At 63.6% G+C, this 57,671-nt stretch carries 46 protein-coding genes (2 of these 46 only partly in view); 35 read left to right on the top strand and 11 right to left on the bottom strand.

Translation table 11 applies throughout. The features are described from left to right. From OZ911_RS17195 to OZ911_RS17170, 6 genes are all read left to right on the top strand, one after another. On the top strand, positions 1-812 hold the 3' portion of the coding sequence (locus OZ911_RS17195; protein ID WP_016487598.1) for a hydantoinase B/oxoprolinase family protein. Its footprint begins 853 nt before the window's first position; 812 of the gene's 1,665 nt are visible here — the last part of the coding sequence; its start codon lies off the left edge, out of view; its stop codon occupies positions 810-812. A 3-nt stretch (positions 813-815) separates the two neighbouring features. Continuing rightward, positions 816-2,018, top strand: coding sequence for a pyridoxal phosphate-dependent aminotransferase (locus OZ911_RS17190; RefSeq protein WP_016487597.1), 1,203 nt, complete (start codon positions 816-818; stop codon positions 2,016-2,018). Between the two features lie 25 nt (positions 2,019-2,043). After that, complete coding sequence (locus tag OZ911_RS17185) at positions 2,044-2,856, top strand: NAD-dependent epimerase/dehydratase family protein (protein ID WP_016487596.1); 813 nt, start codon at positions 2,044-2,046, stop codon at positions 2,854-2,856. Between the two features lie 136 nt (positions 2,857-2,992). Then, the gene (locus OZ911_RS17180) at positions 2,993-4,189 is read left to right on the top strand and encodes an NAD(P)/FAD-dependent oxidoreductase (RefSeq protein ID WP_016487595.1); all 1,197 of its coding nucleotides are present in this window, start codon (positions 2,993-2,995) and stop codon (positions 4,187-4,189) included. Positions 4,190-4,214: 25 nt separating this feature from the next. After that, a complete protein-coding gene (locus tag OZ911_RS17175; RefSeq protein WP_016487594.1) occupies positions 4,215-5,900 on the top strand; it encodes a thiamine pyrophosphate-binding protein in 1,686 nt (561 codons plus the stop codon). A 63-nt stretch (positions 5,901-5,963) separates the two neighbouring features. Then, positions 5,964-7,412: an NAD-dependent succinate-semialdehyde dehydrogenase gene (locus OZ911_RS17170; RefSeq protein ID WP_268968382.1), complete on the top strand. Its 1,449-nt coding sequence runs from the start codon at positions 5,964-5,966 to the stop codon at positions 7,410-7,412. Between the two features lie 192 nt (positions 7,413-7,604). Here the strand turns inward: OZ911_RS17170 and OZ911_RS17165 are convergent, their stop codons facing one another. After that, complete coding sequence (locus OZ911_RS17165) at positions 7,605-8,330, bottom strand: FadR/GntR family transcriptional regulator (protein ID WP_016487592.1); 726 nt, start codon at positions 8,328-8,330, stop codon at positions 7,605-7,607. A 329-nt stretch (positions 8,331-8,659) separates the two neighbouring features. Here OZ911_RS17165 and OZ911_RS17160 point away from each other — a divergent pair, with 329 nt between their 5' ends. The 5 genes from OZ911_RS17160 (at position 8,660) to OZ911_RS17140 (ending at position 13,618) form a co-directional block, all read left to right on the top strand. Next, positions 8,660-9,808, top strand: coding sequence for a branched-chain amino acid ABC transporter substrate-binding protein (locus OZ911_RS17160; protein ID WP_024717576.1), 1,149 nt, complete (start codon positions 8,660-8,662; stop codon positions 9,806-9,808). Between the two features lie 130 nt (positions 9,809-9,938). Continuing rightward, positions 9,939-10,877, top strand: a complete 939-nt coding sequence (locus OZ911_RS17155) for a branched-chain amino acid ABC transporter permease (RefSeq protein WP_016487590.1) — start codon at positions 9,939-9,941, stop codon at positions 10,875-10,877. Between the two features lie 10 nt (positions 10,878-10,887). Beyond that, a complete protein-coding gene (locus OZ911_RS17150; RefSeq protein WP_023047821.1) occupies positions 10,888-12,135 on the top strand; it encodes an ABC transporter permease subunit in 1,248 nt (415 codons plus the stop codon). Then, on the top strand, positions 12,132-12,905 hold the full coding sequence (locus tag OZ911_RS17145) for an ABC transporter ATP-binding protein (protein ID WP_016487588.1): 774 nt from the start codon (positions 12,132-12,134) through the stop codon (positions 12,903-12,905). The genes OZ911_RS17150 and OZ911_RS17145 overlap by 4 nt, the downstream gene beginning before the upstream one ends. Next, positions 12,902-13,618, top strand: coding sequence for an ABC transporter ATP-binding protein (locus tag OZ911_RS17140; RefSeq protein WP_016487587.1), 717 nt, complete (start codon positions 12,902-12,904; stop codon positions 13,616-13,618). The genes OZ911_RS17145 and OZ911_RS17140 overlap by 4 nt, the downstream gene beginning before the upstream one ends. Before the next feature lie 234 nt (positions 13,619-13,852). Here OZ911_RS17140 and mrdA read toward each other — a convergent pair whose 3' ends face one another. Continuing rightward, the gene (mrdA, locus tag OZ911_RS17135; protein WP_023047820.1) at positions 13,853-15,748 is read right to left on the bottom strand and encodes a penicillin-binding protein 2; all 1,896 of its coding nucleotides are present in this window, start codon (positions 15,746-15,748) and stop codon (positions 13,853-13,855) included. 572 nt (positions 15,749-16,320) lie between these two features. Between mrdA and OZ911_RS17130 the strand changes: the two genes are divergently transcribed. The 3 genes from OZ911_RS17130 (at position 16,321) to OZ911_RS17120 (ending at position 20,071) form a co-directional block, all read left to right on the top strand. Further along, positions 16,321-17,661 (top strand): MFS transporter, encoded by a 1,341-nt coding sequence (locus OZ911_RS17130; RefSeq protein ID WP_070086982.1) that lies wholly within the window; start codon positions 16,321-16,323, stop codon positions 17,659-17,661. A 102-nt stretch (positions 17,662-17,763) separates the two neighbouring features. Beyond that, positions 17,764-19,017 (top strand): OprD family porin, encoded by a 1,254-nt coding sequence (locus OZ911_RS17125; protein WP_023047819.1) that lies wholly within the window; start codon positions 17,764-17,766, stop codon positions 19,015-19,017. Positions 19,018-19,357: 340 nt separating this feature from the next. Beyond that, positions 19,358-20,071, top strand: a complete 714-nt coding sequence (locus OZ911_RS17120) for a GntR family transcriptional regulator (protein WP_016487583.1) — start codon at positions 19,358-19,360, stop codon at positions 20,069-20,071. Between the two features lie 7 nt (positions 20,072-20,078). Here OZ911_RS17120 and OZ911_RS17115 read toward each other — a convergent pair whose 3' ends face one another. Beyond that, positions 20,079-21,029 (bottom strand): PDR/VanB family oxidoreductase, encoded by a 951-nt coding sequence (locus OZ911_RS17115; RefSeq protein WP_016487582.1) that lies wholly within the window; start codon positions 21,027-21,029, stop codon positions 20,079-20,081. Positions 21,030-21,039: 10 nt separating this feature from the next. Next, complete coding sequence (locus OZ911_RS17110; RefSeq protein ID WP_023048817.1) at positions 21,040-22,107, bottom strand: Rieske 2Fe-2S domain-containing protein; 1,068 nt, start codon at positions 22,105-22,107, stop codon at positions 21,040-21,042. Positions 22,108-23,123: 1,016 nt separating this feature from the next. Between OZ911_RS17110 and OZ911_RS17105 the strand changes: the two genes are divergently transcribed. Genes OZ911_RS17105 through OZ911_RS17095 form a run of 3 tightly spaced genes read left to right on the top strand, consistent with a single transcriptional unit; the run spans position 23,124 to position 27,287 of the window. Then, positions 23,124-23,789 (top strand): ABC transporter ATP-binding protein, encoded by a 666-nt coding sequence (locus OZ911_RS17105; protein ID WP_060517345.1) that lies wholly within the window; start codon positions 23,124-23,126, stop codon positions 23,787-23,789. Next, positions 23,789-26,242, top strand: a complete 2,454-nt coding sequence (locus OZ911_RS17100; RefSeq protein ID WP_268968698.1) for an ABC transporter permease — start codon at positions 23,789-23,791, stop codon at positions 26,240-26,242. The genes OZ911_RS17105 and OZ911_RS17100 overlap by 1 nt, the downstream gene beginning before the upstream one ends. Then, positions 26,232-27,287, top strand: coding sequence for a lipocalin-like domain-containing protein (locus OZ911_RS17095; RefSeq protein WP_016487577.1), 1,056 nt, complete (start codon positions 26,232-26,234; stop codon positions 27,285-27,287). Before OZ911_RS17100 ends, OZ911_RS17095 begins: the two co-directional genes overlap by 11 nt. Before the next feature lie 165 nt (positions 27,288-27,452). On the opposite strand, the gene OZ911_RS17090 is transcribed toward OZ911_RS17095, so the two are convergent. Beyond that, complete coding sequence (locus OZ911_RS17090) at positions 27,453-28,199, bottom strand: enoyl-CoA hydratase-related protein (protein ID WP_023048260.1); 747 nt, start codon at positions 28,197-28,199, stop codon at positions 27,453-27,455. A 102-nt stretch (positions 28,200-28,301) separates the two neighbouring features. Between OZ911_RS17090 and OZ911_RS17085 the strand changes: the two genes are divergently transcribed. The 16 genes from OZ911_RS17085 (at position 28,302) to OZ911_RS17010 (ending at position 48,761) form a co-directional block, all read left to right on the top strand. Continuing rightward, a complete protein-coding gene (locus OZ911_RS17085) occupies positions 28,302-28,946 on the top strand; it encodes a TetR family transcriptional regulator C-terminal domain-containing protein (protein WP_016487575.1) in 645 nt (214 codons plus the stop codon). A 74-nt stretch (positions 28,947-29,020) separates the two neighbouring features. Continuing rightward, a complete protein-coding gene (locus tag OZ911_RS17080; RefSeq protein WP_016487574.1) occupies positions 29,021-29,737 on the top strand; it encodes a response regulator in 717 nt (238 codons plus the stop codon). Continuing rightward, entirely contained in the window at positions 29,734-30,519 is a 786-nt protein-coding gene (locus tag OZ911_RS17075; RefSeq protein ID WP_016487573.1) for a substrate-binding periplasmic protein, read from the top strand. The genes OZ911_RS17080 and OZ911_RS17075 overlap by 4 nt, the downstream gene beginning before the upstream one ends. Next, the gene (locus OZ911_RS17070) at positions 30,516-32,768 is read left to right on the top strand and encodes a hybrid sensor histidine kinase/response regulator (RefSeq protein WP_023048261.1); all 2,253 of its coding nucleotides are present in this window, start codon (positions 30,516-30,518) and stop codon (positions 32,766-32,768) included. The genes OZ911_RS17075 and OZ911_RS17070 overlap by 4 nt, the downstream gene beginning before the upstream one ends. A 196-nt stretch (positions 32,769-32,964) precedes the next feature. Continuing rightward, the gene (locus OZ911_RS17065) at positions 32,965-34,371 is read left to right on the top strand and encodes an amino acid permease (protein ID WP_023048262.1); all 1,407 of its coding nucleotides are present in this window, start codon (positions 32,965-32,967) and stop codon (positions 34,369-34,371) included. A gap of 342 nt (positions 34,372-34,713) precedes the next feature. Then, entirely contained in the window at positions 34,714-35,508 is a 795-nt protein-coding gene (locus OZ911_RS17060; protein WP_070086532.1) for an enoyl-CoA hydratase/isomerase family protein, read from the top strand. A 32-nt stretch (positions 35,509-35,540) separates the two neighbouring features. Beyond that, a complete protein-coding gene (locus OZ911_RS17055) occupies positions 35,541-36,701 on the top strand; it encodes an acyl-CoA dehydrogenase family protein (RefSeq protein WP_016487569.1) in 1,161 nt (386 codons plus the stop codon). A gap of 18 nt (positions 36,702-36,719) precedes the next feature. Further along, entirely contained in the window at positions 36,720-38,837 is a 2,118-nt protein-coding gene (locus OZ911_RS17050; RefSeq protein ID WP_070086533.1) for an acetate--CoA ligase family protein, read from the top strand. Further along, positions 38,830-40,437: a 5-guanidino-2-oxopentanoate decarboxylase gene (locus OZ911_RS17045; RefSeq protein WP_023048790.1), complete on the top strand. Its 1,608-nt coding sequence runs from the start codon at positions 38,830-38,832 to the stop codon at positions 40,435-40,437. Before OZ911_RS17050 ends, OZ911_RS17045 begins: the two co-directional genes overlap by 8 nt. 34 nt (positions 40,438-40,471) lie before the next feature. After that, on the top strand, positions 40,472-41,701 hold the full coding sequence (alr, locus tag OZ911_RS17040; protein ID WP_023048789.1) for an alanine racemase: 1,230 nt from the start codon (positions 40,472-40,474) through the stop codon (positions 41,699-41,701). A 24-nt stretch (positions 41,702-41,725) separates the two neighbouring features. Then, complete coding sequence (locus OZ911_RS17035) at positions 41,726-42,916, top strand: pyridoxal phosphate-dependent aminotransferase (protein ID WP_023048788.1); 1,191 nt, start codon at positions 41,726-41,728, stop codon at positions 42,914-42,916. Further along, the gene (locus OZ911_RS17030; protein ID WP_070086534.1) at positions 42,909-44,321 is read left to right on the top strand and encodes an aldehyde dehydrogenase family protein; all 1,413 of its coding nucleotides are present in this window, start codon (positions 42,909-42,911) and stop codon (positions 44,319-44,321) included. Before OZ911_RS17035 ends, OZ911_RS17030 begins: the two co-directional genes overlap by 8 nt. Positions 44,322-44,364: 43 nt before the next feature. Beyond that, a complete protein-coding gene (locus OZ911_RS17025) occupies positions 44,365-45,066 on the top strand; it encodes an NAD(P)H-dependent oxidoreductase (RefSeq protein ID WP_033731667.1) in 702 nt (233 codons plus the stop codon). Positions 45,067-45,323: 257 nt separating this feature from the next. Then, positions 45,324-46,427 carry a polyamine ABC transporter substrate-binding protein gene (locus OZ911_RS17020; protein ID WP_016487562.1) on the top strand — a complete coding sequence of 368 codons (1,104 nt, stop codon included), beginning with the start codon at positions 45,324-45,326 and terminating at the stop codon, positions 46,425-46,427. A 34-nt stretch (positions 46,428-46,461) separates the two neighbouring features. Next, entirely contained in the window at positions 46,462-47,874 is a 1,413-nt protein-coding gene (locus tag OZ911_RS17015; protein WP_023047757.1) for an aminotransferase, read from the top strand. A gap of 53 nt (positions 47,875-47,927) precedes the next feature. Then, entirely contained in the window at positions 47,928-48,761 is an 834-nt protein-coding gene (locus tag OZ911_RS17010; RefSeq protein ID WP_016487560.1) for a helix-turn-helix transcriptional regulator, read from the top strand. A 76-nt stretch (positions 48,762-48,837) separates the two neighbouring features. On the opposite strand, the gene OZ911_RS17005 is transcribed toward OZ911_RS17010, so the two are convergent. The 5 genes from OZ911_RS17005 to OZ911_RS16985 form a co-directional block, all read right to left on the bottom strand. Further along, the gene (locus OZ911_RS17005) at positions 48,838-49,917 is read right to left on the bottom strand and encodes a helix-turn-helix domain-containing protein (RefSeq protein WP_016487559.1); all 1,080 of its coding nucleotides are present in this window, start codon (positions 49,915-49,917) and stop codon (positions 48,838-48,840) included. 155 nt (positions 49,918-50,072) lie between these two features. Beyond that, entirely contained in the window at positions 50,073-51,044 is a 972-nt protein-coding gene (locus OZ911_RS17000) for a PDR/VanB family oxidoreductase (protein ID WP_016487558.1), read from the bottom strand. Between the two features lie 78 nt (positions 51,045-51,122). Next, complete coding sequence (locus OZ911_RS16995; protein WP_023047756.1) at positions 51,123-52,244, bottom strand: aromatic ring-hydroxylating oxygenase subunit alpha; 1,122 nt, start codon at positions 52,242-52,244, stop codon at positions 51,123-51,125. Positions 52,245-52,383: 139 nt separating this feature from the next. Beyond that, positions 52,384-53,982 carry a BCCT family transporter gene (locus OZ911_RS16990; protein ID WP_031311942.1) on the bottom strand — a complete coding sequence of 533 codons (1,599 nt, stop codon included), beginning with the start codon at positions 53,980-53,982 and terminating at the stop codon, positions 52,384-52,386. A gap of 194 nt (positions 53,983-54,176) precedes the next feature. Then, positions 54,177-55,268 (bottom strand): tartrate dehydrogenase, encoded by a 1,092-nt coding sequence (locus OZ911_RS16985; RefSeq protein ID WP_016487555.1) that lies wholly within the window; start codon positions 55,266-55,268, stop codon positions 54,177-54,179. Positions 55,269-55,365: 97 nt separating this feature from the next. Between OZ911_RS16985 and OZ911_RS16980 the strand changes: the two genes are divergently transcribed. Beyond that, positions 55,366-56,277, top strand: coding sequence for a LysR substrate-binding domain-containing protein (locus OZ911_RS16980; RefSeq protein ID WP_016487554.1), 912 nt, complete (start codon positions 55,366-55,368; stop codon positions 56,275-56,277). Positions 56,278-56,418: 141 nt separating this feature from the next. Here the strand turns inward: OZ911_RS16980 and OZ911_RS16975 are convergent, their stop codons facing one another. Then, positions 56,419-56,901, bottom strand: a complete 483-nt coding sequence (locus tag OZ911_RS16975; RefSeq protein WP_016487553.1) for an Lrp/AsnC family transcriptional regulator — start codon at positions 56,899-56,901, stop codon at positions 56,419-56,421. A gap of 122 nt (positions 56,902-57,023) precedes the next feature. On the opposite strand from OZ911_RS16975, the gene OZ911_RS16970 reads away from it, so the two are divergent. Further along, positions 57,024-57,671, top strand: the 5' portion of a protein-coding gene (locus OZ911_RS16970; protein ID WP_023047754.1) for a histone deacetylase family protein. The gene runs 384 nt beyond the window's last position; only the first 648 of its 1,032 coding nucleotides appear in the window; the start codon lies at positions 57,024-57,026; its stop codon lies beyond the right edge, outside the window.

The raw sequence follows: 57,671 nt of genomic DNA, 5'->3' as shown, positions 1-57,671 counted from the left end.
AGGCCTATGCTTGCTATGGCCTCAAATGCATCGTCGCGCCGGAAATCCCGAACAACACTGCATCGTTGGCGCCGTTCGAGGTCACTGCGCCGGAAGGCTGCATCCTCAACGCCAAGCACCCGGCGCCGGTGTCGGTGCGCCATGTGCTGGGCCATTTCGTGCCCGACCTGGTGCTTGGCGCACTGCACAAGTGCCTGCCCGGCAAAGTGCCGGCCGAGGGCGCCAGTGCCTTGTGGAACCTGCACCTGAGCGTGCGCCCGCTGGAAAGCAACCCGACTGGCCGGAATGCCGAGATGCTGATGTTCAACAGTGGCGGCATGGGTGCCCGTTCGGCCATGGATGGCCTCAGTGCCACGGCGTTCCCCAGCGGCGTGCACACCATGCCGGTGGAAGCCACCGAGCATGCTGGCCCGGTGGTGGTGTGGCGCAAGGAGCTGCGTGAAGGCTCTGGTGGCGCCGGCCAGTTGCGCGGCGGCCTGGGCCAGGAGATCGAAGTGTCGGCGGCCGAGGGTTACAGCTTCCGCTTCAGTGCCATGTTCGACCGTATCCAGTACGCGGCACGCGGCCTGGAGGGTGGCAAAGCGGGCGCCGAAGGTTTTGTCGGCCTGGACGATGGCAGCCTGCTGCGCGGCAAGGGCCAGCAGTTCGTGCCTGCCGAGCGTCGCCTGGTGCTGCGCCTGCCCGGTGGTGGTGGCTACGGTGACCCGCGCCAGCGCGACCCCAGACAGGTTGAACGCGATGTGCGTGCGGGCTACATCAGCGCCGAACAGGCACGCAACGACTACGGCTTCGACGCCGCCCAGGAGCGCTAGAAAATGGACGTGCAAAGCAGCCGCGTGCGTGCGGTAAAAAGCTCGCCAAGCATGGCGGTGTCGGTACTGGCCAAGCAGATGCTGGCCCAGGGCGAACCGGTCATCAACCTGGCCCTTGGCGAGCCAGACTACAACGTGCCGGCTCACGTTATCGAGGCCGCGTACCAGGCAATGCGCGCGGGCAACAACCACTACACCGGGCCCAATGGCCTTGAAGTGTTGCGCCAGGCCATCGTCGACAAGTTTGCCCGGGAAAACGATCTGGTCTATGGCCTGGACGAAATCTGCGTGGGCAATGGTGCCAAGCAACTGTTGTTCAATGCCTTCCTCGCTACGCTCGAGTCGGGTGACGAGGTAATCACCCCGGCGCCGTACTGGGTGTCTTATACCGACATGGCCCTGCTCAATGGTGGCGTGCCAAAGGTCATCCCGTGCAGCGCGCAGCAGGGCTTCAAGCTCAAGCCCGAACAGCTGGAAGCTGCCATCACCCCACGCACCCGTTGGGTGATGCTCAACTCGCCGAACAACCCGAGCGGTGCGATTTTCACCCAAGAAGAGTTTGCTGCGTTGGGCAAGGTGCTGGAGCGGCACCCGAACGTGCTGATCATCTCTGACGAGATCTACGAGCACATCGTGCTGGGCGATCAGCCGTTCGTGTCCTTCGTCACGGCTTGCCCGCAGTTGCGTGAGCGCACCTTGCTGATCAACGGTGTGTCCAAGGCCTATGCCATGACCGGCTACCGGCTTGGCTACGCCGCCGGGCCAAAAGACCTGGTGGTGGCGATGAACAAGACCCAATCGCAGACCACCACCTGCCCGTCGAGCATTTCGCAGCTGGCGGCCGTGGCGGCGCTGAACGGGCCGCAGAACTTCGTGCGCGAAGCCAACCGCGAGTACCAGGCGCGTGGCGCGCTGGTGGTACAGGGGTTGGCGCAGATCCCGGGCCTGCAATTGCAGATGCCACAGGGCGCGTTTTATGCCTTCCCTGACGTCAGTGCCTTCATTGGCAAGCGCACCCCCGATGGCCAGGTCATTTGTAACGATGCCGACCTTTCGGCCTACCTGCTGCGCGTTGGCAAGGTCGCGACCGTCCCGGGTTCGGCGTTTGGCCTTGAGCCCTACATTCGTCTGTCGTTCGCCACGTCGCGGCAGGAACTGGAACAAGCCCTGGGGCAGTTGCGCGATGCGTTCGCGGCGCTGTCCTGACCCCACCAAGCATTCGAGGTAAGACATGAGCAAGCCTTTCAAACGACTGCTGATCACCGGCGCCGCCGGACGCCTTGGCAGCGTGCTGCGCAAGCACCTGGCCGCCTTCGCCGACGAGCTGCGCCTGACCGACATCGCCGAGATGGGCCACGCTGCGCCGCATGAACAGCTGGTGCGTTGCGACCTGGCCAATTTCAACGATGTGCTGCCGCTGACTGAAGGCGTCGACGCCATCGTGCATGCGGGTGGCGTACCCGTGGAGGACACCTTCGACAAGATCCTCAACGGTAACATCGTTGGCACCTACAACATCTACGAAGCGGCACGGCGCAATGGCGTCAAGCGTGTGGTGTACACCAGCTCCAACCACGCCATCGGTTTCTACGACCGCACCGAAACCATCGACGCAACCGCCGCGCACCGCCCCGACAGCCTGTATGGCGTCAGCAAGTGCTTCGCCGAGGACCTGGGCCGCTATTACTGGGACAAGTTCGCCATCGAGTCGGTCAACCTGCGCATCGGCTCGTCGTTCCCTGAGCCACTGGACCGGCGGATGCTCGCTACCTGGCTGTCGTTCGACGACTTCGCCCAGCTCACCGAGCGCTCGCTGCTGGCGCCGCGGGTCGGGCACATGATCGTCTACGGCATGTCGGCCAACCGCGAAAGCCTGTGGGACAACCGCCTGGCTTCGTCCATCGGTTACGTGCCCAAGGACAGCGCCGACGACTACCGTGACAAGGTGCTGGCCGAGCACCCGCCACTGGATCCGAACGAACCGGCCGCGCGCTACCACGGCGGCAACTTCGCCGGCGCCGGGCACTTCGAAGACCCGAAATAATCGCCTCGTCTGCCACAGGGACAGCGCGGCCCATTGTGGGAGCGGGCTTACCCGCGAAGAGGCCGGTGCGGGTAAAAGAAGCCCGCGTGGCGAGTGTGAATCTTGTATATCGCAACATCAGAAGAGAGCTAATTCCATGGCTTCCACCGCTAAACAACAGAATTACGATGTGGTGATCGTCGGTGGCGCGGTCAACGGCAGCGCCACCGCCTACTTCCTGGCCAACAACCCGGACTTCAACGGTTCGGTACTGGTCATCGAGCGCGACTGGACCTACAACAAGTCGGCCACCGCGCTGTCGAGCAGCTCGATCCGCCAGCAGTTCTCCAACCCGATCAACATCGAAATTTCCAGATTCGGTGCCGAGTTCGTGCGCAGCTTCCCCGAAGTGATGGAGGTAGATGGCGATCGCCCGGACCTGGCCTTCCACGAGAACGGCTACCTGTTTCTGGGTGATGACAAAGGCTACGAAGTGCTGCGCCGCCTGCACGATACCCAGGTATCCCACGGCGCTGACGTGCACTTGCTCGACCCCGAGCAGCTGCAGCGCACATTCCCTTGGGTGAACATCGACAGCCTCGCCGGTGCCAGCTACGGGCGTAGCGGTGAAGGCTGGTTCGACAGCCTGGGCATGCTCAACGGCTTCCGCCGCAAGGCGCGCTCGATGGGCATCGAGTACATCGAGAACGAAGTGGTGAGTGTCCAGCGTGAAGGCGACCGGATTACCGGCGTGCAACTGGCCAGCGGAGAGCGCATCGGCTGCGGCCTGCTGGTCAACTGTGCCGGTACCCGCGGTACCAAGGTGGCGCGCATGGCCGGCCTGGATATCCCGGTCGAGCCGCGCCGCCGCTCGCTGTTCGTGTTCGATTGCCGTACCCCGCTGGAAGGCACCGTGCCCCTGACCATCGACCCGACCGGGGTGTTCTTCCGCCCCGAAGGCAAGTTCTACCTGGGCGGTACCTACCCGAAAAACGACCCGGAAGTGGACTTCGAAGATTTCGATGTGCTGCACGAAGAGTTCGACGAAGAGGTGTGGCCGATCCTCGCTGAGCGGGTGCCGGCGTTCGAAGGCATCAAGGTGGTCAACTTCTGGGCCGGGCACTACGACTTCTGCGTGCTGGACCACAACGCCATCGTTGGCCCGCATAACGAGGTGAACAACTTCCTGTTCTGCAATGGCTTCAGCGGGCATGGGCTGCAGCAGGCACCGGCCATTGGTCGCGGGCTGTCCGAATTGATCACCTATGGCGGCTACCGCTCGCTCGACCTGAGCGCGCTGAGTTACCAGCGGGTGATCGACAACAAGCCGTTCCTGGAAGATTCGGTCATCTGACCGCAGCGCATGAGGGAGAACAACAATGAGCAACTCCGAAGTGAAGCGCAGTGGCGGCCAGGTACTGGTCGATGCCCTGCGGGTGAATGGTGTCGAGCGTGCGTTCTGCGTGCCAGGTGAAAGCTACCTGGCAGTGCTCGATGCGCTACACGATGTGCAGGATGAGATCGACCTGATCGTCTGCCGCCAGGAGGGCGGTGCTGCCTACATGGCCGAGGCCTACGGCAAGCTGACAGGCCAGCCAGGCATCTGCTTCGTCACCCGCGGCCCAGGTGCCACCAACGCCTCGGTGGGCGTGCACACCGCGTTCCAGGACTCCACGCCGATGCTGCTGTTCATCGGCCAGGTGGCCCGTGACCAGATCGAACGCGAAGCCTTCCAGGAAGTGGACTACCGGCGCATGTTCGGCCAGATGGCCAAGTGGGTGGTGCAGATCGACGATGCCGCGCGCATTCCCGAACTGGTCAACCAGGCTTTCCAGCGCGCCATCAGTGGCCGCCCTGGTCCGGTGGTAATCGCGCTGCCAGAAGACATGCTCACCGACCTGGTGCAGGTCGCCGATGCGCGCCCGGCCCAGCGTGTCGAGGCTGCTCCGGCGCCCCAGGCACTGGGCGAGTTGCAGGCGCTGCTGGCAAAGGCCCAGCGGCCACTGGTGATTGCCGGTGGCGGTGGCTGGAATGACCAGGCGGTGGCCGACCTGAAGCGCTTCGTGCAGGCGCAGAACGTGCCACTGGCGGCGTCGTTCCGCTGCCAGGACCTGTTCGACAACACCGACCCGCACTATGCCGGTGACCTGGGCCTGGCTGCCGGCCCGGTGTTGGTCGATGCGGTAAAGCAGTCTGACCTGTTGATTGTGGTGGGTGCCCGCCTGGGTGAGATGACCACGGGCGGATATGCGCTGGTCGACATTCCAACGCCAAAGCAGGCGCTGGTGCATGTACATGCCAGCGCCGAGGAGATCGGCCGCGTTTACCAGCCGACCCTGGGCATCAATGCCGGCCCCGGCAGCTTCCTGGCCCAGGCCGCTGCCTTGCAGGCGGTGCGTCCGGCGGAATTCGCCGACTGGGTCGCCAGCCTGAACAGCGGCTACCGCGGCAACTTCGAAACACCGCGCTCGCCGGGTGATGTGCAGATGAGCGAAGTGATCGCCTGGCTGAACAAGACCCTGCCGGCCGACAGCATCCTCACCTGTGGTGCCGGCAACTACACCGGCTGGGTGCACCGTGGCTACCAGCACCGTGTATTCCGCACGCTGCTCGGGCCTACCAACGGCTCGATGGGCTACGGCGTGCCGGCGGCAGTGGCGGCCAAGCTGACCTACCCGCAGCGCACGGTGGTGGCGTTTGCCGGTGACGGTTGTTTCCTGATGAATGGCCAGGAACTGGCCACTGCGGCGCACTACGACGCACGGGTGATCACCGTGGTGGTCAACAACGGCATGTACGGCACCATCCGCATGCACCAGGAGCGCACCTATCCTGGGCGGGTGTCCGGCACCGAACTGCACAACCCGGACTTTGCCGCCCTGGCGCGCGCCTATGGGCTGCACGGTGAAACCGTTACCCGTACCGAGGACTTCGCTGCCGCTTTCGAGCGTTGCCAAGTATCCGGCAAGCCGGCGCTGATCGAAGTGCAGGTCGACCCCGAAGCCCTGACCCCGCGCATGACCCTCAGCCAGATTCGCGACAAGGCCCTGCAAGCCAAGCGCTGATTCACCTCGGGTGGGGCGCGGTCCGGCCCCACCTTTTTTCATTATCCGAACGAGCCAATCGACATGAAACTTGCCGATCGTGATCTGCTGCGTGAAGTTTGCTATATCGATGGAAAATGGCTGGCGGCTGACAGCGGCCAGCGCATTGCCGTGACCAACCCGGCCACCGGCCAAGTGCTGGGCCACGTGCCGCGGATGGGGGCAGAAGAAACCCGCCGTGCCATCGCGGCTGCCGAGTGCGCCTTGCCAGCGTGGCGGGCGCTGACTGCCAAGGAGCGTGCCGCCCCGCTGCAGGCCTGGTTCCGCGAAATCCTCGCTCATCAGGAAGACCTGGCGCGCATCATGACCGCCGAGCAGGGCAAGCCCCTGGCCGAATCCCGTGGCGAGATTGCCTTTGCCGCCGCTTATGTGGAGTTCTATGCCGAGGAAGGCAAACGCATCTATGGCGATGTGATTCCTTCGCCGAACGCTGATCGGCGCTTGATCGTGACCAAGGAACCGATTGGTGTGTGTGCGGCGATTACACCTTGGAACTTCCCGGCGGCGATGATCACCCGCAAGGCGGCGCCGGCTTTGGCGGCGGGCTGCACGTTGGTGCTCAAGCCCGCTTCGCAAACCCCGTTCAGCGCGCTGGCACTGTGCGTGCTGGCCGAGCGTGCCGGTATCCCGGTGGGTGTGCTTAGCGTGGTGACCGGCGATTCGGCGGCCATTGGCGGCGAGCTGACGGCCAGCCCGGTGGTGCGCAAGTTGTCGTTCACCGGCTCGACCCCCATCGGCATCCAGTTGCTGCGGCAGTCGGCGGCAACGGTGAAGAAGGTGACCATGGAGCTGGGCGGCAACGCTCCGTTCATCGTGTTCGACGATGCCGACCTGGAAAAAGCGGTGGAAGGCGCGCTGATCGCCAAGTTCCGCAACAGCGGGCAGACCTGCGTGTGCGCCAACCGCTTCTATATCCAGGACGGCATCTACGAGCGCTTCGTGGCGCGCTTTGCCGAGCGCGTGGGTGAGCTGGTCGTCGGGCAGGGCGATGCACCAGGTACACAGGTCGGCCCGATGATCGACGGGCGTGCGGCCAATGGTGTCGAACGGCTGGTCGGCGAAGCTGTGGAGGCCGGTGCGCGGGTGGTGGCGGGAGGGCGTCGGCACGCCATGGGCGAGGCCTTCTTCGAGCCGACCTTGCTGGCGGATGTGACGCCGGACATGCGCGTGGCGCGCGAGGAAATTTTCGGGCCGGTGGCGCCGATCTTCCGCTTCGGCAGTGAGGAGGAAGTGATTGCCCAGGCCAACGACACCGAGTTCGGCCTGGCCTGCTACCTGTATGCCCGGGATGTCGGGCGCATCTGGCGGGTGACGGAAGCGCTGGAGTACGGCATGGTCGGGGTCAACGTCGGCGTGGTGGCGACTGAAGTGGCGCCGTTTGGCGGGGTGAAGGCCTCGGGGTTGGGCAGGGAGGGGTCACGCTACGGGATCGAGGATTACCTGGAACTCAAGTATGTGTGCCTTGGGCTTTAAGGCATTCCTGAGGCTCTGAGGTTGCCTGTACCGGCCTCTTTGCGGGCAAACCCGCTCCCACAGGTACTGCACAGCTCTCAAGATCTGCATGGCACCTGTGGAAATTTCCCATAGGTACGGCGCATGATTTGAAGGCCGTGCGGTCACTGTGGGAGCGGGTTTACCCGCGAAGAGGCCGACACAGGGTTACGATCAGGCCTTGCTGTCGAGCAGCCGCTGGTAGCGCGACAGGCTTTCTTCCAGGTGCTTGCGCAGCGCCGTACGTGCGCTGGCCACATCGCCCATGCTGATCGCTGACAGGATTGCCCCGTGCTCGCGGGCAATTTTCTTGATGTGTGCCTGGCGGTTCTTGCCGGTTACTTGGCCATGTTTGAGGTTCAGGTCAAGGATGATGTCCGGCCCCAGCGCTTCCAGCAATTGCGTGAAATGCGGGTTGTTGGTGGCCCGTGCAATCGCCAGGTGGAATTCGAAGTCGGCCTTGGCTTCCTCTTCCTGCGTGGCACCGTCCAGCGAGTTGAAGCGGTCGAACGCCTCGGTGATCGCCGCCATGCTGGCCGGGCTGCGGCGCTCGGCGGCGCGGGCCACCGATTCCGCCTCGATCCCCAGGCGCAATTCAAGGATCTGCGCCGCAGCGCGTACGTCATCGACCACGCTGTCGATGGCAAAGCCGATGCGTTTCACATCCTGCTCGACCACGAATACGCCCACACCTTGACGGGCAACCAGGCGCCCGCCCAGGCGCAGCGAGGCCACCGCTTCGCGGATGACCGGGCGGCTGACGTTGAACTCTTTGCACAGCGCTTGTTCGGACGGCAGCTTGTCGCCCGGGCCGTAGGTGCCAGTGTCGATCCGGCTGGAAAGCTCCTGGATCACGATTTCCGCCAGATTGGCGCGACGCGTGCCTAACGACGCATTCATAGAAGGGTTGCTCCTGAAACTGATTGGCTCATCACGGTTGATTCTCCGGCAGGTTGCGCGCAGCCCTCATGCCCCTTGCGGCGGGATCCGTAGCCAACCAGCGGTGATGTTGTCGGCATATGTTATCAAACATCTTACTAGCTCGTCTGATGCCCCACTTCTTGACCACGCAGATCTCGTCGCCGTGAAAATTATTTTACCTGCTCGCGTAGCATACACCCATTGACAGTTGCCTGCTGACTGTTATCTTACAAGTGCGATGGCGTTCCGGCCATTTCGCATGCGGTAAGCGATGTCGAGGTTCGTCCAATCACTACTGGGAGCTGAGCATGAATAACAACAAGGGAGGGCGTACAGCCCTCGCGACCGCGGTAACATTGCTGATGGCCATGGGGACGGCAAACGCAGCAGACAGTGAAGTTGTCAGGATCGGCTTCGCCGGCCCCCTGACCGGCCCTTCGGCGCACCAGGGACAGGACGTCGAGCATGGCATTCAGATTGCCGTAGAAGAGGCCAACCAGCAGCAACTGAAAATCGGTGACAAGGTGGCCCAGTTCAAACTGGTCTCCGAGGACGATGTCGCCGACCCACGCACGGGCACGGCGGTGGCGCAACGCCTGGTGGACTCGAAAGTGGCGGTGGTGATCGGCCACTACAACTCCGGCACCAGCATCCCGGCTTCGAAGATCTACGCCGCCGCCGGCATCCCGCAGATCTCGCCCTCGGCCACCAACCCCACCTTGACCCAGCAGGGCATCCCTTCGGTGTTTCGCACGGTCAACGACGACGCCACCCTGGGCCGCTACGCCGGCAACTACCTGGTCAGCCAGCTCAAGGCCCAGCGCATCGCCATCTTCGATGACCGCACCGCCTATGGCCAAGGCCTGGCCGACGAGGTGACCAGGGCGGTCAAGGCGGCTGGCGGCAATGTGGTGGTGCGTGAGTACACCAACGACAAGTCCACCGATTTCAACGCCATCCTCACCACTGCCAAGGCGCAAAAGGCCGACGCGGTGTTCTTCGCGGCACTCGACTACCAGGCCGCACCCATGGCCAAGCAGATGAAAAACCTGGGCCTGAAGGCGCGCTTCATGAACATCGGCAACCTGCCCAATGACTCGTTCAAGCAGATGGCTGGCAGCGCCGCCGAAGGTACCTATGCCTGGAACTATGGCACGCCGCTGCTGGACATGCCCAAAGGGGCAGCCTTCGAACAGAAGCTCAAGGACAAGTTCGGCGTGGGTGTGGTGCAGTCGTCGCCCGCTGCGTATGACGCCACCTGGGCCGCGATCAACGCCATGGTCAAGGCCGGCTCCGACGACCCCAAAGTGTATCTGCCAGTGCTCAAGAGCCAGAGCTATGACGGCGTCACCGGCACCATCGCCTTCGATGACAAGGGCAACCTGAAGAACCCGGCTGCCACCGTGTTCCAGTTCGCCGAAGGTGGCTGGAAAACCTTGTCGGTCGAGCGCGACTGAGTTTCACCCCATAACAAGCGGGCGCACGCCTGCGACATAACAAGAAGACTTTTCCCACCTGCCAGGCCAGTCGGCGTGTGGCGCTGAGCCGCCGCGCGCCGACGACAACGCAGTTTCGAGGATTCAGCGCGTGGACGGTAATTTCGATATCTTGTTGCAACAGGTCCTTAACGGCCTGGTGCTGGGCAGCATCTATGCCCTGGTAGCCTTGGGCTACACCATGGTCTACGGCATCATCGGCCTGATCAACTTCGCCCACGGCGAGGTGGTGATGATCGGCGCCATGGTCACCATTTCGGTACTGACAATGCTCGCTGGCGCCGGCTTTGCCCCTGGCGTCATCACGTTGCTGCTGGCAATCATGGCTGCTGCGGTGGTGTGCATGCTGCTGGCCCAGGGCATGGAAAAGTACGCCTATCGGCCCTTGCGCAAAGCCCCGCGGCTGACCCCGCTGATCCTTGCCATCGGCATCTCCATCGCCTTGCAGAACCTGGCGATGATGATCTGGGGGCGCGGCTACAAGACCTTCCCTGAAGTGGTAGAGACGCGGCCCGTGGACGTGTTCGGCGCCACTGTCACCAACGTGCAGCTCTCGATCATGCTGGTTGCCGTGGTGATCATGCTTGGCTTGTGGCTATTGGTGGACAAGACTCGCCTGGGCAAAGCCATGCGCGCCACCGCGCAGAATCAGGAAGTGGCCGGGCTGATGGGCATCAACATCAATCGGGTGATCAGCGCCACCTTCCTGATTGGCGCCAGCCTGGGTGCCATCGCCGGGGTAATGCGCGCCATCAACTACGGCCAGGCCGATGCCTACATGGGCCTGCTGCTGGGCCTGAAAGCATTCTCCGCAGCGGTGCTTGGTGGTATCGGCAACCTGTTCGGGGCCATGGCCGGTGGCCTGTTGCTGGGGCTGATCGAATCGCTGGCGGCAGGCTACACCGGGCAGTTGACGGGCGGCTTCCTGGGGGCCAACTACCAGGACATCTTCGCCTTTGCGGTGCTGATCCTGGTGTTGCTGTTCCGGCCCAATGGGCTGCTTGGCGAACGCCAGGCTGACCGGGCGTGAGGAGGCAGTCATGAAAAACCTCAAGACCCAGTACCTGTTGTTGATTCTCGGCTTCATCGCCTTGCCGTTCCTGGTCGAGGCCATTCCCATGCTGGGCGCTACCTGGGTGCGCATTCTTGGCTTTGCCATGCTCTACGTGCTGCTGGCGTTGGGACTGAACATTGTCATCGGTTATGCCGGCCTGCTCGACATGGGCTACATCGGCTTCTACGCCATTGGTGCCTACCTGTATGCACTGCTGGCTTCGCCCCACCTGCAAATGGCCGGCCTGCTTGAGGCTGTGCTGGACTGGCCGGTGTGGGTGATCATCCCGTTGGCTGCCGTGGCTGCGGCCATTTGCGGGGTGCTGATCGGTGCGCCGGTACTCAAGTTGCGCGGCGATTACCTGGCCATCGTCACCCTGGGCTTCGGCGAGATCATTCGCATCTTCATGAACAACCTGGACCAGCCGGTGAACCTCACCAACGGTCCCCAGGGCATCAGCAACATTGCCCCGCTGCACGTCGACTTCGGGGCATGGGCGCACGCGCCAGGTGCCGGGGCAACGCCGGTGCTGTCGCTGCAGCAAAGCTGGAGCCTGTTCGGCCTGCCCGTGTCGCCGGTGATCAGCTACTACCTGTTCTTCCTGTTCGTCGTCATCCTCTGCATCGTGCTGTCCAAGCGCCTGGAAGTGTCGCGTATCGGCCGCGCCTGGATGGCCCTGCGCGAAGACGAAGTGGCGGCCGAGGCCATGGGCCTGAACAAGCGCAACCTCAAGCTGCTGGCCTTTGCCATGGGGGCGACCTTTGGCGGGGTGTCCGGTGTGCTGTTCTCCAGCTACCAGGGTTTCGTCAGCCCCGAATCGTTCACCCTGATGGAGTCGATCATGGTCCTGGCCATGGTGGTGCTCGGCGGCATGGGCTCGATCCGGGGCGTGGTGCTGGGGGCGCTGATCCTGTCGGTGATGCCCGAACTGTTCCGCGACCTGGTCAACTGGGTCCAGCCGTGGGTGATGGACAACGTCACCTTCATCAGTCGCGATATCCTGCGCAACGTGCTGGATGCCTCAACCCTGCGCATGCTGGTATTCGGCCTGGCGCTGATCCTGGTGATGCGTTTTCGCCCCGAAGGACTCTGGCCGTCCAGTCGCCGCCGTGCCGAACTGCACGATGACGACCCTGAAGCCGAGCCGGCGCCTGCGGTGCTCAGCACTGCAATCAATGGACCGGCCAGCGAAGCCTCCTTCGAACTCCCGATCAAACAGGCGGACAAGGCATGAGCGATTTCCTTCTCGAGCTGCATCAGGTGAGCAAGTTCTTCGGTGGCCTGCAGGCCCTGCATGGCATTGACCTGAGCATCCGTCGCGGCGAGATCCGCGGCCTGCTGGGCCCCAATGGCGCCGGCAAGACCACGCTGTTCAACGTGCTCACTGGGCTGTATCGGGCCGAGCAGGGCAGGGTGATGTTCGACGGCAAGCCACTGCGCATCAGCAAACCGCACAAGGTGGTGGAGGCAGGCATCTCCCGCACCTTCCAGAACATCCGCCTGTTCCACAACATGACCGCCCTGGAAAACGTGATGATCGGCCGCCACGTACGCACCCGCAGTGGTGTGTTCGGCGCAATTCTGCGTACCCCGGCCTGTGTGCGTGAAGAGCGGGAAATCCGCCAGGCCGCGCGTTACTGGCTGAACTACGTCGGCATCGGCCACTTGGCCGGTGAACTGGCCAAGAGCCTGTCCTACGGCGACCAGCGCCGCCTGGAAATCGCTCGGGCGCTGGCCACCGAGCCAAAGCTGATTGCGCTCGACGAACCGGCGGCGGGGATGAACGCTTCGGAAACCGAAGGCTTGCGCCAGCTGATGTGCAAGATGAAGGCGGATGGCAAGACAGTGTTGTTGATCGAGCACGACGTGAAGCTGGTGATGGGCCTTTGCGACCACATCACCGTACTGGAATTCGGCCGCAAGATCGCCGACGGCCTGCCGGCCGACGTGCGCAAGGATCCACGCGTGATCGAGGCCTACCTGGGTGCAGAGGCAGTGGCATGAAAAACATCCTGCAAGTGAGTGACCTGAAGGTCAGCTACGGGGCTATCCAGGCCATCAAGGGCATCGACCTGACGGTGGGCGAGGGTGAGATGGTGGCGCTGATCGGCGCCAATGGCGCCGGCAAGACCACCACCCTGAAAACCTTGGCCGGCTTGCTGAAGCCCAGCGCCGGCAGCATCACCTTCGATGGCAAGGCGCACGCGGCGATCAAGGGCCATGACCTGATCCGCGAGGGGCTGGCGCTGGTGCCGGAAGGGCGGGGCATTTTCCCCAAGCTGACGGTGCACGAAAACCTCGAGATGGGGGCCTTCAGTCGGCGCGACGGCAAGGACGCCATCGGTGCTGACATCGAACGCATGTACGGTATCTTTCCGCGTTTGAAAGAACGTGCCTTTCAGCTGGCCGGCACCATGTCGGGTGGCGAGCAGCAGATGCTGGCCATTTCACGGGCACTGATGGGGCGGCCCAAGCTATTGTTGCTGGACGAGCCCTCCATGGGGTTGGCGCCGATCATCGTGCAGAAGATTTTCGAAACCATCGTCGAAGTGGTCAAGGGCGGGGTAACGCTACTGCTGGTGGAGCAGAACGCCCGCCTGGCGCTGCAGACCTGTCAGCGCGCCTACGTGATCGATGGCGGCCGTATCAGCCTGGAAGGCTGTGCCAAGACCTTGTTGCATGACGACCAGGTGAAGAAGGCCTACCTGGGCGAATGATCCAATCACAATGACAAGAGGATTTGCCCTGGGGTTGAGTGTTTGTCTTGCTGGCCTCTTCGCGGGCACGCCCGCTCCCACAGGAATCTCACAGGCCTCAGGATCTGTGCAGTACTTGTGGGCGCGGGCGTGCCCGCGAAGAGGCTAGTAGGCCCATGGCCGATTTCCTCCCAGGCAGGTTCCCCGAGCCCAGCACCGCACCGCAGCCATTGGGCGCGAAGCAGCCCCGAATTCTCAGATGTGTGGCACGTTACGGCCACTTGCACCGCCCGCATACTCAGGCTTCAGGTGCCCTTGCTCATCCAGCAGGTAAGCATCCATCACCTCGCGCACCACCGGCCCCGCCACCCGGCCCCCAGCCTCACCGTTCTCGATCATCACCGCCACCACCACACTCGGGTGGTCGGCCGGTGCAAAGCCGACAAACAGGGCGTTGTCGCGGTGGCGCTCCAGGGTCTTGTTGCGGTTGTAACGCTCACCCTGCTTGATCGCCACCACCTGCGCGGTACCACTCTTGCCGGCGATCCGGTATTGCGCGCCCGCCGCAGCGGCGCGGGCAATACCGCGCGGGTCGTGCATGACCATCTGCATGCCCTGGCTGACCTGGTCCCAGGCATGCTTGTCGTGCAGCACGATGTTGGGCATCGGGTTGGGGTCCACCGGCGCATCGCCACCCACGGTCATGGCCAGGTGCGGGCGATGCCACACGCCCTTGCTCGCCAGCAGGCTGGTGGCCTGGGCCAGCTGCAGCGGGGTGACCTGCATGTAACCTTGACCAATGCCAAGAATCAGCGTTTCGCCCGGGAACCAGGCCTGGCGCCGGCTGGCACGCTTCCACTGGGCCGACGGCATCAGCCCGGAGGCCTCTTCGAACATGTCCAGCGACACCTTCTGGCCCAGGCCGAATTCGGCCATGTAGTCATGCAGGCGGTCGATGCCCAGCTTGTGCGCCAGGTCGTAGAAATAGGTGTCGTTGGACCGCATGATGGCGGTGTACATGTCCACCCAGCCGTCGCCGCTGCGGTTCCAGTTGCGGTACTTGTGGTCATAGTTGGGCAGCTCGTAATAGCCCGGGTCGAACACCCGGCTGCCTGGGGTGATCACGCCGCTGTCGAGGCCGGCGATGGCCACTTCCGGTTTCACCGTCGAGCCTGGGGCATACAGGCCGCGCAGCACACGGTTGAACAGCGGTCGGTCGATGGAATCGCGCAGTTCGGCGTACTGCTTGAAGCTGATGCCCTTGACGAACAGGTTGGGGTCGAAGCTGGGGTTGCTGACCATTGCCAGCACGTCGCCATTGGCCGGGTCCAGTACCACCACCGAGCCACGGCGGTCGCCCAAGGCCTTTTCTGCGGCCACCTGCAAGTGGGCGTCCAGGGTCAGGACGATGTCTTGTCCCGGGGTCGGGGCCTTGTGGTTGAGCACGCGCATCACCCGGCCCTGGGCGTTGGTCTCGACCTCCTCGTAGCCCACATGCCCGTGCAGCTGGCTTTCGTAGAAGTGTTCGATACCGGTCTTGCCGATTGACTGGGTGCCACGGTACTCGGTGCTGTCGAGAACCTTGGCCTCTTTCTCGTTGATGCGCCCCACATAACCCACCGAGTGGGCGAAATGTTCGGCCAAGGGGTATTCGCGGATGAACTGTGGCTCTACTTCCAGGCCCGGCAGGCGGAACTGGTTCACCGCCACCAGGGCGATCTGCTCTTCGCTCAGGCCTACCATCAGGGTTACCGGTTCGAACGGCTTGCGGCCACGGCGCAGGTCTTTGTCGAACTGCTTGCGGTCGTCTTCGGTCAGGCCTAGCACCTGGGTGAGGGTGTCGAGCACCTTGGCCGAGTCGCCGCCGGCCCGCTCGCGGGTCATGGTCAGGTCGAAGCTGGGTTTGTTGTCGGCCAGCACCACGCCGTTGCGGTCGTAGATCAGCCCGCGTTCGGGGGCGATGGGCAGCACGTGCACACGGTTGTTTTCCGACACGGCGGTCTGCTGGTCGTGCTGCAGCACCTGCAAGACATACAGCCGCCCCACCAGCACGGCGACCAGGCTGAAGACCAGGATGGCGCAGGCCAGGAGCCGGCGATTGACCAGGTGCTTTTCCTTTTCGTGGTCCTTGAGGGGGATGGGTTGTGGCATCAGTAGCTCTTGTCTGCAGGTATCGCGGTGGCTGTACGGGCGCGCGATCGGGCCGGGGATGCTACGCAACACCCACCGCGCCCTCAAGGCGAGTGGCGACTGACGGTGGGCGGTTAATGTCTGCCCACCCCGGAATCAGGGCGCTGGCGGGGAACATGAAGATTTGTTCATCGCTGCTGCCTCTTGAGCGCTCAGGCATGGATTTGGGCTTCTTTTATGGATCCACAAAATTGTAGCGTTCGATAAACGAACAAAATTTTTATCCAGCATTAAATCTGTAAATGCCTGATTAATATAGATAAACACAATTTTGTTTGATGATTTTATCTTTTTCATGAACGGTTTAACTGGGGGGACTAAGCCATGCTCATTGTTTGTGGATCCATTATCTGGTTGATTGAGCGCCTGACAGCGGCAGGAGCCCTCCTGCCGTATGCGATAACAATTACAAAAAGGGTCCAAGTCATGAATGGCTTCTCACGGCCACGGAACCGTCATGGTTCCTACCGCTTCGCCTGCGTCTGCACATCTGTCCTCTCACTTGTGGCCAACCCAGGCCGGCAGGTGACCCTATGAATGCCGATCTCAAGCAACGGCTGGACAACGACCCGATGGGCCGCTTTCAGTACCTGGCCATCGGTATTTGTATCCTCCTCAACATGATCGATGGCTTCGACGTCCTGGTGATGGCCTTCACCGCTGCCTCGGTGTCCGCCGAATGGGGTCTTAACGGGGCGCAGGTGGGGCTGCTGCTCAGTGCCGGCCTGTTCGGCATGGCGGCCGGTTCGTTGTTCATCGCGCCTTGGGCCGACCGCTTTGGCCGCCGCCCGCTGATCCTGCTGTGCCTGGCGCTTTCCGGTATTGGCATGTTGCTCTCGGCAATGAGCCAGAGCCCGTTGCAACTGGCGCTGCTGCGTGGCCTGACCGGGCTGGGCATTGGCGGCATCCTGGCCAGCAGCAATGTGATTGCCAGTGAGTACGCCAGCAAACGCTGGCGCGGCCTGGCGGTGAGCCTGCAGTCAACCGGCTACGCCCTGGGCGCGACGCTGGGCGGTTTGCTGGCGGTATGGCTGCTGGGGCATTGGGGTTGGCGCTCGGTGTTTTTGTTTGGCGGCATTGTCACCGTGCTGGTAATCCCGCTGGTGCTGTTGTGGCTGCCGGAGTCGCTGGATTTTCTGCTGGCGCGTCGACCGGCCAATGCGCTGGCACGGGTCAACCGCCTGGCCATGCGCCTTGGCCAGCCGGCGCTGGCACACCTGCCAACACCCGTAGCAAGGGAGCCGGGCGCCGCCCGCGGCTTCCGGCAACTGCTGGCGCCGTCCATGCGCCGCACCACGCTGGTGATCTGGTTACTGTTCTTCCTGGTCATGTTCGGGTTCTACTTCGTCATGAGCTGGACGCCGAAACTGCTGGTCGCCGCCGGCCTGTCGGCACAGCAGGGCATCACCGGCGGGGTGCTGTTGAGTGTCGGCGGCATCCTCGGCGCGGCGCTGATCGGTGGCCTGGCGTCGCGCTGGCCACTCACCCGCGTGCTGGCGCTGTTCATGCTGATCACGGCGGCGTTGCTGGTGCTATTTGTGGTCAATGGCGCGTCGGTCAGTGCAGCCTTGGCCTTGGGGCTGCTGATCGGGCTGTTCTCCAATGGCTGCGTAGCCGGCCTGTATGCCCTGTCGCCGGTGGTCTATGACGCCTCTGTGCGCGCTACCGGCGTGGGTTGGGGCATCGGCATCGGCCGCATGGGCGCCATCTTGTCGCCGACCGTGGCCGGCGTGTTGCTCGATGGCGGCTGGCAGCCACTGCACCTGTACGGGGTGTTTGCCAGCGTATTCGTGCTTGCCGCGGGTTGCCTGCTGTTGCTGCGCCCAATGACCAAGCCGGCGCCTGCGCAGCCGGCAGATGCACTGAGCCACTGAGCGCAACCCGGCCTGGCCGGGTACCTGAATGCAGCGTGCTGCCCTGGGCCAAGTTGGCCTGGGGCGTTCGGCTGCGCCTATTGAAAGCGGAGAACAATAATAATGATGCACACAACCTGCACCCTGGCCCGTTCGGCCTCGGTGGTTTCGCTGGCGCTTGGCCTGGGTATGCCGGCTTGGGCCGAGGAGGGGGGCTTTTTTGAAGATGCCAAGGCCGGGCTGACACTGCGCAACTACTACTTCAACCGCGATTTCCGCGACCCAGGAGCGGCCAAGAGCAACGTCGAAGAATGGGCCCAGGGCTTCATCTTCAAGTTCAGCTCTGGCTACACCCCGGGGCTGATCGGTGTTGGCCTGGACGGCATCGCAATGTTCGGCATGAAGCTGGACAGTGGCCGCGGTACCAGCGGCTCCGAACTGCTGCCAGTGCACGATGACGGGCGTGCGGCCGACGAGTATGGCCGCGCCGGGCTGGCGGCCAAGCTGCGTATTTCATCGACCGAGCTGAAGGTGGGTGAGTTGCTGCCGGATATTCCGCTGCTGCGCTACGACGATGGCCGCCTGCTGCCGCAGACCTTCCGTGGCGCCATGCTCGACTCGCGGGAAATCGAAGGCCTGAGCCTGCAAGCCGGCCAGTACCGCGAGGTCAGCCTGCGCAACTCGTCCGATATGCAGGACCTTTCTGCCTGGGCCGCCCCCGGGGTTACCTCGGACGGCTTCAACTACGCCGGCACAGAATACCGCTTCAACCAGCAGCGTACGCTGATTGGCGCCTGGCATTCGCAGCTGGAGGATATCTACCAGCAAAGCTACTTCAACCTGCTGCATAGCCAGCGAGTGGGCGAGTGGACGCTGGGGGCCAACCTGGGTTACTTCATCGACCGGGATGACGGCCAGGCGCGCATTGGCGATATCAAGAGCCGCACTGGTTACGCTCTGCTGTCAGCTTCGCACAGTGGCCACACGCTGTACCTGGGGTTGCAGAAAGTCAGTGGCGACAGCCAGTGGATGTCGGTGTACGGCAGCAGCGGCCGCACCTTGGGTAACGACATGTTCAACGGCAACTTCAGTAACGCCGACGAGCGCTCGTGGCAAGTGCGCTACGACTACAACTTTGCCGCGCTGGGTGTGCCGGGACTGTTGGCCATGGTGCGTTACGGGCATGGCGAAAATGCCACCACGGCGGCGGGCAGCAATGGCAAGGAGTGGGAGCGTGATACCGAGGTGAACTACACGTTCCAGAGCGGAGCGCTGAAGAACCTCAATATCCGTCTGAACAACGCTACCAACCGGCGCAGCTTCAACAGCGATTTCGACCAGACGCGACTGATCGTCAGCTACCCGCTGACGCTGTAAGCGGCAATATGCCCAGTGAGCACGCTCCTTGTATCGCGCAGGGTTCAGGCTTATGCAGTACCTGTGGGGGCAACTGTCTTGCACCACACCTGAAAGCTGGCGCGAAAACTGTGGGGGCCATTGTGTTGCTCAATATCCGGAATCTAGCGCGGTATCTGTGGGAGCGGGCTTGTCCCGCGAACACCGGCAAAGCCGGTGCCAGGTACCGCGTTGCCTGCTTCGCGGGTGAACCCACACGCACACACCTGTCTCGAGCTTTGTGTGGTGCGCTCCGAACAGGCCTGCAGCATCCCCTCGGCTTGCGCTAAGATGCCCGCTCATGTCCCTGGAAGTAGCCTGGATGAGCAAACCCGGTCAAATGGTGCTGGTTGCGCTGCGCAAGATGATCGCCTCGGGCGAGCTGGCGGCCGGCGAGCGCTTGATGGAAGTCCCCACTGCCGAACTGTTCGGCGTCTCCCGCATGCCGGTGCGCATGGCGTTTCGTACCCTCGAGCAGGAAGGCCTGCTGGTGCGTTTTGGCGGCCGGGGTTTTCAGGTGCGCTCGGTCAGCGCCGATGACATCGCAGGTGCGGTGGAGGTCCGCGGCGTGCTGGAGGGGTTGGCCGCTCGCCAGGCTGCAGAGCGTGGCTTGTCGGCGCAAGCGCGCGCGGCGCTGCAACAGTGCCTGGTCGAGGGCGATCAGTTGTTCGACAAGGGCTTCGTCACCGAAGAGGACCTGCAGGCCTATCACGACCTGAACATGCGCTTTCACCAGGTGATCATCGAAGCCAGCCACAACCCGGCCATCGCCGATGCCCTGGCACGCAACGACCACCTGCCGTTCGCCTCGGTCACCGCACTGGCCGTGGACCGCCATGACCTGGCCCGCGAGTACCGGCGCTTCAACTTCGCCCATATGCAGCACCACGCGGTGTTCGACGCCCTGACCAACCGTCAGGGTGCCCGCGCCGAAGCGATCATGCGCGAGCACGCCAATGCCACTTTGCGCTACGCCGAGACCTTTGGCGGCGCAACGGCGGACGCGAGCATGAAAGTCATCCTGCCCTTGTCGTAAAACTGGTTCAGATATCCAGCACCAGCAGCGGCGACTTCGAGCGCGAGCAGCAGGGCGTGAACTGATCGTTCAGCGCCTGCTCCTCTTCGGTGAGGAACATGTCGCGATGGTCCGGCGTGCCTTGCAGCACCCGCGTCAGGCAGGTGCCGCAAATACCCTGCTCGCATGACATGGCGATCTCGATACCGTGCTGTTCCAGCACCTGCACCACGGTCTGGTCGGCTGGCACCTCGAACACTTGCCCCGTGCTGCTCACCTGCACCGAAAAACTACCGTCGTTGCTGGCATCCACGGGCGCTGCGGCAAAGTACTCGCGGTGCAGGTTGGCCTCCTGCCAGCCCAGCCCCTTGGCGCTGGCCAGCACATGCTGCATGAACCCGCCGGGCCCGCATACATACAGGTGCACATCGTCTTGCGGGTTGCCCAGCACCTGAGCGATATCCAGTGCGGTTTCCGGTTGCTCGTCAAAGTGCACGACCAGGCGATCAGCGAATGGCGCGTTGCGAATGCGCTCGACAAAGGCCGCACGCTCGCTGGAGCGGGCGCAGTAGTGCAGCTCGAACGGGTGGCCGCTGTGGGACAACTGCTCAGCCATGCACAGGATCGGGGTAATGCCGATGCCACCGGCAAACAAAAGGCTGCGCCGCGCACCCTCGGCCAGCGGGAACAGGTTGCGCGGCGCGCTGATGCGCAGCCGGGCGCCGGCCTGCACCTGCTCATGCAAGCTGCGTGAGCCGCCCCGCGAAGCCGGGTCGTTGAGGACGCCAATCAGATAACGGTGGCGTTCTTCGGGGTGGTTGCACAGCGAATACTGGCGCACGAGCCCATCAGGCAAATGCACGTCGATATGCGCGCCGGCGCTGAACGCCGGCAGCAGGCTGCCATCCGCCGCCGCCAACTCGAAACTGCAGATACCCTGCGCTTCATCGTTACGGGATACCACTACGGCATCGATCATGTCGGCTTCCTCAGGCAGGGGTGGCGCTGGTGGCGATCAGTTGCGGCTGCGGCGCACGTTCTTTGGCGATAATCCGCTCCAGCACCTTGCGCGACTGCACGCCGCCAGCATCGATGTTCAGCTTCAGCAGGTTGCGCTCGGGGTGGGCCAGCAGGTTCTGTTGCTGGCGCTCGAGCATCTCCAGGTCTTCGCTGAAAATCTTGCCCTGGCCCTCACGAATGTTGTCGGTCAGGGTCTGGTCGTGCGCGGCGAAGTTGCGCGCCATGCCCCAGAAGTACCAGATTGAGGTATCGGTTTCCGGGGTGATGAAATCGACCACGATGCTCGACGCCTTGTGCTGCGCTTCGGCGTGGTAGCCACCCTTGCCGGCATGGGCTACGCCCACTTCGATCAGCACATGGCTGGGCGGGGTGAAGCGGCAGATCTGCCAGCGATCCACCGGCACATCGTCGGCCAGGCCGTTGCCACGCAGGGCCATGCGCCAGAAGGGCGGGGCCATGATGTTTTCCATATGCCGGGCGGTGACCACCTCGTCTCCTGTGACGGTGGTGACTGGCGGGGCCTCGTCGATTTCCTTCTGGCCGATGCTGGAGGCATGCACATAGGTTTCGTGGGTGAGGTCCATCAGATTGTCGATCATCAGCCGGTAGTCGCAACCGATGTGGAACAGCCCGCCGCCGTAAGCCCACTCATCATTCACCGCCCATTCCAGATGCGGGATCAGCGCCGGGTCGGCCTGCGCCTGGTCGCCGGGCCAGACCCAGATAAAGCCGTAGCGCTCGACGGCCGCAAAGGTCTTGTTGCAAGGGAAGCCACGCACCCGCTGGCCCGGCATCGACACAGTCTTGCCGTCGCAGCCCATGACCAGGCCGTGGTAGCCGCACACCAGGTTGCCGTCCTCGACATAGCCCAGCGACAACGGCGCGCCGCGGTGGGGGCAGAAGTCCTCGACAGCGGCCACTTGGTTCTCCTTGGCGCGGTAGAACACGATCTTTTCGCCGCAGATCTGTCGACCCAGGGGCTTGGTGGCTATCTCGTCGGGGGTGCAGGCGACGTACCAGGTGTTTTTGGGGTACATGGAAGGCTCTCCAGGGTTTTGTTTTTATTTAATGGATCCATTAGAGCTCTGGCATGAGAAGCAGGTCAACACCTTATGCGTATATTTCGCTGGTCATGTGCGGTTATCGAACGATCAGTGGATCCATTAATGCCAGTCCCTTAGGGCGCTCTCGGTAGCAGATGGGGCGGTTTCAGCGGCAGGTCTTGAAGGCAGGTGGGCGTGTGCCTTGGCCAAGAGCCAAGGGCTGACGCACCCTCTGGAGGAGCAGGCTTGCCCGCTAACACGGGCGACCCCCGTGTCATTTGGTTGCGAGTTATGTAGATGACACAAGTGATCTAAGCATTATTCGATATCTTGTAAGCTAAAGGATCTGCTTAAGATCAGATGATTTCTACGTGATAGGTCTCGTTGCGCTTAGTTGCAATGCACGCCCTTGGCAGGGCCATCAAGCGGCTTATGAATAGAGTGCTCGCAAATATAATAGGTGTGAAAAAATTGAGGCTCATTCAATACAACATGGGGTGTTGAAGTGGATGTGCTGATGGGTTTGGTGGCAGCCTTATGTTGGAAGGTTACGGTAGCGACTTCCCGCTCTATCGGCACGCAGCACGTCGGCGACAGGGAAAAACAGGCTGTGGCGACGTGTCTCACGAGAGGGCGGACGCTGCTCAAGGTCATCACCCTGCAAAGGGGTACAACAACTCAAGCAGTTGGAAATAGTTGTACTGTTGGGCGCCCGTCAAAACAATGACGACAGTTTTTGCTCCAGGCCATTGATTTAATTTCAAGAAGTTAATGTTTATAAAGCCAGGAATAATCTTTAGGAAGTCTCGTTTTTGCTTGTTGGTGATTGTTCATTTTGACTGTTGGTTGCACCGATAAGCGTGGCGTCGCTAGCTATTTTGAGCTGTTGATTTATGCGCCAATTACCAAGACAACCGGTTATTCGCCCTGAAAAATTCAGACACGTGTTCGGCTGAAACTCCCCGAACCTGCTATTCCTGAAAGGACCCCCAAATCACCAAGGCCCGTCGATGCTCGCCATCGAACAGCTCCACAAATCATTCCTCACCCCCCAAGGCCCGCTCCCTGTTCTGCAGGGTGTGGACCTGCGCCTGGCACGCGGCAGCAGCCTGGCGCTGATGGGCGAGTCGGGCAGCGGCAAGAGCACGTTGCTGCACCTGATTGCCGGCCTGGACCGTGCCGACAGCGGCCGTATCCTGATCGATGACGTCCCGCTCGACGGCCGTTCGGAGGCGTCGCTGGCGCAGTGGAGACGGCAGGGGATTGGGCTGGTGTTCCAGCAATACAACCTGATCAGCAGCCTGGACGTGGCGGCGAACCTGGCCTTTCAGGCCAGGCTGGCGGGCAGGCATGACCCACAATGGGTGGCTTACCTGGCAGAGCAGTTGGGCTTGGCAGGTTTGCTGGCGCGCTACCCAGAGCAGTTGTCCGGTGGCCAGCAGCAACGGGTCGCCATCGGCCGCGCGCTGGCTGGGCGCCCGGCCTGGCTTTTGGCTGACGAACCCACCGGCAGCCTTGACGAAGCCAGCAGCGATGAGGTGCTGAGCCTGTTGCTGGAACTGGTCGCAGAGGCCGGCAGCGGTGTGTTGATGGTGACCCACAGCCCCCGGCTGGCGGCACGCTTGCAGCGGCGTTGCCAGCTGCAGGCCGGCCGCGTTCAGCCAGAGTTGGGATGATGAGGCTTTTGTCGCTGGCCCTGTTGGCGTTGTTCAGCCATTGGCGGCGCCATCGTGTGCAGTTTTTCAGCATCTTCACCGGGCTGTGGCTGGCCACGGCGCTGTGGACGGGCGTGCAGGCGCTGAACAGCCAGGCACGCAGCGATTACGCCCGGGCCAGTGCCGTGCTGGCCGGGCCGCTGCAGGCGCAGCTAGTGCCGCGCAACGGTGAGCGCTTCGACCAAGGGCTTTACGTGCAATTGCGCAAGCAGGGTTGGCCCGTAATGCCCGTGCTGGAAGGGCGCTTGCGTTTGCCTGGGGAGCCCGCGCGCAGCGTGCGCCTGCTGGGCATCGACCCTTTGAGCCTGCCGCCAGCCAGCAGCATTGCCGGTGTCCAGCCGCAAGCATTCGATGTGCAGGCGTTCATCGGCACGCCCGGGCAAGCGTGGGCCGGGCCAGAGACCTTGCGGCAACTGGGCGCAGAGCGTGGGGCAGCGGTGCGCGACAGCGAAGGGCAACTGTTGCCACCCATGGTCCTGCAGCCTGCATTGGCGCCCGGCGTGATCGTGGTCGATATCGGCCATGCCCAGCGGTTGCTGCACGCGCCTGGGCAGTTGTCGCGATTGCTGGTGGCCGGCAAGCCAGGGCCGCTGCCTGCTGATATTGCGGTTTACCTCGAACTGCAACCGCAACAGGACGACGGCGGGTTGCAGCGGCTGACTGAGAGCTTTCACCTCAACCTGACTGCTCTCGGCCTGCTGGCGTTCGTCGTAGGCCTGTTTATCGCCCATGCCGCAATCGGTCTGGCGCTAGAACAGCGGCGTGGATTGATCCGCAATCTGCGCGCCTGTGGCGTCAGCTTGAACACCCTGCTGTGCGCCTTGATGCTGGAGCTGGGACTGTTCGCCGTCCTGGGCGGGCTGGCCGGCGTGGCCAGCGGGTATGTGCTGGCGGCGTGGTTATTGCCCGATGTGGCAGCCAGTTTGCGCGGCCTGTACGGCGCCCAGGTTGCCGGTTCCCTGAGCCTGCCCGCGTGGTGGTGGCTGGTGGGGGTGCTTGTGAGCGTGCTGGGGGCATTGCTGGCAGGGCTGGGCAGCGTGTTGCGTGCTGCCCGGTTGCCATTACTGGCGTTGGCGCAGCCTCAGGCCTGGCGGCTGGCGCAGGGGCCATGGTTGAGGCGCCAGGCTTGCATAGCGTGCGTTCTGTTGCTGCTGGCCTTGGGCTGCGGCCTGCTGGGTAACCGCCTGGCCAGCGCGTTTGCCATGCTGGCTGGGTTGTTGCTGGCGGCGGCGCTGTTGTTGCCGGCCTTGCTCGACCGGGCTCTGGCCTTGCTGACGCCGTATTGCCGGCGACCTTTGGCGCAATGGTTCGTCGCCGATAGCCGCCAGCAACTGCCGGCACTGAGTTTGGCGCTGATGGCACTGTTGCTCGCGTTGGCTGCCAGTGTCGGCGTGGGCAGCATGACCGAAGGCTTTCGCAAGACTTTTGTCGGCTGGCTGGACCTGCGCCTGTCTGCCGACCTGTACGTCAGCCCTCGGGATACCGCCCAAGGTCTGGAAATTGCGCAATGGCTAGGGCAGCAATCGGCAGCCAGTGTGGTGCTGCCCGGCTGGCGTGTAGAAACGCAGTTGCAGGGCTGGCCAGTGCAGCTTCAGGGCATCGTCGATCACCCGGTCTACCTCAAGCGTTGGCCGTTGCTGCAGCAGCAGCCTCACGCCTGGGAAACGTTGGCCGGCGGGCATGCGGTAATGCTCAGCGAACAGCTGGCCAGGCGCCTGAAGCTGCAACTGGGCGATCGCCTGGCGCTGCCTTCAGAGGCCATGACGGTGGTGGGGATCTATGCCGATTACGGTAACCCCAAGGGGCACGTACTGGTCAATGCCAGCTGGTTGCGCAGGCAATGGCCGCAGGCAACGCTGACCGGGTTGAGCGTTGATCTGCCCGCTGAACAATTGCCCGTCATCAAGGCAGCGTTGCAGCAGCACTTCGCCTTGGACGACAGCCGCGTGGTGGAGCAGGCAAGCCTGAAACGCTGGTCCACCGAAGTGTTCAACCGCACCTTCGCCGCCACCGCCGCGCTCAACAGCCTCACGCTTGGCGTGGCCGGCGTGGCGCTGTTCATCAACTTGCTGACGTTGGGCCAGACGCGGCTGAGCCAGCTGGCCCCCCTGTGGGCACTGGGTGTGCAGCGCAGGCAACTGGTGTGGCTGAGCTTGGGGCAGACCCTGATGCTGAGCAGTTTCACGGTAATGCTGGCAATCCCGTTGGGGGTGTTGCTGGCCTGGGGCCTGGTGGCGGTGGTCAACGTGCAGGCGTTCGGCTGGCGCCTGCCGCTTTATGTTTTCCCCGTGCAGTTGCTGCAACTGGCCGCGCTGGGTTTGTTCACCAGCCTGTTGGCCAGCGCCTGGCCGCTGTGGCAACTGGCGCGCCGCCATCCCCGCGAATTGTTGAGGCCGTTTGCCGATGAAGCGTAACACCTTGCTGTTGCTATGCGGCCTGCTATGCGCTTGTGACCCGCCGGCGCCACAAAGCTATGCCGGGCTGGGGCAGCAGGCGGACGGTTTCAGCCAGGTGGCCCGCGCGCATCGCCTGGAATTCCCGCGTGACCATGGCGCACACGATGGCTTTCGCATCGAATGGTGGTACGTCACCGCCAACCTCAAGGACGCCCAGGGGCGTGACTGGGGCGCCCAGTGGACCCTGTTCCGCTCGGCCCTGCGCCCCGGCCCTGAAACCACCGACTGGAACAGCCCCAACCTGTGGATGGGGCACGCGGCCCTGACCGGGCCGGGTGGTCACCAGTCTGGCGAAACCCTGGCGCGTGGCGGTATCGGCCAGGCTGGTGTGCAGGCCCAGCCGTTCCGGGCGTGGATCAATGATTGGTCATTGCAGGGCAGGGGGGGTATCGAAAGCCTGCACATGGTTGCCGGTGGCGAAGGCTTTCGCTACGACTTGCGTTTGCGCAGTGATCGGCCCCTGGTGCTGCATGGCGATCAGGGTTACAGCGAGAAATCCGGCAAAGGGCAGGCCTCGTACTATTACAGCCAGCCGTTTTACCGGGTGCGCGGGGAAGTGGAACGTGAAGGCATGTGCATCGCGGTCACCGGCCAGGCCTGGCTCGACCGGGAGTGGAGCAGCCAGCCGCTGGCGGCCGGGCAAACGGGGTGGGACTGGTTTTCCCTGCACCTGGACAATGGTGCCAGGCTGATGGTGTTCCAGGTGCGTCAGGCTGAGGGCGATGCCTACCGCGCCGGCACGTGGGTTGGCCCGCACGGTGAAGTGGTCGCGCTGCTGGGCGCGCAGGTTCAGTTGCAGGCCTTGGCCTGGGCCGAGCAGAAGAATGGCAAGCAGGTACCGACGCACTGGCGGGTGCAGGTGCCGGCGCAGGGGGTGGATGTGCAGGTCGAGGCGGTGGAACCACGGGCCTGGATGGATACGCGGTTCCCTTACTGGGAAGGACCGGTGCGGTTGAGCGGGAGTGCGGGTGGGCGCGGGTATCTGGAGATGACAGGCTACTAGTGCAACACATTCCCGCGATCATGCACCCACCCTGTGGGAGCGGCCTTGCGTCGCGAAAGGGCCGCACAGCGGCCCCGGCAATTCTGCGGCGAGGCGCAAATCCCGGGGGCGCTGCGCACCCCTTTCGCGACGCAAGGCCGCTCCCACAAGGGACGCGTCATCGTTTCAGTCTTTGATCAGCCGCCGTAACACGGCGCGTGCTTCGTCGCTGCGCAAGCACTCGATGAACAACTGGCTTTCACGCGCCACCGTGGCCTCCAGCTCCGCCCGCTGGCTGTCCTTGATCAGCCGCTTGCTGATGCGCAATGCCGCCTGCGGGTAACTTTGCAGCTGCCGCGCCAGCTTGCGCGCTGCGGCCAGGCACTGTTCGCCATCTTCATGCAGCTCATTGGCCAGCCCCCAGGCCACTGCCTGTTCGCCATCCAGCAACGCGTTACCCAGCAGCAGGCCGGCGGCGCGGGCCTGGCCAAGCAAGCGGGGCAGTAGCAGGCTGGAGCCAAACTCTGGGCACACCCCCAACGGTGCGAAAGGCATGCGCAACTTGGTCGAGCGGCTGACCAGCACCTGGTCGCAATGCAACAGCAAGGTGGCGCCGATGCCGATTGCTGCGCCACTGACTGCCGCGATCAGCGGCTTGTCCAGGCCCATGACCACCCGCATCAGGCGGAACACCGGGCTGTCCAGGTCAGTGGGCGGGTTGTCGAGAAAGTCGCGCAGGTCGTTGCCAGCCGTGAAACAGTGCGGCCCTCCGGTGAGGATGATGACATCCACAGCAGGGTCTTCACCCGCCGCCAGCAACAAGTCGCCCAGTTGCTGGTACATGGCGGTGTTCAGGGCATTTAGCTTGTCGGGGCGGTTGAAGGCCAGGGTCAGCAGGCCTTGGTCCAGCTCGCGTGTGATCAGGTCGTTCATGGCAGCCGTTTTTGTTGTTGTGGGCGGGAGTGCCAAGGGTTTATCACGCAGTCCGGCTTGTTGTACAGTCGTTCAGCCCCGCACTGGAACCGAGAACTGCCGATGAGCCAGGAAGCCCGCTACCACCGTATGCTGCCGGAATTACGCAAGGCCAACCTGGTCGAAGCGACCTTGGTGTGCCTCAAGCGCCATGGTTTCCAGGGGGCTTCGATCCGCAAGATCTCGGCCGAGGCCGGTGTCTCGGTGGGGCTGATCAGCCACCACTACGCCGGCAAGGATGAACTGGTGGCCGAAGCCTACCTGGCCGTCACCGGCCGGGTGATGGGGCTGCTGCGTGACGCCATGGCGCAGGCTGCGCCCAATGCCCGCGAGCGGTTGTCGGCGTTTTTCCGCGCCTCGTTCTGTGCAGAGTTGCTCGACCCGCAACTGCTCGACGCCTGGCTGGCCTTCTGGGGCGCGGTGAAGACAGCCGACGCGATCAACCAGGTGCATGACCATTCCTATGGCGAGTACCGCAAGGAACTGAGCCGGTTGCTGGCCGAGCTGGCCACGCAGGAGGGCTGGCAGGGCTTCGATGCCGATCTCGCGGCCATCAGCCTCAGTGCCCTGCTCGATGGCCTGTGGCTGGAGTCAGGGCTTAACCCCGGCACCTTCACCCCCGAGCAAGGCGTGATTATCTGCGAAGCCTGGGTCGATGGCCTGCAGGCCGGCGGCCGGCGGCGCTTCAGCCTGCCCGAGGGCTGTTGATCGTCCGTTCAGTAACGAGTACGCTGCTGGCGCGAGTGTGTAGAACAACACCAATAAAAAAGAGACAACACGCAATGACGCCTCGGGTATTGATCGTCGATGACGATCCGCTTATTCGTGACTTGCTGCAGGCCTATCTGTCCCAGGAAGGCTATGACGTGCACTGCGCCGATACGGCGGAAAAGGCCGAAGCCTGGCTCGGCAGCCAGGACGTCGACCTGGTGTTGCTGGATATCCGCCTGCCTGGCAAGGACGGCCTCACCCTGACCCGCGAACTGCGCGTGCGCTCGGAGGTGGGCATCATCCTCATTACCGGCCGTAACGACGACATCGACCGCATTGTCGGGCTGGAATGTGGTGCTGATGACTACGTGATCAAACCGCTCAACCCCCGTGAGCTGGTATCGCGCGCCAAAAACCTGATCCGCCGCGTGCGCCATGCCCGCGAAGCGCAACCGGCACCGGCCTGCGCGCAGTCGCTGAAGCAGTTTGCCGACTGGGCGCTGGACACCGACCGCCGTCGCCTGATCGATCCACGCGGGGGGCAAACCCTGCTCACCCACGGTGAGTTCCAGTTGCTCAGCGTGTTCCTGCGTAACAGCGGCCATACCCTGAGCCGCGACCAGTTGATGGACCAGATTCGCAACCGCGAGTGGGTGCCCAACGACCGCTCCATCGATGTGCTGGTCGGCCGCCTGCGGCGCAAGCTGCACGATGACCCGGCCGAGCCGCAACTGATCATCACCATTCACGGTACCGGCTACCTGTTCACTGCCAGCGTGGCCGCATGATCCACCGCGCCCGCCGTGCCTGGGGGATGGTGCTGGCGTTGCTCGCCGTGCCGGCCGGCGCAGCACAGACGGTGCGCTACTGCGATTACCCGGTGTACCCGCCGATGTCCTGGAGCGACGGCCACCAGGTGCGTGGCCTGGCGCCAACCGTGGTGCGCGAACTGTTCGCCCGCATGGGCTACCCAGTGCAGACCGTGGTGCTGGGCAACTGGAAGCGTTGCCTGATGGACGCCGCCGCCGGGCGTGTGGACGTGGTACTGGCCTACAACAGCGATCAGCGGGACCAGCGCATGCGCTTTTCCACGGAGCCGGTGGTACGCGAAGAAGTCGCGGTATTCTACAACCGCCTGCGGCCGGTCAGTTTCCAGCGCCTGGAAGACCTGGCCGGCTACCGTGGCGGCCTGTTGTACGGCGAAAGCTACGGCGCCGAATTCGACCGCTTCGTCGCCCGGCACCAGAACATCGAACGGGTGTCTTCCAGCCAGCAGAACTTTGGCAAGCTGATGCGCGGGCGCATCGACTACGTCATCCAGGAGCGGCGCACTGGCCAGCTGTTTATCGAGCACCTGCCCGGGGCGCAGGACATCCGCGTATTGCCCCGGGCACTGAGCGTGGACTACCTGCGCGTTGCCGTGTCCAGGCAATCACCCCTCAGCCAGCACATGGACGAAATCGACGCGCAGCTGCGGCGCATGAACCAGGCTGGCGAAATCGCGCGCTGGCTGGAGCAGAGCGAAGTCACCTACCGCGACATGATCAACCTGCCGGCAGATGCCCGATGATACGCCTGCACACCGATGGCCTGCTGCGCCGTCTGTTGCGGTTCATCCTGCTGTTCAGCCTGTGCTTCACCGTGCTGGCCAGTGGCGTGCAGCTGTACTTCGAATACCGCCGCGAAATGCGCGACATCGAGGCCCGCATGGCGTTGATCCGCGCCGGCTACCTGGCCAGCCTGGAACGCAGCCTGTGGGACCTGGACGAGGCGCAGCTGGACACACAACTGCGCGGCCTGGTGGATTTTTCCGACGTGGCCCGGGTGCGCCTGGTCAGCGACGATTTTCAACTGCTACGTGGGGAGGCTGAACCCAGAGGGCCGCTGCGCATCGAGCGCTTCCCCCTGGACTATCAGCCCCCCACCGGGCCGGCCAGGCACCTGGGCGAGCTGGAGGTCAGTATCGACCTGGGTGCGGTGCACCGTCGGCTGTACGCCACGGGCCTTGCCAGCCTGCTGTGGATGGGCGTGTTCCTGTGTGGCCTGGCGGTAGCGCTGTCGGGCCTGTTCTATCGCCTGGTTACCCGCCACCTGCAAGTGATGGCCGAGTTCGCCCGGCGTATTGGCGCCGGGCAGTGGCAGGAGCCGCTGCGGCTGGGGCGCCGCCGCTCGGCGCGGCCGGATGAAATTGACACCGTGGCCCATGCCCTGGACGACATGCGCCGCGCCATCCTCAGCGACATCGAGCGCCGCGAGCGCGACCGCCTGGCGTTGCAAGACAAGCGCGACGAACTGCAGGCCATGGTCGAACGACGTACAGCCAGCCTGGCCCGGGCCAAGGATGACGCTGAGGCCGCCAACCTGGCCAAGTCGCGCTTCCTGGCGACCATGAGCCACGAGCTGCGCACCCCGCTCAACGGCATTCTGGGCATGGCCGAGCTGCTACGCGGTGGCCGGCTGGAAGCAGCCGATCGCCAGCGCGTGGAGGCCCTGTACAAGGCCGGCGAGGGGCTGTTGGCGATTCTCAACGAAGTGCTGTATTTCGCCCGGCTAGAAGAAGGTGAGAGCCGCGCCGAACGGGTCGGCTTTTCGCTGCGCCAATTGTGCCAGGAGGTGCTGGCGCTGCTCGAACCCATGGCCGTGGACAACGGCGACACGCTGCACCTGGAGGTTGATGAGCAATTGGCCGTCTACCAGCACGGCGCCGAACAGTACCTGCGTCAGGTGCTCAGCAACCTGTTGGCCAATGCCATCAAATTCACCGAGCACGGCCAGGTGCGGCTCAAGGTGCAGGTGCTGGCCAGTGATGCGACCGCGCAGCGCCTGCGGCTGTCGGTCAGTGACAACGGCATCGGCATCGAGCCGGCCGTACAGGCGAAAATCTTCGACCGCTTTGTCCAGGCCAGCGAGGCCGTGGCCCGGCGCTACGGCGGCACGGGTCTGGGCCTGGCGATCTGCAAACACCTGGTGGAAAAGCTGGGAGGCTGTATTGGCCTGGACAGTGTGCAAGGGCAGGGCAGTTGCTTCTGGTTCGAACTCGACATCGCCCTTGGGCAGCCGGTTTCGCCCCTTGACGCCGCCCAGGGGGCCAGCGCCAGCCTGGATATCCTGGTGGTCGAGGACGTCGCGCTGAACCGGGACGTGGCCGGCGGCTTGCTGGTGCGTGATGGCCACCGGGTGAGCTTTGCCGAAGATGCCGGGCAGGCCCTGCAGGTGTGCACACAGCAGCGCTTCGACCTGATCCTGCTCGACGTTCACCTGCCCGGCATGAGCGGGGTGGAGCTGTGCCGGCAGCTTCGCGCCACCCCTGGGCCTAACCAACACAGCCGGATCGTGGCACTGACGGCGGGCGTTCAACCGGGGCAAGTGCCAGTTTACCTGGAGGCCGGCATGCAAGGTGTATTGGCCAAGCCACTGCGGCTGGCCAACCTGCGCCAGGCGCTGGCCGACGCAACGCCGACCGAAGAGGCCGGTAATGACGCGAACATGGACTGGTCGCTGCTGGCCACTCACCGCTCGCTGCTGGGCGCACAGAAGCTGCAGGGCCTGTTGAACGTGTTGCGCCAGTCCCTGGAGCAGCACGCCACGGCGTTGGCCGAGGCGCTGACGGCCCAGGACTTTACCGAAGTGCTGCACCTGGCCCATCGCCTCGCCGGCAGTTGCGACTCCCTGGGTTTTTCTGGCCTGGCTGCGCTGTTGCGACGAATGGAGGATGCAGCCCGCCAGCATGACGGGCAGGCGCTGAACGCCCTCGCCGAGCCATTGGCAAACCAGCTCGGCCAGGCCCGCGACACGCTGGAACGGTTGATCCAGAGCTGACGTACAAAAAACTTACGACTTTTTACATCTTCGATCCGTTCGTACAACGGCACCTTACATCCGTTTCCAATAATCCATGGCAACCGTGTTGCACGCGGTCCATGAGGCTTATTGGAGACAAGAATAATGACATGCCGTAGCGCTCAGCCCCTCCTTTGTACCGCCCCCCGTACCTGCCGCAATGGCGAGGTGCGCCATGACTGACAACCACGAAAAAATCCAGCTCACCCGCGCCCTGAAAAGCCGGCACATTTTCATGCTGTCGCTGGGCGGGGTAATCGGCACCGGCCTGTTCATGGGCTCGGGCGTGACCATCAACCAGGGCGGGCCGGTGGGCGCGATCCTGGCGTATCTGGTGGCGGGCTTGCTGATGTATCTGGTGATGGTGTGCCTGGGCGAACTGTCGGTGCAGATGCCGGTGTCCGGTTCTTTTCAGGCCCACGCCACCAAGTTCATCGGCCCGGCCACCGGCTTCATGATTGGCTGGGTGTACTGGATGAGCTGGGCCACCACTGTGGGCCTGGAGTTCACCGCCGCCGGCATGCTGATGACCCGTTGGTTCCCCGAGGTGCCGATCTGGTACTGGTCGGCATTGTTCGTGGTGGTGCTGTTCGGCCTCAACGCCTTGGCCACTCGCGCGTTTGGCGAGGCCGAGTACTGGTTCTCGGGCATCAAGGTGGCGACCATCCTTGGCTTCATCATCGTCGGCCTGCTGGTGATATTCGGCGCCATCCCGCTGAGCAGCGGGGCACCGGCGCCAATGCTGGACAACCTGGTGGGCGAGTCGCTGTTCCCCCACGGCCTGTCGGCGGTGTTCGCGGTGATGATGACCGTGGTCTATGCCTTCCAGGGCTGCGAAATCATGGGCGTGGCGGCCGGCGAGACCGAGCACCCGGAAAAAAGCATCCCGCGGGCGGTGCGCAACGTGGTGTTCCGCGTGCTGATTTTCTACGTGCTGGCGATTGCCGTGCTGTCGGCCATTGTGCCGTTCGAGCAGGCCGGCCTGATGGAAAGCCCGTTCGTGCAGGTATTCGACATGGTCGGCATCCCCTTTGCTGCCGACGTGATGAACTTCGTCATCCTTACCGCCATCCTGTCGGTGGGCAACTCTGGGCTGTATGCCTCTACGCGCATTCTCTGGGCGATGTCCAAGAGCGGCATGGCGCCGAAAAGCCTGGCACCGCTGAGCAAGCGCGGCGTACCGCTGCGGGCGCTGAGCATCACCCTGTGCTTTGCCCTGGTGTCGCTGATGACCAGCTTCATTGCCGCCGACACCCTGTTCATGGTGCTGATGGCGGTGAGCGGCATGTCTGGCACCGTGACCTGGATCGTGATCGCCCTCGCGCAGTACCGCTTCCGCAAGGCCTACCTGCGTGAAGGTGGGCAACTGCAGGACCTGAAGTACAAGGCGTCGCTGTACCCGCTGGTGCCGCTGCTGTGCATCACCCTGTGCAGCTCGCTGTTCGTGTTCCTGGCGCTGGATGAAACTCAGCGACCGTCGCTGTACTGGGGCTTTGGCTTCATTGCCCTGTGCTACGCGGCGTACTTCATCGTCAACCGCCGCCGGCAGGGCGCCTTCGAGCCCAGCGCGCCTGGCGTTTGATTCACGATTGCCGGGGCCGCTTTGCGGCCCATCGCGACACAAGGCCGCTCCCACAGGTACTACGCAGACTTGAACGCTGTGAAAGACCCTGTGGGAGCGGCCTTGTGTCGCGAAAGGGGCGCAAAGCGCCCCCGGCAATCCCACAGTTGTACAAAGTTGTAACAACCACCTCGGATTTAACCCTCACAAGTTTAAAAAAATCACTATTGAAACAATAGGTTAGGTTGCTTTCGAGTGATGTTGCAGGCCATTTTTCCGCCAATTGCCGCCTTGTTGAACACTCGTTTAGTATCTCCCTCATCAAGCCCTCCCAAAACCATCACAACAACACCGAGGCCCCCCATGACCATTCCGTCGTCGTCACTGTTGAGCAAGGTCGAAGCCGGCGTTGCCTGGATCACCCTCAACCGCCCAGAGCAGCGCAACGCGCTGGACATCCCCACCCTCAAGCAACTGCACGCCTTGCTCGACAGCCATAACGCCGACCCGGCCGTGCGCGTGGTGGTGCTCACTGGCAGCGGCCGCACCTTCTGCGCCGGTGCCGACCTGGCCGAATGGGCTGCCGCCGAAGCCGCAGGCACCCTGGAAAGCTACGGCTGGACCGAAACCGCCCACGCCCTGATGTTGCGCCTGCACAGCCTCGACAAACCCACCATCGCCGCCATCAACGGCACTGCCGTGGGCGGTGGCATGGACCTCAGCCTGTGCTGCGACCTGCGTGTCGCCGCCGCTTCTGCGCGTTTCAAGGCCGGCTACACCAGCATGGGCTACAGCCCCGATGCCGGCGCCAGCTGGCACCTGCCACGGTTGATCGGCAGCGAGCAGGCCAAGCGCTTGTTGTTCCTCGATGAACTGTGGGGCGCCGAGCGCGCCCTGGCGGCCGGGCTGGTCAGCGAAGTCTGCGCCGACGAGCAACTGCCCGCCGTGGCGGCCGAGCTGGCCGGGCGCCTGGCCAATGGCCCGACCTTCGCCTACGCGCAGACCAAGCAGCTGATCCGCGATGGCGCCCGGCGCACCCTGGCCGAGCAGCTGGAAGCCGAGCGCCAGGCGGGCCTGCTGTGTGGCCGCAGCCAGGATGGCGCCGAGGCGCTGCAAGCCTCGGTAGAACGCCGCGCCCCCCGTTTTATCGGCCAGTAACCCGATACCGACCCTGATCAGGACCTTTGCAGATGAATTTCCAACTGACCCAAGAACAAGAAATGTTGGTGGAAGCGGTACGCAGCTTTGTTGCCAAGGAGTTGGCGCCCCATGAGGAAGCGGTGGACCGCGCCGATGCCGTGTCGCCAGAGCTGGCCGCACACATCCGTGGCAAGGCCATCGCCGCCGGGTTCTATGCCTTCAACATGCCCGAGGAAGTCGGCGGCGGTGGCCTGGACTACTTGTCCCAGGCGCTGATCGAACGTGAGCTGTCCAAGGTGTCCTGGGCGCTGCACGTGTTTGTCGCACGCCCGTCGAAAATCCTCATGGCCTGCAAGGACGAGCAGATCAACGACTACCTGCTGCCTTGCGTGCAGGGTGAAAAAACCGATTGCTTCGCCCTCACCGAACCGGGCGCCGGCTCCGATGCCAATGCCATCAAGACCCGCGCCGTGCGCCAGGGCGATGACTTTGTCATCAACGGCAGCAAACACTTCATCAGCCACGCCGGCCACGCCGATTTTGCCATTGTCTTCGCGGTCACCGACACCTACGAGCACAACGGGCGCAAGCGCAATGCGGTCACGGCGCTGCTGGTCGACCGCGGCACACCGGGCATGACCATCCGCCGCGGGCCCAAGTGCGTGAGCAACCGGGGCTACCACACCTACGAGCTGTTCTTCGACGACTGTCGGGTGCCGGCCAGCAAGGTACTGGGCGAAGTCGGCAAGGGCTGGGAAGTGGCCAACGCCTGGCTGACCGCTGGCCGGGTCATGGTCGCCGCCAACTGCGTGGGCCAGGCCCAGCGTGCCCTGGACCTGTCGCTGCAGTGGGCCGCCGACCGCAAGCAGTTCGGCCAGGCCATCGGTAGCTACCAGGGCGTGTCGTTCAAGCTGGCCGACATGGCCACGCAGATTCGCGCGGCCGAAATGCTCACCCTGCACACTGCCTGGAAGATGGACCAGGGCAGCATGACCGACGGTGAAGCCGGCATGGCCAAGCTGTTTGCCAGCGAAGTACTGGGCAAGGTGGCCGACGAAGCCGTGCAGATCTTCGGCGGCATGGGCCTGATGGACGAAGGGCCGGTCGAGCGCATCTGGCGCAACGCGCGTATCGAGCGTATCTGGGAGGGCACCTCGGAAATCCAGCGGCACATCATCGCCCGCGAACTGCTGCGCCCGCTGCTGCGCTGAGCGCCAGGAGAAGACCCCATGTCGCAATCGATTCGTGACAACCTCAAGCGCCTGCTGGCGCCCCGGCACCTGGCCTTCGTTGGCGGGCGCAGCATGGCGCGGGCGCTCAAGCGCTGCGCCGAAGGTGGCTTTGGCGGCGAGCTGTGGCTGATCAACCCTCAGCATGAAAGCCTCGAAGGCATCCCCTGCGTGGCACACGTGGCCGACTTGCCCTATGCCCCGGACGCAGTGTTCATCGCCACCAACCGTGAGCTGACCTTGCAGTGCGTTGCCGAGCTGGCCGCGCGTGGCGCCGGTGGTGCCATCTGCTATGCCTCCGGCTTTGCCGAAAGCGGCGAAGAGGGCCGCCAGTTGCAGCAGCGCCTGCTCGCTGCGGCCGGCAACATGGCCCTGCTCGGCCCCAACTGCTATGGCCTGCTCGATTACCTGCACGGTGCCGCGCTGTGGCCGGTGGCCCATGGCGGCAAGCCGGTGGAGAAGGGCGTGGCGATCCTCACCCAGAGCGGCAACTTCGCCTACAACCTGTCCATGAGCGACCGCTCGCTGCCGGTGGCCTACATGGCCTCGGTCGGCAACCAGGCGCAACTGGGGGTGGCCGAGTTGATGGACGTCTTGCTCGACGACCCACGGGTAACGGCAATCGGGCTGCACCTGGAAGGCGTGAAGAACGTCCCGGGTTTTGCACGCGCCGCTTACAAGGCATTGCAGCAGGGCACGCCGATCATTGCCCTGAAGACGGGTGTGTCGCAGATCGGCGCTGAACTGGCGCTCAGCCACACCAGCTCGTTGTCCGGCTCCGATGCTCTGTACGACAGCCTGTTCCAGCGCCTGGGCGTGATCCGCGTCAGCGGCCCGGTGAGCTTTGTCGAAACGCTCAAGGCCGCCGCTTGCGGGCGCTTGTCGGCAGAGGGCGAACTGATCGCGCTGGCCTGTTCAGGCGGCGATGCGGGCCTGATTGCCGATTATGCCGAACGCAACCATCTGCACCTGCCAAAGCTTGAACAAGGCCAAGTGACGGCACTGGCCGAAGTGCTGCCGGCCTATGCCAACCTGGTCAACCCACTGGATTTCACCACTGCCATCTGGGGCGATGAAGCTGCCCTGCAACGTATGCTCGACAGCACCCTGAGCGGGGCGGCCGATGCCGCCATGCTGGTGCTGGACTACCCGGCGGCCTTCACTGGCGAGCGCAAGGAGTGCGACTTGCTGCTGGCGCTTTACTGCGACGCGCTGGAGCGTCACGGCAAGATCGGTTTTGTCACCTCCGCCTTTCCGGAGCTGCTGCCTGCCAGTGCGCGTGAGCGCCTGCATGCCCGAGGCATCGCCGCCCTGCAGGGTGTGGAAGACGGCCTGGCGGCCTGGGGCCGCATCGTCGCTTACCAACGCAACCGTCAACGGTTGCTGGGGCAAGGCGAGGCTGCGCGGGTACCGCTGTGCCCACAAGCCGTCACGGGCGAAGGCCGTTTGCTGGACGAATGGCAAGCCAAGCAAGCCCTGCGTGCCTTCGGTTTGCCGGTGCCGGCAGGTGTGCTGAGTACGCCCGAGCGCGCTGTGGTGGATGCCGCCCGCGTAGGTTACCCGCTGGTACTGAAGGCGGTCAGCGCACAACTGCCGCACAAGACCGAAGCCGGTGCGGTGGCACTTAACCTGCGCGATGCCGCTGCCCTGGAGGCTGCACTGGTACAGATGCGCCAGCGTATCGCTGCCTATGCCCCACAGGTAGCGTTCGACCAGATACTGCTCGAACCCATGGCCGCGCCGCCACTGGCCGAGCTGATAGTGGGCATCAAACGTGAACACGACTTTGCCCTGGCGTTGGTAATCGGCGCCGGTGGCGTGCTGGTCGAACTGCTCAAGGACAGTGTCAGCCTGTTGCTGCCCACTACCGACAGCGCCATCCGCGCCGCGTTGCTGAGCCTGCGCAGCGCCAGCCTGCTGCAAGGTTTCCGTGGCCGGCCGGCCGCCGACCTGGACGCCTTGGTCGCAGCCATCCGCGCGGTAGCCGACTATGCCTGCGAAAACGCCGGGCAACTGCTGGAACTGGATGTGAACCCACTGATGGTCGGTGCCCACGGCACCCTCGCGGTCGACGCGCTGATCCGCCTCGGCCAGGCGCAAGGAGAACGACATGAATGACCTTACCCTGACTGCCGGCCAGGCGCTGGTGCGCCTTTTGGCCAACTATGGCGTGCAGACCGTTTTCGGTATCCCGGGTGTGCACACCCTGGAGTTGTACCGCGGCCTGCCGGGCAGCGGTATCCGCCATGTGCTTACCCGCCACGAGCAGGGCGCCGGTTTCATGGCAGACGGCTATGCGCGGGTGAGCGGCAAGCCGGGCGTGTGCTTTGTCATCACCGGCCCGGGGGTGACCAACGCCGCCACCGCCATCGGCCAGGCCTATGCCGATTCCATTCCGATGCTGGTGATTTCCAGCGTCAACCATACCGCCAGCCTGGGCAAGGGCTGGGGCTGCCTGCACGAAACCCAGGACCAACGTGCCATGACCGCGCCGATTACCGCGTTCTCTGCGGTGGCTTTGAGTGGCGACGACCTACCCGAATTGATTGCCCGTGCCTGGGCTGTGTTCGACAGCGAGCGGCCGCGCCCGGTGCACATTTCGGTGCCGCTGGACGTGCTGGCCGCACCCGTCAGCCGTGACTGGAGCGATGAGGTGGCACGCCGCCCCGAGCGTGGCCAGCCGTGCCGCGAAACCCTCGACCAGGCTGCCCTGAAGCTGGCAGCGGCCAAGCGGCCAATGATCATCGCCGGTGGCGGTGCGCTGCACGCGGCTGAACAGCTGGCGCAGTTGAGCACCCGGCTGGCCGCACCAGTATTCACCAGCGTGGCCGGCAAGGGCCTGCTGCCGCCGCAGGCGCCATTGAATGCGGGTTCCAGCCTGTGCGTGGAGCCTGGTTGGCAGTTGATCAGCCAAGCCGATGTGGTGCTGGCAGTGGGCACCGAAATGGCCGACACCGACTTCTGGCGCGAGCGCCTGCCAATCACTGGCGAGCTGCTGCGGGTGGACATCGACCCACGCAAGTTCAACGACTTCTACCCCTGTGCCATTGCCTTGCAAGGTGATGCCCGGCAAACCCTGGCCGGCTTGCTCGAACACCTGCCAGCACTCGACCGGGACCCGGCTCAGGCCAGCGAAGCGGTCAGCCAGTTGCGCCAGGCCATCCGCACCGGGCATGCACCGTTGCAGGCCACGCATCAGGCCATTCTGGACCGCATCGCCACCGTGCTGCCCGATGAGGCGTTCATCAGCAGCGACATGACCCAACTGGCCTACACCGGCAACTACGCTTTCGCCAGCCGGGCGCCGCGCAGCTGGCTGCACCCCACTGGCTACGGCACCCTTGGCTACGGCCTGCCGGCCGGCATCGGCGGCATGCTTGCCACCGGCCACCGCCCGGGCCTGGTGCTGGTGGGCGACGGTGGTTTTCTTTATACCGCCCAGGAGCTCGCCACTGCCGTGGAGGAGCTGGACCGGCCTTTGGTGGTGCTGCTGTGGAACAACGACGCCCTCGGCCAGATCCGCGATGACATGCTCGGCCTGAACATCGAGCCGGTCGGCGTGCTGCCACGTAACCCGGACTTCATCGGCCTGGCCCGTGCCTTTGGTTGCGCGGTGCGCCAGCCACGTGATCTGGACACGCTGCAGGCCGACCTGGCCAGTGGCTTCGCCACCCCCGGCGTTACTTTCATCGAACTCAAACACACCTGCGTCTGTTAAGACGCGCACAACGACAAGAACAAGAGAAACCGACATGCCATTTCGCCGCACCCTGCTGGCCGCATCCCTGGCCCTGCTGATCACCGGTCAAGCCCCCCTGTATGCCGCACCTCCGCTGTCGATGGACAATGGCACCAACGCCCTGACCGTGCAGAACAGCAACGCCTGGGTCGAAGTCAGCGCCAGCGCCCTGCAACACAACATCCGCACCCTGCAGGCCGAGCTGGCTGGCAAGTCCAGGCTGTGCGCCGTGCTCAAGGCCGACGCCTATGGCCACGGTATCGGCCTGGTGATGCCGTCTATCATTGCCCAGGGCGTGCCCTGCGTGGCGGTGGCCAGCAACGAGGAGGCCCGCGTGGTCCGCGCCAGTGGCTTCACCGGGCAACTGGTGCGGGTACGCCTGGCCAGCCTCAGCGAGCTGGAAGATGCCTTGCAGTACGACATGGAAGAGCTGGTCGGCAGCGCCGAATTTGCCCGCCAGGTCGATTCCATCGCCGCACGCCACGGCAAGACCCTGCGCATACATATGGCGCTCAACTCCAGTGGCATGAGCCGCAACGGTGTAGAGATGGCGACCTGGTCCGGCCGTGGCGAAGCGCTGCAGATCACCGATCAGAAGCACCTCGAGCTGGTTGCGCTGATGACCCACTTCGCCGTCGAAGACAAGGACGATGTCCGCAAGGGCCTGGCGGCCTTCAACGAGCAGACCGATTGGTTGATCAAGCACGCGAAGCTCGACCGCAGCAAACTCACCCTGCACGCCGCCAACTCGTTCGCTACCCTGGAGGTGCCGGAGGCGCGCCTGGACATGGTACGCACCGGCGGCGCGCTGTTCGGTGACACCGTGCCGGCGCGCACCGAGTACCAACGCGCCATGCAGTTCAAGTCGCACGTGGCGGCGGTGCACAGTTACCCGGCCGGCAACACCGTCGGCTACGACCGCACCTTCACCCTGGCCCGTGATTCGCGCCTGGCCAACATCACCGTCGGTTATTCCGATGGCTATCGCCGGGTGTTCACCAACAAGGGCCATGTGCTGATCAACGGCCACCGCATACCGGTGGTGGGCAAGGTGTCGATGAACACGCTGATGGTCGATGTCACCGACTTCCCGGACGTGAAGGGCGGCAACGAAGTGGTGCTGTTCGGCAAGCAGGCCGGGGGCGAAATCACCCAGGCCGAGATGGAAGAAATCAACGGCGCGCTGCTGGCCGACCTGTACACCGTGTGGGGCAGTTCCAACCCGAAGATCCTCGTCGACTGAAACCGCCAAAGAAGGGAGATTACCATGCGCTACGCCAAGCTCACCCAACGCATCGCCGGCGACGGGGCTGCGGCCTGGGACATCCACTACCGCGCCCTGGCGCTGCAGGCCGAGGGCAAGGACATCCTGCTGTTGTCGGTGGGTGACCCAGACTTCGACACACCTGCGCCGATTGTCGAGGCGGCCATCGACAGCCTGCGGGCGGGTCACACCCATTACGCCGATGTACGCGGCAAGCTGGCCCTGCGCCAGGCCATTGCCAGGCGCCACCAGCAGCGTAGCGGCCAGGCCGTCGACGCCGACCAGGTGACGGTGCTGGCAGGGGCCCAGTGCGCGCTGTACTGCGTGGCCCAGTGCGTACTGGACCCAGGCGACGAGGTGCTTGTCGCCGAACCGATGTATGTGACCTATGAGGCGGTGTTCGGTGCCTGTGGTGCCAAGGTGGTGCCGGTGCCGGTCAAGCCGGAAAACGGCTTTCGGGTATGCCCGCAAGACGTGGCCGAGCGCATCACCCCGCGCACCCGCGCGCTGGCCTTGAACAGCCCGCACAACCCGTCGGGGGCAAGCCTGCCCCGTACTACCTGGGAAGCACTGGCCGAACTGTGCATCGCCCACGACCTGTGGCTGATCTCTGACGAGGTGTACAGCGAATTGCTGTACGAGGGCGAGCATGTCAGCCCTGCCAGCCTGCCGGGCATGGCCGACCGCACCGCCACCCTCAACAGCCTGTCGAAGTCCCATGCCATGACCGGCTGGCGGGTGGGCTGGGTAGTGGGTTCGGCCGAGCTGGCCGCCCACCTGGAAAACCTCGCCCTGTGCATGTTGTATGGCTCGCCCGATTTCATTCAGGACGCCGCTGTGGTGGCGCTGGAGCAGCCGTTGCCCGAGCTGGCCGCCATGCGCGAGGCCTACCGCCAGCGCCGTGACCTGGTGTGCGAACAGCTGGCCGGCTGCCCGGGCCTGAAGGCACTGAAGCCCGATGGTGGCATGTTCGTGATGGTTGATATCCGTGAGACCGGCGTAAGTGCCCAGGCCTTTGCCGACCGCCTGCTGGACCGCCAGGGCGTGTCGGTACTCGCCGGCGAAGCGTTCGGCCCCAGTGCTGCCGGGCATATCCGCCTGGGCCTGGTGCTGGGCGATGCGGCGCTGGTCGATGCCTGCCAGCGCATCGCCCGCTGTGCCGACGAGCTGAAACGGGAGTACGGCAATGCGTGAGTATGCGCGGCTGTACATCGATGGCGCCTGGCATGTGCCGAGTGGGCAGGGTATGGCTGAGGTGATCGACCCGGCCACCGAGCAGGCCATTGGCCGGGTACCACTGGGTGGCGAGGCGGATGTCGAGCGGGCAGTGATGGCGGCGCGGCGGGCTTTCGCTGGCTGGTCGCGCACGCCGTCCAGTGTGCGTGCAGGGTACATCCAGGCGTTGGTGGCGCAGCTGAAAAGCCACGCGGCGGAAATGGCCGGGGCCATTACCGACGAACTGGGCATGCCGGTGCAGTGGTGCCAGGCGGTGCAGGTCGAAGGCCCGATTGTGGGGCTTGCGCAGTACGCCGAACTGACCGGGTTGATGGATGAGGTGCGCGAAGTCGGCAATTCGATGGTGTACCGCGAGGCCGTTGGCGTGTGCGCTTTCATCAACCCATGGAATTACCCGCTGCACCAGATGATCGGCAAGCTGGCGCCGGCCTTGGCCGCCGGCTGCACGGTGGTGGTCAAGCCCAGCCAGGAAACGCCGTTGCACGCGTTTTTACTGGCCGAAATGATCGACGCCATCGGCCTGCCGGCCGGGGTGTTCAACCTGGTCAGCGGCCCGGGGGCAAAGGTGGGTGAGGCCCTGGCCCGGCACCCGCAGGTGGACATGGTGTCGTTCACCGGTTCAACCGGTGCCGGTGTCCGGGTGGCACAAGCGGCCGCGCCGACGGTGAAGCGGGTGTGCCTGGAGCTGGGTGGCAAATCACCGTTTCTGATTACCGCCGATGCCGACCTGCACGCTGCGGTGCGCCATGGCGTGCAGGACGTGATGATCAACTCGGGGCAGACCTGCACAGCACTGACCCGTATGCTGCTGCCGGCCAGCCGCTACGCCGAGGCGCTGGAAATCGCCGAGGCCGAAACCCGCGCACTGGTCATGGGCGACCCGCGTGACCCGGCCAGTTTTCTCGGGCCGATGTGTTCGGCAGGCCAGCGGCGCACGGTGCTCGACTACATTCGCCAGGGCCAGGAGGAGGGCGCGCGCTTGTTGTGCGGTGGTGATAGCGGCGGCTTCGAGCGCGGGTTCTACGTGGCGCCCACGTTGTTCGCCGACGTCGACAACCGCATGCGCATTGCCCAGGAAGAAATCTTCGGCCCGGTGCTGTGCCTGATCCCCTACGCCGACGAGGCCCAGGCGCTGGCGCTGGCCAATGACTCGCCGTTCGGCCTGTCCAGCGCGGTGTGGGCGGGCAGCCGCGAGCACGGCCTGGCGCTGGCGCGGCAGATTCGGGCCGGGCAGTGCTTCATCAACGGGGGCGGGTTCAACTACCGGGCGCCGTTTGGTGGCTACAAGCAGTCGGGCAACGGCCGCGAGTGGGGCGAAGAGGGCCTGGCGGAGTTCGTCGAGGTGAAAGCCGTACAGTGCTGAGCCACCGCTGCAAGACAACCTGTTTTGTGTAAGGAGAATGTTTGTGAATGTACTGATCATCCACGCTCACCCCGAGCCGCAATCGTTCACCGCTGCCCTGCGCGACCAGGCCGTGGAAACCTTCCGCGCCCAGGGCCACCAGGTGCAGGTCAGCGACCTGTACGCCATGGGCTGGAACCCGGTGGCCAGTGCCGATGACTTCACCCAGCGTGAGAACCCCGAGTACCTGGTGTATGCCCTGGAGCAGCGCCAGGGGGTCAAGCGCGGCGCCCTTGCCGAGGATATCCAGCAGGAGCTGGACAAGTTGTTGTGGGCCGACTTGCTGGTGCTGAACTTCCCGATCTTCTGGTTCTCGGCCCCGGCCATGCTCAAGGGCTGGATCGACCGGGTGCTGGTGTCGGGGGTGTGCTATGGCGGCAAGCGTTTCTACGACCAGGGCGGGTTGGCGGGCAAGAAGGCGCTGGTGACCGTGACCCTGGGCGGGCGCGAGCACATGTTTGGCGAAGGGGCGATTCATGGGCCGCTGGAAGACATGCTGCGGCCGATACTGCGGGGCACGCTGGCTTATGTGGGGCTTGAAGTGCTGCCGCCATTCGTGGCCTGGCATGTGCCGTATATCAGCGATGAGGCGCGCCAGGACTTTTTGCAGCAATACCGGCAGCGCCTGGAGCAGCTCTCGGACGACCAGCCATTGGTGTTCCCACGCCTGGCCCAGTTCGATGAGGCGCTTTACCCTCTATCTTGAGTCGTGCGCAGCCCCCTGTAGGAGCGGCCTTGTGTCGCGATGGGCTGCGCCGCAGCCCCAGGATCTGCGCCCCAGTACAAATTGTCGGGGCTGCTGTCGCAGCCCATCGCGACACAAGGCCGCTCCTACAAAAAAGCGCGCACTCAGCGAAGCACTAAAAACGACCACCCACACATTCGGGGTATGTTGCCCCTCGGCAAATCCCTCGATAGTGAACCCATCGGCTCGATCCGGAGCACTCACACGATGGAGTTGCCATGCGCAAGGTACTGAAGGTGATTGGTGGTCTGCTGCTGGCGTCTGGTGCCAGCCTGGCCCAGGCGACAGAGGTAGACAGCGCCAACACGCTACGGCTGTACAACTGGACCGACTACATCGGCGAAACCACCCTGGCCGACTTCGAGAAGGCCACCGGCATCAAGGTCATCTACGACACCTTCGACGGCTACGAAACGGTACAGACCAAACTGCTGACCGGCCGCTCCGGCTACGACCTGGTCATGCTCAACGCCTCGCTGGTCCCCCCGCTGATCAGCGCCGGCGTGTTCCAGGCACTGGACAAGCAGCAACTGCCCAGCTGGCAAAACCTCGATCAGCAGGTGGTCAACAACCTGCAGGGCTACGACCCTGGCCTGAAGTACTCGGCGCCCTACACCTGGGGCAGCTCGGGGGTCACTTACAACGTCGACAAGATCACCGCGCGCATGCCCGATGCGCCGATCGGTTCGCTGGCCATGCTGTTCGACCCCAAGATCGTCTCGCGCTTCGCTGACTGCGGCGTGACCTTGATGGACGCGCCCACCGAGGTCATCCCGCTGGCCCTGCAGTACCTGGGCAAGGACCCGCGCAGCGCGTCGGCCGCCGACCTCAAGGCAGCCGAACAACTGCTGCTGGGCATCCGCCCCTACATTCGCAAGTTCGACTCGGTCAACTACCTCACCAGCCTGCCCAACGGCGATGTCTGCCTGGCGCTGACCTGGTCCGGTGACTACGCCACCGCCCAGGCCCGTGCGGTGGAAGCGAAGAAGGACATCAAACTGTCGTTCTTCATCCCCCAGGAAGGTTCGCTGATCTGGTTCGACAACCTGTACATCCCCAAGGATGCGCCGCACGTGGCCAACGCCCACCGCTTCATCGAGTTCCTGCTGCAGCCGCAGACCATGGCCAAGGTCACTGACTACATCCACTACGCCAACAGCAACGCCGCCGCCACCGCGCTGGTGCGTGACGATATCCGCCAGGACCCGGCCATCTACCCCGACGCACAAACCCGTGAGCGCCTGTTCGCGCAGAAAACCCAGAGCCCCAAGGACATGCGCGCCATCACCCGGGTCTGGAGCACGGTCAAGACCGGTTTCTGAACACTGCCCAAAAATTCTCGCCAAGGAGCTGCCCATGGCCACCCCAAGCAAAGCATTCGCTATCGCCCACGACCCGCTGGTGGAAGCCGACAAGGCCCACTACATGCACGGCTACCATGTGTTCGACGAGCACCGCGAGCAAGGCGCGCTGAACATCGTCGCCGGCGAGGGCGCCTACATTCGTGACAGCCACGGCAACCGTTTCCTCGATGCCGTCGGCGGCATGTGGTGCACCAACATCGGCCTGGGTCGCGAGGAAATGGCCCTGGCCATCGCCGACCAGGTGCGTCAGCTGGCGTATTCGAACCCGTTCTCCGACATGGCCAACGCTGTGGCCATCGAGCTGTGCCAGAAGCTTGCGCAGCTGGCACCGGGCGACCTGAACCACGTGTTCCTCACCACCGGCGGCTCGACTGCTGTCGACACCGCCTACCGGCTGATCCAGTACTACCAGAACTGCCGCGGCAAGCCACACAAGAAGCACATCATCGCCCGCTACAACGCCTACCACGGCTCTACTACCCTGACCATGTCGATTGGCAACAAGGCCGCCGACCGGGTGCCGGAGTTCGACTATCACCACGACCTGATCCACCACGTCTCCAACCCCAACCCGTATCGCGCCCCGCACGACATGGACGAGGCCGAGTTCCTCGACTTCCTGGTGGCCGAGTTCGAGGACAAGATCCTGTCGCTGGGCGCCGACAACGTGGCCGCGTTCTTTGCCGAACCGATCATGGGCTCGGGCGGGGTGATCATCCCGCCCAAGGGCTACTTCCAGCGCATGTGGCAACTGTGCCAGACCTACGACATCCTGTTCGTCGCCGACGAGGTGGTGACCTCGTTCGGGCGCCTGGGCACCTTCTTCGCCAGTGAAGAACTGTTTGGCGTCACCCCCGATATCATCACCACCGCCAAGGGCCTGACCTCGGCCTATCTGCCGCTGGGCGCGTGTATCTTCTCCGAGCGTATCTGGGAAGTGATTGCCGAGCCGGGCAAGGGCCGCTGCTTCACCCATGGCTTTACCTACAGTGGTCACCCGGTGTGCTGTACAGCGGCGCTGAAGAACATCGAGATTATCGAGCGCGAGCAGCTGCTCGATCACGTCAAGGACGTGGGTGGCTACCTGGAGCAGCGCTTGCAAAGCCTACGCGAGTTGCCCTTGGTGGGTGATGTGCGTTGCATGAAGCTGATGGCCTGCGTCGAGTTTGTCGCCGACAAAGCCAGCAAGGCGCTGTTCGCGGATGAGGTAAACATCGGCGAGCGCATCCACAGCAAGGCCCAGGCCCGCGGCTTGCTGGTGCGCCCGATCATGCACCTGAACGTGATGTCGCCACCGCTGATCATCACCCATGCGCAGGTGGACGAGATTGTCGAAACCTTGCGCCAGTGCATCCTCGAAACCGCGCGCGAACTCACGGCGCTTGGCCTGTACCAAGGCCGATGAACCTGGCGCAAAGGGCTGTGCGCGGGCGTACCCGGCAGGCTAGACTGCCGGGCATGACCCAGGCCACTCCCGACACCCCGCTTACCCTGACAATGGGCGCGCTGCAGCAATGGCATGCGGCGCTGCAGCGTGCTTTGGCCAATAGCGAAACGCCCGAGGCGTTGGAGTATGTGGCCGCTGCCATTGGCCAGCTGGTGCAGGTGGAATCGATGATGATCAGCCTTGAGTGCCAGGGGCGCGCGCCGCAGCTGCTCTACCAGCAGGGCATTCCCGAGCTGCACCGCGCTGCGGTGCTGGAGCGTTATTTCAGTGCCGGCTACTTGCTCGACCCGTTCTGCCTCGCCGTGCAAAGCGGCCTGGCCGAAGGCTTTTACCACCTGCAGGAAATCGCCCCGGACAACTTCTTCGACAGCGACTATTACAAGGCCTATTACCTGGGCACCGGTTGCAGCGAAGACAGCTACTACATCGTCGATCTCAGCGCTGGGCGCAAGCTGTCGCTGAGCCTGTTCCAGGGTTGCAGCGGCACGCCTCTGAGTGCCGGGCAGGTCGACTTGCTGCGGGCGCTGGAGCCGATGGTGCGGGAACTGTTGGGGCGTTATGCCCGGCATAACCTGGAGCCCGGCGCAGCATCGGCCGAACACGGCAGCCTGCAGGCAGCGTTCGACAGCTTTGGTTGCCAGGTGCTGACCGACCGTGAGCGGGAGGTGGCACACATGATCTTGCGCGGGCACTCGGTGAAGTCGACCGCGCTGGCGCTGGGCATCTCACCGGAGACGGTGCGCATGCACCGCAAGAACCTGTACCTGAAGCTGGAGATCAACTCGCAGTCCGAGTTGTTTGCACGGTTTATCGACTGGTTGCGCGGCGATCAGCTGAAAATCTAGAAGTTTTTGCGGTCCCTGTGGGAGCGGGCATGCCCGCTCCCGCAGGAATCGCGTCAGTTTTGAAATTTGGGGTAGTTCACGAAGCGGCCAGGCGGGCCTCCAGCGCGGCGATGTGCGCCTGTAGCCGCTCATGCTCCTGGCGCTCGGCGCTGATGTCTTCGAACACGCTGATCAGGTGTTCCGGTTCGCCGCTGTCCCGGCGCTGCAGTGAGGTGCGGGCGCGTACCCAGATGTACTCGCCATTCTTGCGGCGCACGCGTTTTTCCACTTCGTAACGCTCGGTTTCACCGGCCAGCATGCGTTGCAGCAACTGCAGGTTCTGCGCCAGATCGTCAGCGTGGGTGATCTGCTGGAAGGTCATGCCGTAAAGCTCTTCGGCGCGGTAGCCCAGCAACTCGCACAGGCTGTTGTTGACCCGCTGCCAGGTGCCGTCCGGGTCGATGTAGGCCAGGGCGCCCCAGGCCAGCTCGAAGATTGCCCGGAAGCGTTCCTCGCTCTGGCTTAGCGCCTGCTGGGCCACTTGGCGTTCGGTGTTGTCCATGCTGATGCCGACCATCTTCACCGACCGCCCGGCGCTGTCGCGTACCACCGTGGCGCGGGAAGAAATCCAGCGCACTTCACCGTCCGGGCGGGCAATGCGGAAGTCACATTCACAGCCACCGCCGTCTGCCACCGCGTCGGCGTACATCAGCTGCATGCGCTGCACGTCTTCGTCGGGCAGGTGCTTCCAGAAGTCTTCGTTGTGCCGCACCGGCCAGCCATAGACCTGCTCGACGTTGGGCGAGTAGGTGACTTCGTCGCTGATCAGGTTCCATTCCCAGGTGACGATGCGTGCGCCTTCCTGGGCGAGCTTCATGCGCGTTTCGCTTTCCATGATCTCGGCGGTCAGGCGCCGACGCACATCCGTCATCGGCAGCTCGACCACCTGCGGTTGCTGGATGTTCTGCAGTGCTTCGTCGCCATAGCGCAACCAGATCCAGTTGACCTTGAGAAAGTCGGCCAGCTTGCGCAGGTTGTCGTAGTCGATCTCGCCGCCGCGGGTCCACTTGTGCACGGCGGTGCGCGAGATGCCCAAGGCCGTGCCCACGGCTTGCAGGGTCAGCTTGTGATGCTCGAGCAGTTCCTTGAGGCGGAAGGCGAAGCTGTTTTCCAACATCGGCAGGGTGTCCTGATCTGGGCCAAGAGCCTGCCAGTATACCCAAGCTGTCAACTTTTGGTTGACGGGTCCTCACCCTGCCTCTTTTGGGGAATAACCTTGTGCTGCCTGCACTGGCCTCATCGCCGGCACAGGCAACATCAGCCGGGCGGTTGTTAAAGGTCCAGCACCAGCCGCGCCGTACGGGCGCGGGAAACGCACAGCATGATGCTCTGCTGCGCCGCTTTCTCTTCATCGCTCAGGTACTGGTCGTAATGCTCGGCTTCACCCTCGAGGATGGCCGTCTCGCACGTACCGCACACACCTTCGCGGCACAGGCACTCGACCTTGGCAGCCTTGGACTTCTCGATGGCTTGCAGAATGGTCATGCCTTCTTCCACCTGCAGTTCCACGCCCGATTGCGCCAGCACCACGGTAAAGGCACTGCCGGTGACCGGGGTGGCGGCAAACTGTTCCCAATGCACGCGCTGCTCGGCAATGCCGGCCTTGGCGGCGCAGGCGATGACCGCATCGATCAGCGGTTTTGGTCCGCACACGTACAGGTGCGCTTGCTCGTCCAGCCCCGCGCACAGGGCGGCCAGGTCAAGCTTGCGGTCGAGGCTGTCGATGTAGAACTGGGTGCGTGCAGCGTGCGGGCCGTTGGCCAACTGGTCCTGGAACGCGCCGTGCTCTGGCGCGCGGAAAGCATAGTGCAGCTCGTAGTCGGCGCTGCCGCCTTCCAGCTCATGCAGTTGCGCCAGGAACGGGGTAATGCCGATGCCGCCGGCAATCAGCACGTGCCGGCCGGCCGAAGGGTCCAGGGCGAAGAGGTTGTTGGGCGAGGAGATGGTCAGGCGGGTGCCGACTTCCACCTGTTGGTGCATGAACGCCGAGCCCCCCTTGGACTGTTCTTCCAGGCGCACGCCGATCTGGTAGCTGCGGGTGTCACGCGGGTCGCTCATCAACGAGTAGGCGTTACTGAACTGGTTGCCGTCAGCGCCTTGCATCTGCACGATGACGTGGCTGCCGCCGGTGAAGGCGGGCATCGCCGCGCCGTCTTCGCGGGCCAGGGTAAAGCGCTTGATCAGCGGTGTGGCGTGTTCCACGTCGGTCACGCGCACGCTGAACATTTCATAAGTGTTGGCCATGGTTCACCTCGACTGCCTGGGTGCGCGGCAGGCCCTGCCGCGCACCTTTACGTGCCAATAAACGTGGAGCGGTTGCCATCAATCGTCGAGGTGGGCCACGGCGATCAGGTTGTGGAAGTGGGCAATGCCGTGTTCGCTCATGCCACTGCGCTCGCGGTCGGCCATGATGCGGCCCTGGCCACGGTAGCCACGCGACTTCAGGCCCTTCTGCACGCTTTCGACCAGGCGCAGGTCTTCTGGGCGGAACACTTCGCGGTACCAGTCGATCAACTTCTGCTGCTCTTCGGTGATCTCCTTGTTCAGGAAGTAGATGTCGTAGTGCTGCAGGGTGGTTTCGGCATCGACCGGGAACTCATAGATCACGGTCATGAAGTTGGCCCCTGGCGGCACGTTGAACATGGTGCACGGCCAGGCCCAGAAGCCGGCGAACGACGGGTCTTTCACGGTTTCGTCGAACTTGAACGACTGCTCCGAAGGCTTGGCCAGGCCATATTGCAGGGTCCAGTTACCGTGCATGGTGTGGCTGTACTGGCCGACGTCGACCGAGTCGGAGAAGCCTGGGTGCGCCGGGGCGCAGTGGTAGCATTCCAGGTAGTTATCGACGATCGACTTCCAGTTGGCCGGGGTGTCACTGACGAAGCGCGCCGCCAGGTGCAGGTCGTCGATGACCGCGCAGGCTTCACGCATGCGTGCTTGCATGCCTGGCAGCTGGTCTTCGACGGAGCCGGCCTCCATGTCCATGTTGATGAAGATGAAGCCGGCGTATTCCTCGACGCGCAGCTGCACCAGGGTGGAGTTCTCTTTGTCGAAGTTGACCACGTTGTCGCAATTGCGGGCGTGGGCCAGTTCGCCGTCGAGCTTGAAGGTCCAGGCGTGGTACGGGCAGGTGATGACGTTTTTGGCCTTGCCGCTACCGCTGAGCAGCTGGTGGCCACGGTGCGGGCAGACGTTGTAGAACGCACGCAGCACGCTGTCACGGCCGCGTACGACGATGATGCTTTCGCCGATCACTTCGCGGGTGATGTAGGCATTGTTGTCTGCCACTTCGCTGCGGTGGCCCACGCAGATCCAGCTGCGGGCGAAAATGGCTTCTTTCTCGTGTTCGAACACTGCGGCCTTGGTGTAGAAATTGGCCGGGATGGTGAAGGCCTCGTCGGCGTTCGCACAGAAATCGGCGGGCAGGCGTTTGAAGTCGTTCATGACAGGTTTCTCACAAGCTCGGTTTATAGTTGTTGGTTAACGCGTACCTGCCGGTTAACAGGCCAGGCAAAAAAAATTGCAGACAGCAAGGGGGCTGCTAGGCAGCCCATCGCGGGCAAGCTCGCTCCTACAGGGTTAATCAGTGCACCGCAGCTGCACTGCGCGGGGCCTGTTCGGCAGGTGTTTCACCGGCCATGCGGGCAGCCTCTTCCTCGATGACGTGGGCCGGTACCTGGCCGTAGTCGGCGATCATCCACTTGAAAAAGCCATAGATCTTCACCAGCAGAATCACCATGAACGGGATTGCAGTGAGCACCACGGCGGTCTTCATGGTCGACAGCGAGGCCTTGGCGAACAGCATGGCCAGTGGCACCAGGGTCAGCACCACGCACCAGAACAGGCGGTGGGTGGGTGTCGGGTCGTCACCTTCACGCAGGTTGCGGGTGCTGGTGGCAGCCACCGCATAGGCCGCGGCATCCATGTGCGAGGCACAGAAGATGGCCATGATGAACAGGTACACACCGAGGAACACCTGGCCCCACGGCAAGGCCAGCAGCAGGTGCGTCACGGCCGATTCGCCGCCTTGTTCGGCGAGCATTTTCGGTACATCCACGGCGCCAGTGATGAACTGGTGCATGCTGTAGCTTTCCAGCGCGCCGAAGAAGAACCAGCAACCGAAACTGCCCCCCAGCAGCAGGGCCAGGACCACGTCCTTGATCTGCCGACCGCGCGAAACGCGGGTGACGAACATGGCCACACCCGGGGCGTACGACACCCACCACAGCCAGTAGAATACTGTCCAGTTGCGGGTGAAGGCGCCGTCGCCCGCCGGGTCGGTGAACAGGCTCATGTGCACGTAGTTCTGGATCATCAGGCCAATCGAGTTGGCGGTGTTGTTGAGGGTGAACTGGGTCGGGCCCACCAGCAGGACGACAGCGGCAAACACCAGCGCGCCGATGCACACCATCTTGCTCAGGCGCTGCAGGCCACCATCGATACCGATGTAAGAGCTGAGCGAGAACATCACTGCGACGCCACCGATCACCATCAATTGCACGGTGAAGGTATCCGGGGTGCCGGTCAGGTCATGCAGGCCGCGGGTCAGGGTCGAGGCGGTGAGGGCCAGCGACACAGTCAGTGCGCCCATCATGGTCAGCAGGAAGATCAGGTCGACGCTCCGGCCTACCGGCCCGGTGGCCTTGAAGCCCGTCACCGCTTCGATAACCGAAGCCAGGTTCAGGCCGCTCTTCTTGCGTACATGGAAGTGGTAGGCCATGGCCAGTGATGTCAGGGCGTAGATCGACCAGGCGCTGATGCCCCAGTGGAAGAACGAGTAGCCCACGCTGTACTCCAGTGCCTTGGGGGTGGCAGCAGCGATGTTCAGGCCCGGGGTCTGGTAATAGTAGGCCCATTCCATTACGCCCCAGTAGAGGGTCGACGAACCCATGCCGGCACAGATGAACATGAACACCCAGGTGGCGGTGGCATATTCAGGCTTGCCACTGCCCAGGCGGATGTTGCCGTACTTGCTGAAGGCCAGGTACAGCACGGCCAGGGTACTGCCAAACACCAGCACCTGCACGCTGGTACCGAAGGTGCGGGTGGACAGCTCGAACAACTGGTTGGCGGCGCTTTCAGCCTGGGCGGGGAAGGCTGCAAGGCCGATCACGGTGAGCAATACGGCGATCAGGCTCACGGTAATCAGGAACACATCAATCTTTTTATTCTTGTGCGACATCATCGTCTCCTGGACGTTGGCGTACTTGTTATACCCGGCAGGCATCCGGGGTGTTGCGGTACCACTCCTTCCTTGGGCGTTAACTACTGGTTAACCAATATCTAATGGTTAACAGATTTTGCATACAATCCACGTCGCTCGCAAGAGGCAAAGGGCCGATTGTCAGACACTTCTGACAATCGGCCCGGGTGTTATCAGGCTTCGATCAGCGCGGTGATGGCCTGGCCCACCTGCTGGGTAGACTGCTGGCCACCCATGTCGCGGGTCACGTCACCGGCGGCGATGACCTGCTCGATGGCTTTGAGGATGTCGTCGTGGGCGGCGCGGTAGCGTGGGTCGGCGCCTTCGTTGCCGAGGAAGTCGAGCATCAGTGCACCGGACCAGATCATCGCGATCGGGTTGGCGATGTTCTTGCCGTAGATGTCTGGCGCCGAGCCGTGCACCGGCTCGAACAGCGACGGGAATTTGCGTTCGGGGTTCAGGTTGGCCGAAGGCGCGATGCCGATGGTGCCGGCGCACGCCGGGCCCAGGTCGGACAGGATATCGCCGAACAGGTTCGAGGCCACGACCACGTCGAAGCGGTCCGGTTGCAGTACAAAGCGGGCGCAGAGGATATCAATGTGCTGCTTGTCCCAGCTGATTTCCGGATAATTGGCTGCCATCGCTGCGGTGCGCTCGTCCCAGTACGGCATGCTCACGGCCATGCCGTTGGACTTGGTGGCCGAGGTGACGTGCTTGCGCTCGCGGGTCTGGGCCACCTCGAAGGCGTACTTGAGAATGCGGTCGACGCCACGGCGGGTGAACACCGATTCCTGCAGCACAAACTCGTTTTCGGTGCCTTCGAACATGCGCCCGCCCAGCGACGAGTACTCGCCTTCGGTGTTTTCGCGGATAACCACGAAGTCGATATCGCCGGGTTCACGACCCGCCAGCGGGCAGGGTACGCCGGGGAACAGGCGCACCGGGCGAATGTTCACGTACTGGTCGAAGTCGCGGCGGAACTTGAGCAGCGAACCCCACAGCGAGATGTGGTCCGGCACTTTATCTGGCCAGCCCACGGCACCAAAGTACAGGGCGTCGAAACCTTTGAGCTGTTCGAACCAGTCATCCGGCATCATCTTGCCGTGGGCCAGGTAGTAGTCGCAGCTGGCCCACTCGAAGAACTCGAAGCTGATGTCCAGGCCGTGCTTGCGCGCGGCGGCCTCGACGACCCGAATACCTTCAGGCAGTACTTCGTTGCCGATGCCGTCGCCTGGGATTGCCGCGATTCTGAACGTCTTGCTCATGGGGTGCACTCGTTGTCTAGGGAACAGGTGCTGGTCATGCTATAAGGGCTTGAGCCGGAGATAATCTCGCCAATCATGGATTCTTGGAACACGATACGTGAATAATCTGCCCAACCTCGACGACCTCAACATCTTCCTGCAAGTGGCCAAGCGCGCCAGCTTTGCGGCCGTGGCCGATGAGCTGGGCATGTCGGCGGCGTATATCAGCAAACGCATCCGCATGCTCGAGCAAACACTGGAAGTGCGCTTGTTGCACCGCACCACGCGGCGGGTGACGGTGAGTGAGGAAGGCGAGCGGGTGTATCAGTGGGCTTTGCAGATATTCGATGCCGTACAGCGCATGGGTGATGACATCAGCGCCCAGCACCGCGAGCCGGCCGGGCAGTTGCGCATCGCCAGCAGCCTGGGGCTGGGGCGGCGCTTCGTGGCGCCGGCTTTGTCGGAGCTGGCCGAGCGCTACCCGCGGCTGGACATTCGCCTGGATGTGCACGATCGCCTGGTGGACCTGATCGCCGAAGGTGTCGACCTGGACATCCGCGTGGGCAACGCCATTGCCCCCAACCTGATCGCCAAGCCGCTGGCGCGTAACCGCCGGGTGCTCTGTGCTGCGCCGGCTTACCTGGCGCGGCGGGGTTCGCCCAAGGTGCTGGGCGACCTGGGCAGCCACGACTGCCTGGTGATCAAGGAACGTGACCACCCGTTTGGTGTGTGGCAACTGATGGGGCCGATGGGTGAAGAAAGCGTACGTGTGACGGGCGGCCTGTCGACCAACCATGGTGAAGTGGCGCACCAGTGGTGCCTGGATGGCCGAGGGATACTGCTGCGTTCATGGTGGGATGTGCATGACAGCCTGCAGGACGGGCGCCTGGTGCAGGTGCTGGAGGCCTATCACCAGCCGGCGGATATCTGGGCGGTATACACCTCGCCGCTGGCCAGCTCGGCCAAGGTGCGGGTGGCGGTGGACTTTTTCCGGCAGTACTTTGCCGAGCGCTACAGCTTGCCGGAGTAGGCCGAACCCAGATCATGTGCGCTCCGCTTTTGATTTTTTATGGGATCAACTGTCTTGCACCATCAATCAGGCTACCGCATCACCCTGCAGGAGCAGCACAAGGCTGCTCCTACAACAATCAAAAGCGCAGCGCGGTGGGTTTCAGGGCACGGGGATACGGGAAACCGCCTTCACTTCGCGCAGCGCCAGGCTTGACTGGATCGAGGCAATGCCTGGCTGACGGCGCAACACCTCTTCCACGAATCGCCCATAACTCTCCAGGTCATTTGCCAACACCGTCAGCACATAGTCAGCCTCGCCGGTTACCTTGTGGCAGGACAGCACCTGCGGCAGTTTCAATATCACCTGCTCGAACTCATCCGGTGCGTTGGCCGAATGGTTGCCAAAGCGCACCTGGGCAAACGCCATCACGTCGTAGCCCAGCTTCCTGCGGTCGAGGTTGGCCTGGTAATCCTTGATGATGCCCAGCTCTTCCAGCCGTTTGCGCCTGCGCCAGCAGGGCGTCACGGTCATCGACAAACGCTCGCCCAGCGCAGCGCTCGACAGGGTGCCGTCCTCCTGCAAAAGGCGCAGTAGCTCGCGGTCGGTGTCGTCCAAATGTTCGATAGCAAAGGCTTTGCTCATTGCCGGCCAATTCTGTGATTAATTTCCTCAAGCATCCGGTTTGGCTGAGCATAAAGCAAAGCATTTTCACGGTTCAGGCGCGAAAATTGGTTATCCGGTAACCCTTGAAAAAGGACATTCGTGTGCTGACAGTTTTTAGCAACAATCACCGCTTGCACCATGGCTCGGAACTCAAGGACGGCGCCATTACGCCATCGTTCGAAAACCCCCAGCGTGCCGACACCGTACTGGCCCGGGTGCGCAGCACGGGCCTTGGCGATGTCATTGCCGAACAGGCCTTCGACCGGGCCTGCTACGTGGCGGCGCACAGCGAGCGCTACGTAAGCTTCCTGGAAAACGCCTGGTCGGAATGGGCCGCCACCGGCAAAACCCACGATGCGCTGCCGCTGGTGTGGCCAGTGCGCGACCTGGCCATCGACCGTGAGCCCGGCTTCATCGACGGCAAGCTGGGCTTTTATGCCATGGACGCGGGGGCCCCGATCACCGCCGGCACCTGGGAGGCGGTGCGCAGCAGCGCCGATGTTGCCTTGACCGGCATGCAGCGCATCATCGACGGTGCCGACAGTGCCTTCGCCCTGTGCCGCCCACCGGGGCACCATGCGGCCCGGGAATACATGGGCGGCTATTGCTACCTGAACAACGCCGCCATCGCCGCCGAGCGCTGCCTGAGCCAGGGCGCCAGGCGCGTGGCTGTGCTGGATGTGGACTTCCACCACGGTAACGGCACACAGAACATCTTCTACGATCGCCCCGATGTGTTCTTTGCCTCC

It is taken from the genome of Pseudomonas fortuita, from assembly GCF_026898135.2.
GTDB lineage: Bacteria > Pseudomonadota > Gammaproteobacteria > Pseudomonadales > Pseudomonadaceae > Aquipseudomonas > Aquipseudomonas fortuita.
The sequence above is the reverse complement of the archived record's forward strand: the minus strand, read 5'-3'. Positions and strand labels throughout refer to the sequence as shown.

Coding starts and splice junctions, on each gene's coding strand:
- OZ911_RS17190 (WP_016487597.1), top strand. CDS start 816: ATGGACGTGCAAAGCAGCCGCGTGCGTGCGGTAAAAAGCTCGCCAAGC.
- OZ911_RS17185 (WP_016487596.1), top strand. CDS start 2,044: ATGAGCAAGCCTTTCAAACGACTGCTGATCACCGGCGCCGCCGGACGC.
- OZ911_RS17180 (WP_016487595.1), top strand. CDS start 2,993: ATGGCTTCCACCGCTAAACAACAGAATTACGATGTGGTGATCGTCGGT.
- OZ911_RS17175 (WP_016487594.1), top strand. CDS start 4,215: ATGAGCAACTCCGAAGTGAAGCGCAGTGGCGGCCAGGTACTGGTCGAT.
- OZ911_RS17170 (WP_268968382.1), top strand. CDS start 5,964: ATGAAACTTGCCGATCGTGATCTGCTGCGTGAAGTTTGCTATATCGAT.
- OZ911_RS17165 (WP_016487592.1), bottom strand. CDS start 8,330: ATGAATGCGTCGTTAGGCACGCGTCGCGCCAATCTGGCGGAAATCGTG.
- OZ911_RS17160 (WP_024717576.1), top strand. CDS start 8,660: ATGAATAACAACAAGGGAGGGCGTACAGCCCTCGCGACCGCGGTAACA.
- OZ911_RS17150 (WP_023047821.1), top strand. CDS start 10,888: ATGAAAAACCTCAAGACCCAGTACCTGTTGTTGATTCTCGGCTTCATC.
- OZ911_RS17145 (WP_016487588.1), top strand. CDS start 12,132: ATGAGCGATTTCCTTCTCGAGCTGCATCAGGTGAGCAAGTTCTTCGGT.
- OZ911_RS17140 (WP_016487587.1), top strand. CDS start 12,902: ATGAAAAACATCCTGCAAGTGAGTGACCTGAAGGTCAGCTACGGGGCT.
- mrdA (WP_023047820.1), bottom strand. CDS start 15,748: ATGCCACAACCCATCCCCCTCAAGGACCACGAAAAGGAAAAGCACCTG.
- OZ911_RS17130 (WP_070086982.1), top strand. CDS start 16,321: ATGAATGCCGATCTCAAGCAACGGCTGGACAACGACCCGATGGGCCGC.
- OZ911_RS17125 (WP_023047819.1), top strand. CDS start 17,764: ATGATGCACACAACCTGCACCCTGGCCCGTTCGGCCTCGGTGGTTTCG.
- OZ911_RS17120 (WP_016487583.1), top strand. CDS start 19,358: ATGAGCAAACCCGGTCAAATGGTGCTGGTTGCGCTGCGCAAGATGATC.
- OZ911_RS17115 (WP_016487582.1), bottom strand. CDS start 21,029: ATGATCGATGCCGTAGTGGTATCCCGTAACGATGAAGCGCAGGGTATC.
- OZ911_RS17110 (WP_023048817.1), bottom strand. CDS start 22,107: ATGTACCCCAAAAACACCTGGTACGTCGCCTGCACCCCCGACGAGATA.
- OZ911_RS17105 (WP_060517345.1), top strand. CDS start 23,124: ATGCTCGCCATCGAACAGCTCCACAAATCATTCCTCACCCCCCAAGGC.
- OZ911_RS17100 (WP_268968698.1), top strand. CDS start 23,789: ATGAGGCTTTTGTCGCTGGCCCTGTTGGCGTTGTTCAGCCATTGGCGG.
- OZ911_RS17095 (WP_016487577.1), top strand. CDS start 26,232: ATGAAGCGTAACACCTTGCTGTTGCTATGCGGCCTGCTATGCGCTTGT.
- OZ911_RS17090 (WP_023048260.1), bottom strand. CDS start 28,199: ATGAACGACCTGATCACACGCGAGCTGGACCAAGGCCTGCTGACCCTG.
- OZ911_RS17085 (WP_016487575.1), top strand. CDS start 28,302: ATGAGCCAGGAAGCCCGCTACCACCGTATGCTGCCGGAATTACGCAAG.
- OZ911_RS17080 (WP_016487574.1), top strand. CDS start 29,021: ATGACGCCTCGGGTATTGATCGTCGATGACGATCCGCTTATTCGTGAC.
- OZ911_RS17075 (WP_016487573.1), top strand. CDS start 29,734: ATGATCCACCGCGCCCGCCGTGCCTGGGGGATGGTGCTGGCGTTGCTC.
- OZ911_RS17070 (WP_023048261.1), top strand. CDS start 30,516: ATGATACGCCTGCACACCGATGGCCTGCTGCGCCGTCTGTTGCGGTTC.
- OZ911_RS17065 (WP_023048262.1), top strand. CDS start 32,965: ATGACTGACAACCACGAAAAAATCCAGCTCACCCGCGCCCTGAAAAGC.
- OZ911_RS17060 (WP_070086532.1), top strand. CDS start 34,714: ATGACCATTCCGTCGTCGTCACTGTTGAGCAAGGTCGAAGCCGGCGTT.
- OZ911_RS17055 (WP_016487569.1), top strand. CDS start 35,541: ATGAATTTCCAACTGACCCAAGAACAAGAAATGTTGGTGGAAGCGGTA.
- OZ911_RS17050 (WP_070086533.1), top strand. CDS start 36,720: ATGTCGCAATCGATTCGTGACAACCTCAAGCGCCTGCTGGCGCCCCGG.
- OZ911_RS17045 (WP_023048790.1), top strand. CDS start 38,830: ATGAATGACCTTACCCTGACTGCCGGCCAGGCGCTGGTGCGCCTTTTG.
- alr (WP_023048789.1), top strand. CDS start 40,472: ATGCCATTTCGCCGCACCCTGCTGGCCGCATCCCTGGCCCTGCTGATC.
- OZ911_RS17035 (WP_023048788.1), top strand. CDS start 41,726: ATGCGCTACGCCAAGCTCACCCAACGCATCGCCGGCGACGGGGCTGCG.
- OZ911_RS17030 (WP_070086534.1), top strand. CDS start 42,909: ATGCGTGAGTATGCGCGGCTGTACATCGATGGCGCCTGGCATGTGCCG.
- OZ911_RS17020 (WP_016487562.1), top strand. CDS start 45,324: ATGCGCAAGGTACTGAAGGTGATTGGTGGTCTGCTGCTGGCGTCTGGT.
- OZ911_RS17015 (WP_023047757.1), top strand. CDS start 46,462: ATGGCCACCCCAAGCAAAGCATTCGCTATCGCCCACGACCCGCTGGTG.
- OZ911_RS17010 (WP_016487560.1), top strand. CDS start 47,928: ATGACCCAGGCCACTCCCGACACCCCGCTTACCCTGACAATGGGCGCG.
- OZ911_RS17005 (WP_016487559.1), bottom strand. CDS start 49,917: ATGTTGGAAAACAGCTTCGCCTTCCGCCTCAAGGAACTGCTCGAGCAT.
- OZ911_RS17000 (WP_016487558.1), bottom strand. CDS start 51,044: ATGGCCAACACTTATGAAATGTTCAGCGTGCGCGTGACCGACGTGGAA.
- OZ911_RS16995 (WP_023047756.1), bottom strand. CDS start 52,244: ATGAACGACTTCAAACGCCTGCCCGCCGATTTCTGTGCGAACGCCGAC.
- OZ911_RS16990 (WP_031311942.1), bottom strand. CDS start 53,982: ATGTCGCACAAGAATAAAAAGATTGATGTGTTCCTGATTACCGTGAGC.
- OZ911_RS16985 (WP_016487555.1), bottom strand. CDS start 55,268: ATGAGCAAGACGTTCAGAATCGCGGCAATCCCAGGCGACGGCATCGGC.
- OZ911_RS16975 (WP_016487553.1), bottom strand. CDS start 56,901: ATGAGCAAAGCCTTTGCTATCGAACATTTGGACGACACCGACCGCGAG.